The sequence below is a fragment of the Gimesia aquarii genome (assembly GCF_007748195.1).
Taxonomy (GTDB): domain Bacteria; phylum Planctomycetota; class Planctomycetia; order Planctomycetales; family Planctomycetaceae; genus Gimesia; species Gimesia aquarii.
In genome coordinates, this window is record NZ_CP037920.1 from 2,890,928 (window position 1) to 2,948,598 (window position 57,671).

Genomic DNA, 57,671 nt, shown 5'->3' on the forward strand with positions numbered 1-57,671 from the left:
AGACCGGTAGGGCAGTGGAACAAAGGGCGGATTAAGTGTAAAGGAACTGTTATTCAACATTGGTTGAATGGTGAGAAAGTCATCGACTTGGATTACACTGATCCTCGTTACGCATGGCAGGTCGAGCTCCTGGCGAATCGAGGAGGAAACCTTGCTGATCGGGGAGCAAACTTATCTCTGCAAGATCATGGTGACCCGGTTTGGTATCGAGGAGTCAAAATGAGGGCGATTCCGAAAGATGAAAAATTAGATCGATCTTCAATTAAACCAGCTAAAGTTTCAGATACAGCAATGGCAGCAGAGCAACGTAAATTGCAGCGTATCATGGAAAACCGCGTAAGACAAAAACAGAAAAAGTGAGTGCCTACTTGTAGTCTTCACATAATGATCTTTGACATTCTAAGCCTTATGATAGAGCTCTCTAAGAGAAAAGAACCGCTATGACATTGATGAAGAATTTAATGCTTGTAAGTTTTTATATTCTGATGACGGCAAAATTTGTTAATTCTGCCGAGCCTGTCCGCGTTATTTTCGATACAGATATTTCAGGTGATGTGGATGATGTTCTTGCATTAGCAATGATTCATACTCTGGCAGATCGAAGAGAGTGCGAGTTGTTGGCAGTGACGATTTCAAAGATTAATCCTCTGACGGGGCCATTTACCGATGCTGTAAATACTTTTTATGGGAGGAATGAGATTCCGATTGGTGTTACACTTCAAGCTCAACATCGTCAAAGCAAATATTTAAATTTGATTCATAAGAGAGATAACAATCAGCTGCGTTATCCACATAATGTCAAATCTAACAAGGATCTTCCTAATGCTGTTAAATTGCTGAGGAAGACACTCGCCTTGGAAAAAAATCAATCGGTGGTGATTATTCAGGTAGGATTAGCAGCAAATCTGGCTGATCTTATAGAATCCAAACCAGATGAATTCAGTCCACTCACCGGTGTGGAATTGATCCGTAGTAAAGTACGGCTGGTCTCAGTAATGGCGGGGGCGTTTGAGTCCATTAACGGCAACGAACGCTATCTTGAAGCAAATGTTCGTAATGGGATTCACTCGATGCAACGATTTGCAAAATTATGGCCTGAAGAGGTCCCTGTTATTTGGAGTGGCTTTGAAATTGGTGTAGCTGCCCCTTATCCACGGGAGAGTATCGCGAGAGATTTTAACTATATGAAACATCACATCGTCCGTGAAGCCTATTTATTACATAGTGGTCCTGAACATGATCGGCCCTGTTGGGATTTGACGAGTGTTCTTTATGCGATTCGTCCGCAAGAGAACTACTTTAACCTATCAAAATCCGGGCGAGTAACTGTTTCAGATGATGGATTTACAAAATTTCGATCAGAAAGGGGGGGCCGTGATCGTTTCTTGAAAATGAACATGGTTCAGGCGATACGAGTCCGAGAAGTATTGCGTGATTTAGTAAGTCAACCACCTTTGCGACAAAAGCCATAACTTAGTGTTGGCAGTTATCTAGATTCCATACTCAGTAAACGGAGTCCTGATTATCTGTTTTAAGTAACAAACTATGACGTAGTAAATCAAACTAAAGCATGTTTAATGATTAGAATCGAGAGGCGTTATTCACTAACACTCTTGGCGACTTCGTCTAAAAGAACGTCTATTGAGTGACACATCTCTTTTTTCAAAGCGTGTAAACTATTTTGTACGACAACCAATCCATCAATTCGATTTTTTGTTTTTTTATCATTTGTGGATGAGTTGCTTGTGAGTTCTAGTTCATCGATTTTACTTTGATGCTTTTCAACTTCAGAGTCTGGCATAGAGTTCATTAATTTACTCACTAGCATTTCTGTATCGATTGGTTTTACAAAGAGATCTCTAAAACCAAGTGCAAGTGCTTCTCGTGTTAAGCCTTTCATCTTAGGGGATGATGTACCATGTTCTCTTGTAACAGTCAGGTAAAAATGTAGCGGTGGGCTAACTCCTTCATCATCAAACCGCTCTATTTTTGAAGCTTCTTTATAGAGGTCGATTGCATTCATCGAAGGTAGAAAAAGGCTGGTAATTACTGTGTCGATTGAAAAATCTGAGTTCAGTATAGCGAGCGCTTCTTCCCCGCTTTCAGCGGTCAATGTACCGAAACCATGGTAAGACAATTTCTGATTCAAACTTTGACGTATGAATCCAATTTCGTCGACAATCAGTATTTTCATAATCTCACCCTGTCGTGAATCTAAAAGCATGCGCATCTTGCTATTTGATTTGGGGTCTTACACATATTCTTCTATCGCCTTCTGATATCAAAATAAAAATAGGGGATATTACCCAATTTAGGGTGGAGTATTTACCTCAATATTGAATAGTATGGTATATTTGGGTATTACAGGTGGAGTTAGATGCTATGGTTTTATAGTGGTTGAAACCGAATCGTATTAGTCGTGATTAGCTTTACATTTTCTTACGATTGCTAAAAAACATTTTTAGTAGTTTGTTTGGTTTAAATTATGTGATTATATAAAGCATCACTTTATTGAAATTTTTTGAAATATGGCATATTCGCTTACATATTTTTGAAAAATAAAATAAGTGCACTGATCAATCATTCTATGAATCACTTCTCATAGTATTTTGAAAAAATCAGCGATCTCATTTATTGGATGCTGCTGTGCATCATAGTATCTGTATTATTCCCCTTCGCAGATACTGAAACGTACCAGAAAACGGTGTTATATTTTTCTTGATGAAGTGCTTAACAAGCGATTTCACTAAGAATTTTCTGGTCAAAGTAACATCAAATACCCTCTCTCAATCATACTTAGTTCATCTTAGAATCTTACAAAATAGAGTGACTGATATAATTGATTGTTGAAACCAAAGACAACGTCAAAGTTTTTAATTTTCGTTGGCTCCCCTCAAAATGGCTCAGTTGCTACAACCAAGTAGAATTAATTTGCGACACAAAGTTTTCAATTTTTTTATAGAGATATTATCTATAAAATAAAGAGTATTCTGAATTTTCGAATTGTGTGTATGTGAACTAACACTAATACTCTGTGCAAAATAACATTTTATTGAGGTCCGAATGAACGATTTTGTTGTTTATGTAATTGATGATGATCCAGATGTCCTGGATTCTATTGCATTTCTACTAAACACTTCAGGTTATCAAGTCAAAACTTTTGACAGTGTTCGTTCATTTTTGGAATCGAAAGAAGTCGTGTTTACAGGTTGTATCCTAATCGACCTGATTATGCCTGAAATTTCTGGTATTGAAGCAATGGAGCTATTTAAAAAGCAAAACATTCATTTTCCTTTAATTATGATGAGTGCATATGGTGATATTGAAAAAGCGGTTTCCGCAGTAAAACAGGGAGCCTGCGATTATCTTGAAAAACCTTTCGAGAAAGAAAAATGTATCAAAGCCATTGAATACGCTAAATCACTTTTGAATACTGATGAAGACGATTCGGAAAATAATGGTAGAGTTCACCTGCATTTGTATAATGGTTTAACTCGCAGAGAGAAGCAGGTATTTCATTTAATTGCTGAGGGTCATTCTGGTAAGCAAATTGCAAGCTCTATGTCGATCAGCTACCGGACTATGGAAAAGCATAAAGCGAATGTGTTAAACAAATTAGGGATTTCAAGTGCCACTGATATTGTACATATCTTGTACAAGATTAAAGACCTGCCGGGGTATTCGAAAACTGATAATGATTCATAGTTAGTGTAATCCTTAGAATCAGGTTTATAGTATTTCTGTGTTTGCACATCAAAATTTTAAAAAAACTAGCCCTCGTATTCACACTTCAAGAGTCCCCTCAAATTCAATTCAACGATGAATAGCCTGTCTGTTTTTACACAGACTACTTGATTTCTTCTTAAACTATTTCAAGCTAAAGCTTAAGGGCACATTGCGCGAAGCAATTTCGAACTCATCGTCTATCCACACCGTGAGTGATTACCCTCCATGTTTTTTGGGGAGATTTCCCTATGTTATAAACACGTTTAGAAAGTCGATAATTCTGCTGGCTACATGGCCAAGTGTTGATCTTGTAACGTGAACGATGTGCTTAATAGGGAGGACTGAGAGAAAGTGTAATAAAGAAGATTCCTGTAGATTAAAAGGGCCTCACATGACTTCTCACCAAGTCAAATTATTTGACAATTACTTAGCGAGACAGATTTTAAAATTTAGTATAGATGTGTCAGTAGCGATTGATGAATTGGGTGTAATACTTATGGCCAGTGAATCAGTCTCTCGAGTGTTTGGGTGGCAACCAGACGAAATCGTGGGAGAAAATATCCGTGTTTTTGCTTCTGAATCCCAGTTGAAACAGTTTGATCAGTTTTTAGCGCAATGCCTCGGTTCTGAAAATGAAAATTCGATTGGTCATGCACATCAATTCAAAGGAATCCATAAAGGAGGTTCCTACATTGCCTGTGAGATAACCGTATGGCGTGATGATGATTCTCATAGACAGAAACGTTATATATGTATTATCAGAGATATTACTGAGCATTTGAAATCAAAAAACAAATTAGGTGAGTACTTAGAGCGGCTCAAGCAATCTCGTAAACAACTCAAAAGAAAAATTCATGAACTTAAGTCAGCTCAGAAGGTTGTTGCACAGGCCAACCAGGCAAAAAGTGAATTTTTAGCAAACATGAGTCATGAAGTTCGCACTCCAATGACTGCTATCTTGGGGTATTCTGAAGCATTAAAAGAAAAACTTGATTCGAAAGATAATCTCGAGTTTATCGACATTATTCAAAAAAATGGATCACACCTTTTACAGGTGATTAACGATATTCTTGATATTTCAAAGATCGAGATGGGAAATTTTGAGATTATGAAAGTCGACTTTTCCCCGACGAAGATCTTGCAGGAAATCGTTGATGAATTCGAATCGCAAGCCTCACAAAAAGGTCTTAATCTCTACACAAGATATCATGATTTGATTCCTTCCTCAATTCAATCTGATCCATTGAGGATGAAGCAGGTTCTGATGAATCTAGTGAGCAATGCCATAAAATTTACTGAAGCTGGGAGCATTTATCTTGAGATTCGAATGTTAAGCCGATCTAAAAATGATAGGCTGTTGCAATATATCGTGACTGACACGGGGATTGGAATTCCTAAGGAAAAATTGAAATATATCTTCGAGCCTTTTGCTCAGGTTGATAGTTCCACTTCAAGGAATTATGGAGGGACAGGGGTAGGGCTGACTCTTAGTCATAAGCTCGTTCAATTACTAGGTGGAAATTTGTCTGTTCAATCAACTGTGAATCAAGGAAGTGTATTTACAGTTACCCTCAATGCAGACGAAAAAAATATTTCTACACAAAATAATATATCGAATCAAAAATTCTGCTCGCGTGGCACTGTTAGGAGAGTTGAATACAATCACGATAATAAAAACGTCTCCCAAGATGCGAAAGCTAAAATTCTACTAGTTGATGACACAAAAGAAATTCGAAAATTATTCAGTTATATGTTGAATAAAATGGGCTTGGAAGTTGTTACAGCATCAAACGGAAAAGAAGCGGTTGATTTGGTGCATGAAGCGACTATAAAAAAGGATTTTTATCATGTGATATTAATGGACATGCAAATGCCAGTGATGAACGGATACGAAGCAACGCAGTTACTCAGAGCTCAAAAGAATCAGATACCAATTATTGCTATTACAGCTCATACACTCGTTTCTGACAGAGAAAAATGTCTCGCCGCAGGCTGTACTGAATATCTAAGCAAGCCCATTAAATATGAAGTGCTGCGTGAAGTAGTGCATCGCTATTTACCGCAAAAAGCAGGAATAATACTTTCAAACTAAAGAGCAGGTGCCTGTCTTAACTGTTTTAAGATCTGGTTCTAATACTCACAGAGAAGCATGTTCTATTACGAACAAGGTCCATTTCTAGCTATGATCTATTCCTTTTTTGATTGAGATGCTGGTAGAGAAATGTAAAAAGTGGTACCTCTTCTTTTGTTCGGACTAAACCACATTTTTCCACCAGATGCTTCTATCAAAGAACGACTTAAAGACAGACCAATTCCAAGCCCTTCTTTTTTGCTTGTTGTAAATGGAGTGAAAAGCCGATCTACGAATTGAGCTGGAATACCTTCTCCCGTATCTGTAACAGAAATCAAAATCATAGAGTCGTCAGCAGATGAAAGCGTAATAGTTAAAACTCTTGGTAATCCTGTATCTTCCATTGCTTCAGCCGCATTTTTAAATAAATTCACGAGCACTTGCTCAATCTGAACACGATCCGCATAGACCGTAGCAAATTTTTTATCAGATGTGATCTTCACTTGGATTTGTCTTAAGCGTAATTCGTAATTGATTAACTGAAGTGCGCTTTGAATACTGGTATGTACGTTAAACAAAAATGGTTGTTGTTTTCGCTTTCCAGCTAATAATTTTAATCTGCGTACAATTTCGCCTGAACGCAACGATTGTGCTTCTATTTTACTTAGTAGTTCAGTTACGTCCTGACCCTTTTCTAATAAAATTTTCATAGAAGAACTATAGTTGGAAATTGCGGTCAGTGGTTGATTAAGCTCATGTGATATGCCCGCAGCCAGTTCTCCCATTACTGCCAAGCGTGAGGCGTGAGCAAGTTCATCACGGTACTCCTGTGCCATTCTATTTGCTTCATATCTTTCTGTCACATCTTGAACAGTCCCATACAGAAGCAGTGTCTCTCCATCTGTGTTTTTTTTCAGTGCAGCTTGCTCATACACATGCCGTACCTCTCCATCTGACCGAATGATTCGATGTTCAATACTGAATGGAGAGTCGTTTTGCAGAGTATTAGTGACAACCTGATTAACGAGTTCTCGATCATCTGGATGAACAATTTGAAGAAATGCTTCATAGTTAGGTTGAAACTGTGATTCATTTAAATCAAAAATACGATAAACTTCTTCTGACCACCACACAGTATCGTCTTGAACATTCCATTCCCAGCTTCCAACATGAGCTAGTCTTTGTGATTCAAAAAGTCGGGCGTGTGTATTTTTCGTTTGAATATCAATGTTTTTTTGATCATTGATATCTTGAATAACGACCACGATTTCATCATCAAGGTAGGGGTGAAGACGAGCTTGAAACCAGCGGTTTTGCTCATCGACTTTCAATCGATAATCGAAAGAAGTTGTTTGCTTGGTTTTACTGAGTTCCAGAATTGCCGCTTCAAATTTTTGAGCGACATGTTTAGGTGAAATGTCCTGTACTTTTTTATTAAGGAATTGTTCAGGCGACAGAATTAAATTTATGTTTTCGCCACTTTCGTAGCCTGCAATTGTACCATTATTTTTTATGTGAAAGATTAAGTCAGGAATTGCTTTGAGTATGGTTTGAAGCTGTTCATTTTTTTTAATGATTTCTTTTTCTGCGATCAAACGATCTGTAATATCAACTGCTGAGCTGATGATTTGTATGACTTTACCTTCAGCGTTATAGAGCGGGCTGAATGTGATATCAAGGCTCATCTTTTTTTCATCTGCCAATTTTACTTGTGTATCAAAACGGACTGTTTCTCCTGCTGTTGCTCGATGCATTGCTTGTTTTAATCGTTGTTGTACTTCAACAGAGTAGGACCACAAGTCGGTTTCCCAAAAAAAATTACCAATTATGTCTGATTTTTTTAGTTTTACTGCATCAAGTAGCGACTGATTGGCTTCAAGAATAATTCCATCAATTGAATAGACTCCAACAAAAATAATTAAAGTGTCAAGGATGTTGTGCCTTCGGCACAGCACTGCTTTCTGTTCATGCTCTATCTGTTTTTCTTCTGGGATATCCTGCTTGGAATTTGCATCGATTTGAAATGACTCTGAAATCTGATTCACTGAGTTGGTGTTCAATGAAGTTTGGGGAGAACCTGATTCTATAATGTCTATACCCAAGTAGAGATTTGCAACAACTTGGTTTGCATCATTGATGAGAGGTGTTGAATGCCACTCGAGTTCCCGATAGTTTACTTTGCTTTTATTTGCGGTAAGATTCTGTATTTCTGCGTTTAATGTTACATTGTCAAGTACTTGATTTGCAGAACCCGATAGCATTTTGAATTGATGATTTAACCAATCAAACTTTCGAGGGGGTTCTGTGATGGAAACTGCTAGAGAGCAGCTTTCAAAAAAAGATCGTAATTGAATCTGGAGCTCATTTTTGAACCGAGACTGTCGTAAAAAAATAATTCCACTCATTGCAGTTAGCCAGATCATGAACAGTGATATGGCGCGATTTTCCCAAGTGAACTGAGGAGCTTCGACTCCTAAATCTGGAAAAGTACGAGAGAGTGTGAGTGCCGAACAAATACTGGCAGTAAGTAAGAGTGCCCATTTTCGCTGGTAGCTAATGACAAGGACGATCACCACAGTATAGAAGATCGGGGTCGCTATATTTGATGATACATGGAAGTCCATGAGAAAAATAAGAAGTGTGAGAATTATGATTACACCAAGATGCCGGAAACTCTGTTGCTGTATGCGCATTAGCTATCCCTGTTTAATGAGCGAAGCAGAATGAATTTCATTCAAAGAAATTCATTTACATTTTTAGCTGGTCTGATTTTGGGGTATGCCTGAAGTACCAATCAGACTTTGGGACAGAGATATTTTATTATGCCTATTCTAGACCAATTGATAAACCCCGCATTTTTGAAAATAGGCGAAATTCTCTACCAGCGATCAGCTTTCTTTACAAAGCAAGACAACCAAAAATCTCGACGCGCATGGAATCACATGGCCGCGTCTGTTTGATTTTAGAGCTCGGCATCCGGTGGGCTAAGAATGAGTGCGTCACCACTGATGTATTTGAGGTCTTCAGGTTCTGGTAAATGAGCAGTTGATTCTCCAGGACACCATCTGTAGGGGGCAAGGTTGGTGGATCTCGAATTACGACTCCATATCCAGCCAGTATAGATCCAATCAGGTGCTTGGGAACTACAGAATGTGTTATGAGAGCAGACCGAATAGATAGGGGGCGAATCGATGTTAATCTTGTTTTGAATCATTCGATTATTTGTCATGCCAAAAACTTGTGATGGCAGAGATACATAACAGAAGAAAGCGAGTATGAAGATCAGCTTTGATCTAGCTTGTAAAAACATGAACTGTTCTTTCCTGAAACGATCATAGAATCTTTTATCTCTTCATTATATTTGTTCCGGAATGACAGAAAAACCGCAATTTGTACGTCGTACAAGTGTGAAAATCGCTTTAAATAGGGTTTTAAAAACGGGTAAGATTACACAGGAGCGTCTAATTCAACTATGATTAGCTTTGGAAAAAGAAGACCAGATTTCGGTCAGATGAGTGAGTCTAAGAAGAGGCATTGTAAATGCACTGTATATAGCCGAGGCGGGACTCGAACCCGCACGCCCTTTACGGACCCGGGATTTTAAGTCCCGTGCGTCTGCCAATTCCGCCACTCGGCCTAACAGTTAAGTGTTTATAATCAAATGTTTTATGGCTTGCAAGTGAAGGACACCTAAATTAATACTGCCAAAAACCCAAAGTGTTTTATCAGGATTAGCTTGCGGAGACACAATATAAACGAAAATTAATAGGTTTCATCGACAAGCCCACGAGCGCGACGTCGACGTCGGCGGCGGTGTAACCAGCGTTCGCCATCTTCTGCTTCGGAAAAGAAGGAGCCTGCCAGTAAGCGATAGAAGAATAAGAGAACGAACGCCCCACCTGTGGCGGCTAGAAAACCAACAGTACTGATTGGAGTGACTCGGGCACCGTCCCAGAAAAACATCAATGTGCCACATCCAACGACACTACCACCAATCCCCATTAGCAATGTACTCACAGCCCCACCTGGGTCTTTACCGGGCATAATGGCTTTCGCTGCTAAACCAACTAAAGTTCCGAATCCTACCCAGACTAACATTTCATTGATAGCCTCTTGTAGAATTTTGGTGGTGTTGTCATCAAACATTTTGACGGTCCTTCGTCGGTAAATGCTTATACAGATATGGTTTACAATTATTTGTTTGGTTTGGTAGGTCTATATTGAGAGAAGACGCGTTAATTAACCGGTTTTATCATTATCGTCAACCCCGGCCTAAAACTTGGGCTATGGATGATCGAATTAGCTTTGATTAAAGTTTATTTCTATTTTACAATCAGGCTCACTCGTATTTAACCTGAATCCTGACACGGACAGAAAAGAAAGTTTCTACTTACTTAAAGGAGTTACACAGTTACCCGCTAAGCCAATCATCGAGATGTTCTGCTACAAAAGTATCATCATTCAGGTGAGGATAGGCTTGATAAATTCTATCGATTTCTGCTGCCTGCCCAGGGCTGAGGTTTTCTTTGGGGTTTAAACACCAGATTCCTTCCAGCAGTCCCTGACGTCTGAGGATTTCATGAATGCCGGGTATACAACCCTGATAGCAATTGGCCACGTCAAACAACACGGCATTGCAGTCTGTGACTTCGGTATTGCGGTGGAGTATAGAGAGTGGAATCGCTGTTTCTGATGCGGCGACATGCTGACATTTTTTGAGAATTTCGACAGCCTTTTGTGTCCAGACAGCCCAGTGCCCAAGCAGCCCACCGACGATGCGACGTTCTATCAGTTTCCCTTCTACTTGAAAACGAAAAGGAGTGATTAGATCAAGAACAATGTTATCATCATTTCCTGTATATAAGGCGATATCTTCGCGTCCTGATTCTATGACTGCACGGATCACGTCAAGCGTATGATATCGATTAAAAGGTGCCATTTTGATCGCAGCGACATTTTCAATTTCACAAAATCGACGCCAGAAAGAATAAGGCAACAAGCGACCGCCTACATCTGGCTGTAGATAAAAACCAAAGACAGGCATGATTTCAGAGACTGCTTTGCAATGGTTGATCAGTTTGTTTTCATCTACGGATTTTAGCGCTGACAGGCTAAGCAGACCAAAGTGATAACCTGCATCTCTAGCAATAGCTGCTTCCCTGGTAGCCTGACTTGTTTCTCCACAGATGCCAGCGATACGTAACAGAGGAGCCACCCTAGTCTTGTCTGCACGATTCATTTCTTCTGCCGCAAGCTCTAAGACAGGTTGAAAGAGATCAATGCCCGGCTCTCGAATTTCAAATTGTGTCGTATGCACTCCGACAGCCAGTCCGCCAACTCCGCTGGCAATATAGTACCGCGAAAGAGCTCTTTGTCGGCGTTCATCAAGTTTGCGCGCAGATGTCAGAGCCAGTGGGTGTGCAGGGATTGCGGTTCCTTGCTGCAAAGTTCGTGTGGTAAGAGATGAGTTCACAATCCAGATTTCCTGCGTATCGAAGCGTAAGGAGTTTTGTTTCAAATTATTCTAAAATTTGCCACTGCGCGATTCGAAATGGGTAGGTTTGCCAAGCAAAGGGCGTTCGTGTTGTATCCAGTCTGCAATCCAACCAATAATTTGGTCGACTTCGACCAAGGGGTCGCCATAACGTTGGTGCCCGTATTGGCCGTTATTGAGTAAGGCGTCTTGCGATTCAGTTCCGTTAAACTGAGGGGGTTTGCCGAACAAACTTCCAAATCGTTCGCTGATTTCTCGGACACTAAGAATTTGCGGGCCGGCGACATTCAAAAAAGCAGGGGGGGATGTATCATCGGGCATCGAACAGAGCGTCATGGCATTGGCATCTCCTTGCCAGATCACGTTGACGTATCCCATTGAAATATCAATAGTTTTTTCCCGATAAACCTGTTGGGCAATATCGACGAGAACACCATAGCGACATTCGGTCGCGTAGTTCAGGCGAATGAGAGTCATGGGAATTTTGAGCGTGCGGCTGAAATGTTCAAACATTCGCTCACGCCCTAGACAGCTCATCGCATATTCACCGGTAGGATTAGGCTTGTCTGTTTCAATCGATCCATTCCCTGATGCATCCACAAGCCCGTAAACATTACCCGTTGAAAAGGCCGTAATCTGGCTATTCTGATATTTGTTACAGACGAGAGCAGGAAGATAGGTGTTCATGGCCCAAGTGAGCGGTTCATTGCCTGTCGCCCCAAATTTCATGCCTGCCATGTAAATTACATTAGGGACATCAGGTAAGCTGTTGATAAAATTGACGTCAAGCAAATCGCCTTTCAACGTTTCAATCCCCAAATCTTCTAAAGGTTGTCTGCTTGATTCATCTGAGAAACGACTCACACCGATGAGACGTCGTTGAATGCCTGCTTCCTGGTCTCCTCGAATGATCATCCGCGCCAACGTCGGTCCCATTTTTCCTGCAATTCCAAGTAAAATCAAATCACCTTTGGTTTGTTCCAGTGCTTTAATTACTTGAGGAGTAGGGCGACTTAGGAGTTCTTCTAGTTTTTGTACATTCTCAATCGTGTTTGGAAAGTCTTGCATGGTTCTATATCTAATGTAATGAAGTTAAGTCAGAATAAGGAACTTGAGTAATCGTTCAGATATCTCATTATTATGATAGTTTGGCGTTAGAATTGGAAATCAATCAAACTTTAATGAGGCGGTATCTCGCAAGCAAGAAGTTGATCCCAGTCAGGCAAGTCTGCCGAGTTTTCTGAGAAGTGGCTGGCAACAACTTTCCCTTTGTCAAAAACTAAGGCGGCACCCAGTTGTTGAATATCATTACCTGGAATTCCAGGTAAGTATCCAGAAAGGACCGTGGTTTTAAAGCCAGACCACCAGATAGCAGGTCCAATCGTCTCAGCCAAGTTGCCTCTTTTGACCTGAAACAGCTCATAGAGTTTTCGTTCCGGGTCGCTGAAAGTTTCTACGTTTTGCAGTTGATAACGGGCCAGTAATCTGTTGGCTTGTTCTTGATACATCATGTGGACGATTGCCAGTTTCAGATTGCGCTCTTCGATTTTTTGAGAAAGTGTCCGTAGTTGAGCCAGCACTTGCCTGCAAAAGGGACAACCTCCGTGTCTCAGAAAAACGATAAGGACGGGATGAGCTTCCGACAATTCGACTAACGTTTTTCCTTGAGCTGATGGGAAAGCGGCAAGCGCTTGTTTAAGAGAATTTTGATTCATAAATAACTCTTGAGCAGTATGATTCCATCTTTACGTAAAGTAGATGAAGATTTCTGATCTCATGCAAAAAAGTGCTTAGAGCAAAGGCTGCTTTAGCTTACCATAAAGCATGAGGATTTTCATGCTGGAAGTCCCTTATGTTTTGCACGGTAGTTTCAATCGTTTCGAGATCAGAATAAAACATCGCCGTTGGATCAATTTTTTTCTGTTCCAAAAAGTCGATATCCGATCGTAATGGTGGGATTTCCGCAGCCCGTGGTAGGATGACGAGCCAGATTAGACTTAGAGAGGAAGTCAATAATAGGAATATCACCCATTGACGTTTTGAACGGCCGAGTCTATGAGGCTTTTGGAAAAATCGCGATGGTTTCATGTTAAAAGACAAAAGATCAACTAATCATTCTGAGATTAAAAGAGTTCATGAATCACTTCGCCATGGTCGATGGCCACCGTTGGTCGACCAGAATGATCGAGAAAATGAATTTCAGGATCCATGCCTAGAGCACGATAGATGGTGTGATGAATGTTTCCTGGTCGTACTGGGCGATCGGCGGGAGAGTCTCCCAGTCGATTGGTAGAGCCAATGACTCGACCTCCTTTGACACCACCTCCACCTAAGAGACAAAACATGGAGTTTCCCCAGTGATCGCGACCGGGAGTCCCTTTACTTAGTGGAGGACCACCATTGCCGCCATTATTCATGCGCGGTGTACGGCTAAATTCTCCACAGAGTACGACAAGAACTTTATCACTTAATCCGCGTTGGGCGAGGTCTCCAAAGAGAGCGCTGACAGCTTGATCAACACGGGGTAAGTAACTTTCCATTCCACTTTGCAGGTTCCAGTGATGGTCCCAACCTCCAAAGTGGACAGTGACGAATGTGGTTCCTGCTTCCACCAGACGACGTGCCAGTAAGACACTTTGTCCCCAGGTATGACGGCCATATAGTTCCCGAATTTTTTCGTCTTCCGAATTCAGATCAAATGCTTTACGGGCTTTCTCACCAGTTACCAGCTCATAGGCCTTTTGATCCAGTCGATCCATCGATCCCAGCATACCTGACTGATCCACGTCTTTCCGGAGTTTGTCGAAACTCTTTAACAATGCTTTGCGGTCTTTCAGACGTTGGACTGATAATCCTTTTGCCAGGTTCAAATTTTTGACTTGGAAATTGTTGTTGTTTGGGTCTGAGCCCGTTTCAAAAGGGTTATGTTGAACTCCCAGGAAGTTTCCACCAAAGTAACCCGGTCGCAAACCAATACTCGAGGCATAGGGAACAGAAACATAAGCTGGCATCCCAGGATCTCGTGATCCTAGGACTTTTGTAGCCATAGAGGCGATAGAAGGGTTCTTTCCGGGAGTACTTCCCCCACTCACGCCACCACGACCGGTCAGCATCCAGTGTCCCCCTGTGAAATGATCACCAGTATTGTGGTGTAGAGATCGAACAATGGAAAACTTGTCAGCACATTTTGCCTGAAGGGGAAACATTTCCGTAATGTCCATACCAGGGACATTCGTATGGATCGGATTCCAGATTCCTCGATTTTCGCTGGGAGCTTCAGGTTTTAGGTCGTAAAGATCCATATGACTGGGGCCGCCATCTAACCAGAGCAGAATCACAGAAGTATCTTTGGCTTTAATTCCCTGTTGTTGGGAAGCTTCTTTGGCATGTAATATTTGAGAAAGGCTTGCCGAACCCATTCCTGCTACACCAATTTGCAGAAAATTACGTCGATTCAAACCATCGCAGTATTTTCCTGTTTTTCCAAATTCAAGACGGAACATGCTTAAGCATCCTTTGTGTAAATGATCCATAAAAGATGTTTTATGTGTTCATTTTATCGGTTAGAATGCCATTCCGTCAATAATGATGTGTCTGGAATTGAGACCTTTGTCAGGCATTTTTTTCAAATTAAAGCTCGTAATTAGATACACACAGGATGTTTCACTTTCCAATACTAAATCTGTCAACTGAAAATCACTCTAGGTTATAAAGTAGAACAGCTACTTTTCATTGCCTTCGATACAATACAGTCGAGTTCCAGTTCGAATGACGATTCTACCTGTCGCAGCTGCAACTCCATACACAATCGGATCACGAGCTTGTGTTCTTGAATTAGCTCGCTCTTCACGAAATGTTTTTTCCATCCAGGCGATTTCCTCTTTGTCTATGACTTGATCTTGATTGCGATCAACACGCATCATCATTGCTTTGAATCGTTCCGGAAGCTCTACTTTGGATATCAGACCATCATTGTTTTTATCGTTCTCAAGCAGCATTGCTCCAATGCCACCACCTCTACGTTGCTGCCCCCCTTTCTTTTTATGCTCGGTTTTCTTACCAGTATTTTCGACATAATTTTCAGGAGCAGGTGGATTTTTCTCAGCCCATAAACGATTTAAGGCAATCTCTTTGTATTGAGTTCCATTTTCCAATACCAACGTGCCACCATTTTTACCAAACAGATAGATCAAATTTCCAATGACAACGGGAGTTGCCCAACACGGTTCCTTTAAACGTTTGGCGAAATGCTGTTTCCCGGTATTAATATCCAGACAATACAGAACTCCCACTTTGTTTATTAAATAGACACACTCTCCTGAGATCACAGGACTCGTATAATCAGATACTGCTTTTTGAGCGCGCCATGAGATGCTAGGTTTTTCATGAATATGATTGAGATTAAGACACAAATTGGAACGACTTCCAGCTGATTGAGTTCCAAACTGTGGAATTCTAGCTCCAATGAAAAGCAATCCATCTACAAACGTTGGAGAAGGGACACTGTTTCCCCCCAAATCTCCCAGTCCCCAGAGCAGTTTACCATTTTGACTGTCATAGGCATCAACACGTCCATTAGAGCTGATTATGACTGCTTCAGTCTGATCCACCGTATTAGAAGCGACGATGGGGGAGGTCCATGACATGCCGGAAGGGCGATTGATTTTCCACTTGGTTTTTCCAGTATTTTTCTCAATCGCTATGAGATAAGAAGGCCCACTATGTTCTACATTGAGAAACAAAAGGTCTTTTGATTGGGCAGGTGAACTTCCCAAACCATGATGATTCTTGAATTTACCAAATTCATGTGAAAGGTTACGTTCCCACAAAATCTGTTTCGAGTGATCCAAGGCTAACAGGTCACCACTTTCATAAAATACATAAATTCCCGATTCATCTACCAGAGGAGTAGGAGCAGCACGTGCGACTCGATAATTGGATGCAGCTTTTTCGCCTGAGTTTTTCTCATGTTTCCAGATTTGGTTTCCTGTCTGTAGATCAAAACAATTTAAAACACATTGCTCTTTCATTTTTCCTTTGACAGAGGAAAGGTAAATCCGGTCGTCCCAAATTACGGGTGTACTTTGTCCATATCCTTCGACTTCTTTTTGCCAGGCAATTCCGGAAAGAGGCGACCAGTTAAGGGGGTATTTTATCTTAGATTCAGGTGCCTTAGAGACACCTCCATTTCGAAACGAAGTCCAACCTCCTGCATCTACATTGGAAAGCGGCAGCATTAAAAACAATATCCAGAATTTGTAATTATTCATTTTTCTTATCCAAATTAATTGTAGGTTTGAGGTGAATCGACACTCATATGTGCATATTTTGGCTATGAACAAATTTTAAAAGCGTTATTTAGCAATGATCCTAAATTCAAAAAGCATTGCTGGAGTCTTGTGTATTACGAGTTTATAGAACAGAGCTTTATTCGAATTGTTGAGACTTTCTGAGATTTGAAGCATTTCCAATAGTCTTATCTGAAAAAAAGATCAACTCGGATCGTTCTATTTCATACGATCTTGTTGTCCCATGACAATCAGTTTGGTAGGTGTACCAGAAACAGTAAAGGTGTAGATGGGTTCCAGGGTTTTCAGTGACAGAGCTTTAATTTTTCCGGCACCGGGTTCTGTCCAGAACGCATAGCGGCCCGCACGATCAAATTTGATATCATGATGTCCGTAATGACCTTCCACATTACTGGGACCAACTTTGATTTGTTTTCGTAATTTGGCATCTACAAAGTCCAGGTCGTTATCAGGATCCAGATCAATGATGCTCAGAAATTCGTCCTGCTCCAATTCTTTTGGATGATTATGAAATACAAACGCCAGTCGTTTTCCCCAGGCCGTTTTGATTACTTGTAATGCAACTGGTGAATTGCCTTCCAGCATATTTAAAGGAACAGAAATCACCTCTGGTTGATTTGATTTCGCATTCAACAGGCATAAACGGGCAGTACTACCCTTACCCGAGAGAAACAAAACATAATTCCGGTGAGTTGAAAAGGCACCCGTGCGATTTGGTTTTTTTGTTTCTTCATCTTTTCCCAAAGAGAGATGATGAATTTTTACATGCTTTTTGTTTTGAGGCAGGGGATTTAAGTCTGCTTCGCACCAGCAAATCCCATCAGCAGGAGCAAAGAAAACTTTTCCGGCACACGTTGTGGCACCATGGATTGCTCCTGAAGGCAATGCAAATGAATAGACAATTTCCTTGTTTCCTTCAGGACGAATACGCGTTACATCAATTATCCCTTTTTGCGGCCCTCCACCATCTATCCAGGAAGCATAGCCAGTTTTTCCCTCTACAACAGCCAAGGTAATGTGGTTACCACCTCCCCGATGAAAACCGGTTTTGATTTTCTGGGTTGGTTGATCTAAATAGGTTTGCGGGTCGAGTCTTGTGTACCCCGAAATCCGATCATTTGCCAGATAAAATACACCCTGATAACAGTATAAATGAGCTGGATTTCCCTGCTCGGTATCCAGCTGTGATGCGATCACTTTAGGATGTGCTTTATAGTACCAGTGTGAGTGGTCTCCATGAGATTCTTCTTTCACACCCGAATTGATAAAGATCCAGCCACTTTGATCTTCTCCTCCTTCAGAATCTCGAACTCCAAGTAGAATCGTTCCTGAACTACTTTCCATTTGAACTAGATTTTGATCTTCAGCGTCAAACTTGGGAAAACCTTCAATCACGGAAGGCGTCTCCATCCGCAGTGTATCACCAGAAATAACGTCGGCCCATTTTACTGTTTTCGTCTTATAGTCTTGAAAGAAGAGTCGGCAGACCGTCCGTTTTTTACGTTTCTTTGAAGCCGTTTTTTTGGTTTGTTTACCAGAGCTTGAATGATTCTTTTGATCTGCTGCCTGGAGAAAATCTGATTTAATGCCATTGATGAAAGCCAAAAAGCTCAATAGAAAGATCATATTAAACTTAAGTCGTAATGAATCCATGTCGTCCTCTTAAGGGGATATCTAACAAAATGAATTAAATGACAAGTGACAGTTTTGTGTAGTGAAAATGACTACGGCTTATTTTGATAAGGGTTTCCCTGCCCATCTTGCAGTTGAAATGCTCCATTTTCAAAATGCACACAAACCCAGATCGGCTCTGTGGCTGTTCCTCCGATCCAGTAAAAGCGACGGCGATTTTTTGTCCCGTGATAAACTGTTGGAGCACCTTTAAAAAGAGGGCTATCAATCATGCTGGGGTTCTTTTCATAATAGCGCGATAATAATTTCGTGTCCGATTTGCCAAGAGAGTCTTCCCGTTGCCAGTTTGTTCCATCGATCTCGAACACTTCAGGCGGATGAATCTCTATGGGAGTTGGTTCATTGGCAACGTTTCCTGAGCAGCTAGTTGCCATTCCGATTACTGTTGACAACAATACTGTTTTGCAAACTAGCATTTTAAAAGAATGGTTCATAAAAAAATTCATGGGTGTAATTGGATTCAAAAGTTCGTTTCAGAAAAAGCGTGCCTCTTTAAAATTCGCCAATCGTTTTTCCGTCAGCACGACTAAACAGGTTGCGTAGTGTTTCCAAATCAACGTTTTCGCCAAGAAAACGTACACTCCCGTCACATAACAGAATATTGGCTCCTCCCACGTGTAAACTACGCGCACCTGAAATGACTTCTCCATGATGAGCCACATCGGGGCTATTGGAATTTGGTGAAAAATAACCATGGACCAAACAGTGGTATCCGGTACTTCGTATCCAGGATCCTGCGCGTCTGCCTTCATAACTGCTTGCTGCAATAGCGTTGAGAGCGTCTGAAGTTGAAACACAGGGAGGGCCACCGCTGACACGTTTCATCTGTCGGTCAGGGTTAATTAAAGTTGTTGTATCTGGTCCTCGATCACCAAAGAGCGTTTCCGCCATGAAAATTGTATTGGTCAAACCGTCGGTGATGTCCCGAAAGCGGGTCGAGGAACCGCGCCAGAACAATCCGTCATTTTCACTCGAACAATACTCGGTATTTAATCCAGAGCCTCCGTTAACCATGTAATTCGTACCAGCCCAAATCGTTCCATTATCGTCAGTGTAGTGAACTTTTCCCGCATCACTGGGACACATGAAAATAGGCAGAGTTTGTTTAGCGACATCTACGAGATTGGGATTCAATGTTGGTGCCCAAGGGAGTCCAAATAACAAGGGTTCCCTGAAATCAATCAGGTTATGAAGATTTCCCTGGTCAATATAAGGCAGTAACTGGGCTGAAGGAGAATAGTTGTAGAGTGAAGAAGATGCCATAAGAGGCAGTCGGGAATGAGCGTCATAATAGTTGTGTAACGCCAGTCCCAATTGCTTGAGGTTGTTCTTACATTGTGTCCGCCGTGCGGCTTCTCGTGCCATTTGAACCGCTGGCAGTAATAGAGCGATTAAGATCGCAATAATTGCGATGACTACTAACAACTCAATCAGCGTAAATCCGCGTCGTTTTTGTTTCATGTTTCTTCTCCTATTTCAATGTGGATTAACGATCCGTTAATCAATAATGGCTTGTCAGTTTGAAAAAAATTGAGTTTCGTTATTACTCTTATAATTGATATATAGTAACATGTGATAATTGTATGTAAATGCAACATGATTGCAAAAACGTATTTTGCAAATTTTTTCGAGAGAAAGTCGAGGATGAGACAGAGGCGAGGGCTAGACTTGTCGAGCAATAAGTCAGATTAGTTTACTTATGAGAAGAGATGGGATTGGCTCCAAGATAAGAGCCGTTTCGCATGCAGAAAATTGAAAAATCGCCACAGCTAGAAACGCTAAGAAATGGTTGGTTACCTTATTCGTTGTACGATTTGGAAGTTGTAAAGACAGGTTTAAAAAAAGCAGAACCGATTTTTATGCTTCGTTTTCTGCCTTTTGTTTGGCTGAGCGGTAGATGACTCCATTGATTTCTCCGCCCATCATGAGGATTGCACCTGTCAAATATAACCAGGCAAGAAGCACAATGAAGCCTCCTAAAGTGCCGTAGGTTTCATTGTAATGAGCGAAGTTTTCAACATACATACGAAATCCCTGTAACATCACGACCCAACTGATGACGACAAACAGGCTGCCGGGGGTAATAATTTTCCAGGGGAGTTTCACACTGGGGACAACCCAATAGATCACGGATGTTGAAATCAACATAAATCCACAGGCAATCGACCAGCGGACACCTGCAGAAAGTAGCAGGTGTAACCAGGGCGTATAAAAATATTTGAGTACGATCTGTGCTAACTCGGGACCTAGCACCAAAAGAATTACGGAAATTAAGAACAATAACAGGACACCAAATGTCAATAGCAGTGAAAGTCCACCTGCTTTCCAGAAGGTTCGCCTCTGATCGACTTCGAAAATCGCATCCAAACCTGTTCCCATAGTGAAAAACAAGCGTGTTCCTCCCAAGCTGAGCAAAGCTAAGCCAGCCATGATGAGACTATAAGTGGAATTCTTTTGAATGTCCTCTATTTGAGCAAATAGCATTTGAGAAACAGTAGTGGGAAGTCCTTGATTAATCGCATTTTCCATACTGACGATGACGCCTCTGATCGGTAATTGCGCCGTACACGCAATAATGACAATCAGTAATGGAACAAGTGTAAACATCGCATAATATGCAAACTGAGCACTTTGTGCGCTGAGTCGATGTTTGTTATATCCCCTCACAGCCTGCCTGATTAAATTCCAGGGAGTGAGTCCTCCAAACTTCCACATTGCTCGAAATCCAATTTTTCCGAGTTGAATTTGTTTCTGTTCTGTCATATCAAACCACTCGTAAGTTATGCAGTTAAATGATTTAGGTGTTTTCGGACTTCAAGATCTTAGCGAATTTCTTGATCGTTAAAATTGATATAATCATTAAAGATTAACATTTTGAAATGTCGATAGATTTGATGATAGGGGTACTTTTCTAAATAGACCTCTATTTTTTGAGCGAATTCTTGCTTCATGTATTCAAATTTAGAGATTAACCGGATTTCAAAATGCATTCATTGCTGAAAATAAGTGCTGGGATTTTACTTTGTCTGCCATTAACAGGGTGCGTAGGACCAGGCTATTATGATCCTTCGACAGGAATGGTTTGTGGTGGCGAATTTTATGGTCCAACTAACTTTGTAGATGATATCAAATGTTCGCTTTCTGAACACCGTGCTCATCGAATGAGGAAACGTTGTTGTAATCCCTGTCGAAGCTGTTGCAAAAAGGGGTGTAGGAGATCAATTCCTGCGATGGTAGCTTCCGGTACCTTTAATATTCAGGGGCCAGTTGATTCTTATGTTCCAGAAACTTATGCACCAGAAACATACGCTCCACAAACATATGCTCCAGAATCCAGTTGTCCGCATTGTGGACCTCAAGGATCTAATATGAGTCCGGGGGAAATCATAGGGTCACCAACTACGGTTGTTCCTCAAAAAATCGCGCCAGTTCCTGAGAATTCTCATAATGGTATTCTCAACAAACCTGCTCCCGCACCCGCTGCAGAGGATCCAATGCCGAAGTCGAGTTCAGTACCACCGGCTATGTTGCATACTCCTACCGTAATCCCTGATGCTGCGATTCATCAACAGGGCACACGACGAGTCCAATGGGTTCCTGCTCAGGTTCACTAAGCCAAATTGAATTCACAGCTGTTGCAAAAGAGAATGTTCAGGAGAAATTGGGTGTATCAAAATGGTTACTTTAATCGAGAAGATGCCCCAATTCTCAGTTTCCTGGTTTTGAAATACCTTGTATATATTTCTTGTATTTTTCTGTGCTTCTCAGCTGCAAATGTCGAGTCTGCGATTTATCAAGTGGGCTCTGATCAAAAATATAAACAGGTGGAAAAAGTTCCCTGGGAAAGTTTGGCAGCCGGGGACGAAGTGCATATTCATTGGCGGCCGCAGCCGTATCATTCGAAGTGGGTAATCTGCCGGCGGGGAACAAAAGATAAACCGATTATCATAAAGGGAATTCCTTCTGGTAAAGGGGAATTACCTGTAATCGATGGACGTCGGGCGATGACCCGTCCCGAGTTGCGATACTGGGGAGAACAGCGAGGGATCATCAAGATTGGTGGTGCCCGCGATCCAGCTGATACAATGCCTGCTTATATCGTAATTGAGAATCTGGATATTCGTAGTGCGCGGCCGGCTTTTTTTTACTTTAACTCAGATGGTTTACAGAAGTACTTTCAAAATGCGGCCGCTATTTTTATTGAAAAAGGCGAGCATATTACGATTCGAAATTGTTATTTGCACGATTGCGGAAATGGCCTGTTTGTTGCATATGAATCAAAAGATTTATTAATTGAGAACTGTTCTATTTATCACAATGGTATCTCAGACAGTTATTATGAGCACAATGTCTACACGGAAGCGGCCGGAATCACATTTCAGGGAAACTACCTGGGTCCATTACGAAAAGAATGTTTGGGGAATAATCTCAAAGACCGCTCTGCCGGTTTAGTTGTACGATACAACTGGATTGAAGGTGGAAATCGTGCGTTGGATCTTGTCGATTCTGAAGGCGGTGATACGATTCGCTATGATCCTCGGTACCGCACGACTTATGTTTACGGCAACGTGCTCGTCAAGCAGAAAGAATCCCCCAATAGCCAGATAATTCACTATGGTGGTGACAGTGGTGATGAAAGCGCTTATCGTAAAGGGACCCTCTTTTTATATAACAATACGATAGTTTCAAGGAGAGCGTCCACAACATTGGTGAGATTATCTACCAATGCAGAGCATCTGGATTGTCGTAACAACATCTTATATACATCACACGCAGGAAAAAGCTTTGCAATTCTAGATGAAGAGGGGACAGCCAACCTCAGTCATAACTGGTTAAAAAAAGGTTGGAAGAATGCTCATTCTCGAAGTTTTGGGAATGTAAGTTCGGAAGATGAGATCTATTCTGGCGACGATCCCGGATTTCAGAACGCCGAAAAGAATCTGTTTTTTCTCACTCCTCATTCTGCTTGTCTGAGCAAGGCAGGGGCGCTACCAGGACCTGTGATAAAAAACTATCCAGTAAAAAAACAGTTTCAAGGACCACGGGGTACAACTGCACGCCCCGCAGATTCCTTAAAAGATCTCGGGGCTTTGGGCAGACAAACAAAGAAAAAAAAATGACTTGCAATCAATTACTAGATTTGAATTGATTTGCAACTTCGACTAGAGTTTTGACCATACAGCCAGTTCCACCACCTTCACGGTGCGGCAGATTCGCAGAAGCAAACGCGGGGCCTGCGATATCAAGATGAACCCAGGGGGTTTTATTAACGAAGTTTTCCAGAAACTTGGCAGCCGTAATCGCTCCACCCCAGCGAGTTCCGACATTCTTCAAATCTGCAACATCACTCTTCAATTGCTCAGCAAACTGAGGAAGCATAGGCATTTCCCAGACATCCTCTCCAGTGGTTTTGGCAGCATTTTGAACTGTTTTAGACCAGTCTTCATCGTTAGAAAAGAGACCAGTCACTTCTTCCCCTAACGCAACCACACAGGCGCCTGTTAACGTCGCAAGATCGATTACTTTTGTTGCTCCTCGATCGACGGCTAAAGTGAGAACATCTGCCAGCACGAGTCGCCCTTCGGCGTCCGTATTGAGTACTTCGATTGTTTTTCCGTTGCGCGCAGTCAGCACGTCTCCCAGTTTATAAGACGAGCCATTCACCATGTTTTCGACTAATCCCATGTAGCCAACAACATTTACGGGCAAATTTAGTCGCGCGATGGCAGCCATCGCACCTAGTACAGCTGCAGCACCACCCATGTCACATTTCATGGTTTTCATCCCATCACTGGGTTTGAGAGAGAGCCCTCCACTATCAAAGGTGACTCCTTTTCCAACCAGTGCCAGAGTGGGGGCAGAGGGATCGGCACCTTGATGTTTGAGAATTGCCAAGCGCGGAGGCTGATCACTGCCTTGTGCAACAGCCAGCATAGAGCCCATTTTTTCTTGTTTAAGTTGATTCTCATCCAGAATTTCAGACTCTAATCCGTAAGCATATGCGATTTCTTTTGTGCGGTCTGCGAAACTGATCGGAAAAATGTCTCCGGCGTGTCGATTCACCATTTCTCGTGCCAGATTGATCGATTCACCTAAAACAGTTCCCAGTTCAATAGCTTTTTGGTAAGCAGTCTGATCTATAGATTCAGTACCTGTAAGCAAAATATCTTGGAACGGAAACCGGGCTGCTTCCTTACGATACAGGTCTTGTCCGACCGCGCCCACGACCATAGAAGAGCTAATCAATTCTGCTGAATGTTTTGGTGTGATCGAAGTATTTTCTACCTCAGGAAGAAGAACGGCTATACGGGTATTCTCTTTGTTGGAGATCGCGCGGGCGGTTGTTAACATCGCTTTTTCGAATGCAGCTGCGGAAAGTTCTGTCGCAGAGCCAAGGCCGACTAATATGATTCGCTGCGTTTTGATCTCTGTTAAGCCGAGCAAACTAGAGGTTGACGCCAGTTTGCCTGTGAAGTCTTCGCTTTCTCGTAATCGTGTGATCAATCCACCTAGCGTTTCATCCAATCGAGCAACCGTATCAGGTAAAGGCTCAGATTCTAAAAGTCCAATGACTAACCAGTCAGCAGAAACAGATGAAATCGATTCATTCGTCAATTGTATAGCCATTCGTTGTCCAAATCCCTTTATCGTGAGTACACGTCAGATTATGATAAGTTGATTCCATAGTCTAACAAAATAGGAGTAAAAACCAAATGAGAGATATCAGAATTGCTGCTGCTCAGTTTGAAAATCGTAATGGTGATAAAGCATATAATTTACAACGAATTCGTGAACTCTCAAAACAGGCTGTGGAACAGGGAGCAGAAATCGTTAGCTTTCATGAGTGCTGCATTCCTGCTTACACGTTTGTGCAATCATTTTCAAAAGAAGAGTTAGCTGATCTGTCCGAACCGGTTCCCAACGGTCCAAGTACTCAGGAATTAATGAAAATCTCACAAGAAGTGGGCGTTCCTATTTTGGCGGGACTTTTAGAATTGGATCAGGGAGAAATTTACAATACCTATATTTGCGTCGATGGGACAGAACTGGTCGCTCGATATCGAAAGCTACATGCATTTGTAAATGCTCATGTGGCTTCTGGCAATGAATATGTTGTATTTGATGTGCGCGGTTGTCGCTGTGGTATCCTGATATGTTATGATAATAATATCATCGAGAATGTCCGTATGACGACAATGCTGGGCGCTGACATTATTTTTATGCCACATGTTACTTGTTGTCTGCCTTCAGTCATGCCCGGTCGTGGTCTGGTTGATCCGGAGCTATGGCATAACCGTGATCGAGACCCAGTTCGACTGCGACAGGAATTCGAAGGGCCCAAGGGGAAAGGTTGGTTGATGCGCTGGCTACCGGCGCGTGCCTATGATAACGGCATCTATGCAATTTTCACGAATCCGGTTGGAATGGATGATGATGAAGTGAAACCAGGGCTTTCGATGATTTTGGATCCGTATGGCGAGATTATCGCTGAGTGTACTAAGTTAGGTGATGACGTCGTTGTCGCTTTATGCACGGCAGAAAAAATACCCCCATCAAGTGGACGCCGCTATATTCGAGCGCGACGTCCCGATTTATATGGGAAACTTGTCGAAGCTCCTAAAGAACCTCCGGTGACTCAACCTGGGTGGGAATTAAAAACATCGGGTTAAGTTTTAATTCGATTTGAGAGCGGGATCACTGAAGCCTGCCTCCTGAAAACCTTTGGCGCGTAATTGACACGAGTCACAATGCCCACAAGGCGTGCCATCAGGTAATGGATCGTAGCAGCTGTGTGTTAAGCTATAGTCGACACCCAGTTCCATTCCTTTTTTGATAATCTCAGCCTTTGTTAGAGAGATGAGTGGAGTATGCACGTTCCATCTACCATCGCCTTCTACGCCAGATTTTGTCGCTAACGTCGCGGTTTTCTGAAAAGCCTGGATGAATTCGGGACGACAATCAGGATAGCCACTATAATCAACCGCATTCACACCGATAAACAAATCAAAGGCATTCAAAGTTTCTGCCCAGGCTAATGCCAGCGAAAGAAACACAGTATTTCGCGCAGGTACATAAGTAATAGGAATGCCGGTTTCTAAATCGTGTTCAGAACGGTCTTTGGGAACATCGATATCAGCTGTGAGTGCCGATCCACCAAAAACGCGCAGATCGAGTGGAAAGATCACAAACTGTTTCACATCAAACGATTGACAGACTTTTTTTGCGGCTTCAAGTTCATGTCGATGTCGCTGACCATAATCGAACGAGAGCGCGTACAATTCAAATCCAGCATTTGCGGCAATGGCCAATACGGTTGCAGAATCGAGTCCGCCACTGACAAGAATGACGGCTTTGCGAGAACTGGTTGTCATCGATAAAAATACTCCTGAGATTGATTCGCGCTAAAAAAGGAAGCTATCAGGAGCGATAGTGTGATGCAATCCCGTCGCAATCATCGATTAAATATTTTCACTAACTCTAGCAGAAAATAAAATCGTGATAAATTTAAAAGAGGCCATCGATGATTTCACCTGCGGCAATGGGTGTCGGCCGTGGAAGTCGAGGGAAATAGGTTTGATGTGAATCAATTCCCATCGCGTGATAGATTGAAGTGGCAAAGTCTTCTGGACGGTAGGGTCGTGTACTGGGCAAGCTTCCTGTTCGATCAGTGGCTCCAATCACAACACCGCGTTGGACCGGTCCACCCGCCATTAATACGCTGCCAGCATTAGGATAATGGTCACGGCCCGATGTGGCATTAATTTTAGGAGTACGGCCGAATTCACCCATCGCCACTACTAAAGTTGTCTCCAGTAATCCACGTTGATCAAGATCATCCAGTAAAGTAGAAAGCGACATATCTAACTGTGGCAAGTTACCTGGACCCGAATAGCTGTGCCAGCGTTTATTGCTAGGCATACCTGTGGGACGATTAGAAAACGACATCATGGAATCAAAGAGCCAACCATGATTATCCCAAGTACCATTTGTTTTGGCGTTACCAAATAATCCACCTTGGACTGCCTGATTGATAGTGACAAATCGAGCACCTGCTTCTATCAATCTGCGTGCGAGTAAAACGCGGCGACCATACATATTATCGCCATAGCTTTCACGTGTTTGAGGAGACTCTTCATCTAGATTGACTGCTTTTTGCATCGCTCCGCTTGTTAGCATCGCAATTGCTTCTTCTGTAAATTTATCAACTGATTCCAGTTGCGAATTTTTCACCGATTGCAATTGACTGAGGTTTTCCAATTGTGCCAACATCGAAAGTCGATCTTCAAAACGAATTCTGGATAGATTTAGTCCTCCCAGTTCCATTTCCGGTTTTTGGGGATCACCTTTGAGATCGAAGGCAGAGTAGGCAGCGCCTAAATATCCAGGTGGATTGGTATACCGCGCTGCCACAGGCAAGCCAAGGTATGGAGGGACACCTTTAACCCGGCTACCCTGTAATGCGGAAATGAGGCAACCAAAATTGGGAAAATACTGTTTTCCAACAGGGGCAAATCCACTGGCAACATGTTGTGAGCCGGTGAGGTGTGATCCGCTTTTGCCCTGCCAGGACCGAATGATGGCTACCTTGTCCATCCGAGTTGCCATGAGGGGAAGTTTTTCACTGATGAATGTTCCTGGCACATTCGTACTGGTTGGTTTCCAGGGACCACGAATCTCTAATGGGGCATTTGGTTTGGGGTCAAATGTTTCAAAATGACTCGGACCACCGGCCAGGAAAATAAAAATACAGGAAATGTCTGATTTAGTTGAACTCGTAGCAGCCTGAAGTAACTGTGGTAAATTCAATCCGAACAGCCCGACACCAATCTGCATCGCCTGTCGTCGATTTAGTAAGTGAGGGGCGCACATCCCGTTGTAAAACGCATCAGCCATCTATTCGACCCATTAGATAACAATGTGGAAGTGAAGCGGTGTGCTTGTACCAATGATTCTATCAAATAAAATCCAATCCGGCCAGATATAGTTTGGCCTGATTGCATTTTTGAGGCTTCTGAAATAGTTGCACAGAGATGTATTGAATGTTACATCACACAGGAGCTTATTAGGGAAGAGTCGGATACTGGGAAATTAGTGCAAGCCTCGCGTAGTAAGTTGGGGACCCTGCATATTGATACCCGAATGGAATAATACGAGGGTTATACATGCGATCATAATAGCCGAAACCCCTGAATTGGAGAGAACCAAAAGTGAACGAAGGGCGGTAACCATTGTAGTAGAAACTGTGTCCAAAGTAAGGCGAGCCATACCAATTGGACCGTATCAGGTCGCTATACATGTAAAGTGCCGGTGCTGAATATCGGTTTCCATAATAGTAGTTTTGAAACCAGGGAAACGAGTTGTGATAAGTAGAATATCGATTTCGATAGGCGACTCGATTGTTAGCTCGGTGACGTGGATGATTGCATTGGGAGCATTCAGGCATTTCTGCTACAGCAGGAATTGCACGTGGTTCAATTTCAATTAAATCGGTTGCATTGACAGGAGCGTTGGTGAGTTTAGAGTCGTTCGATGAATCAAAGTTGATTTCTCGAGTGGCGTAAGAATTCAAGCCGGGGGCTGGTGAAATCTGAACGGTCCAGATTTGAGCTCTGTCGGTTTCTGTTGACACGTTTTCTGGTTTGGTTGCTTCATTCGCGGCGAGAGCATCGTTCGCAAAGCAGTTAAACAGGATCAATCCGACACCAATACTAAATGTCAATAGATTTTTCATAGCAGGTACTTTGAACTTAGTGAGATATACAACTGATTTTTTGATGTTATCACGATAAAATGACTATTTTCTATCCTAGAGAGCCAGATAGACCATTTACCAATAAAATTCCCGATTCTAGCTCGAAAAGGCATAAATTATCCTGGCATTCGCACTCAGGAGTCATGGTGGCTTGATGGATTGTTCTTAGCTGATTAATCTGCCTATGCATAACCTGTATTGTAGTAGAGGTTATAAAAGCTTACACATTCACATTTAGAGATGAAGTGGAGAAACAACGTGGCCGCAAAAGCCTGGGGAGGACGATTTCAACAGCAGACTGATGCACGCGTTGAAGCATTTACAGAATCAATTAGCTTTGACAGCCGACTGGCAGCTGTCGACATTAAAGGGTCGCAGGCGCACGCACAAATGCTTGCCAAGGTTGGATTAATTTCCGACGAGGAATGCCAACAGATTTTAGAGGTTCTGACGCAAATCGGAGTTGAGATTGAGCAAGGTCAATTTGAGTTTCGATTTGATCTCGAAGATATTCACATGCATATCGAAAGTGCTTTAATTGAGCGTGTCGGTGATATCGGTCGTAAGTTGCATACCGCACGTAGCCGTAACGATCAAGTATCGACAGACCTGAAACTTTACACGCGGGAAGCCATCCATCGAATCGACTCGCTCCTCAAAGACTTGCAGGTTGCTTTTGTTGAACGTTTTGAACGAGACCAGGATTTAGTGCTTCCCGGCTTTACGCACTTGCAGCGCGCACAACCTGTGAAGGCCGCCCATTACTGGTTCGCATATTGCGAAAAGTTTGATCGGGATCGCCAACGTCTGCAGGATTGTTTGAAACGAGTGAATGTTTCTCCTTTAGGGGGGGCCGCGCTTGCCGGAACATCACTCCCCATCGATCGACAATATACAGCTCAATTATTGGAATTCACAGATGTTGCCCGGAATAGTTTAGATATTTCCAGTGATCGAGACTATCTGGCTGAGTTTTGTTTCTGTATGGCACTGGTTGCGACTCATCTCAGTAACTGGGCGGAAGAATGGATTGCCTGGTTTTCGACTGAATTTGGTTTTATCAAGCTTCCCGATGCATTTACCACTGGTTCATCTATCATGCCACAAAAACGAAATCCGGATGTACTGGAATTGATTCGGGGAAAATCGGCTCGTCCGATTGCTGATGTCCAGCAGATCTTGGTTTTGTTAAAGGGGCTGCCGATGGCGTATAACCGAGATATGCAGGAAGACAAGCTGGCACTGTTTGATTCATATGATACCGTTGCCGCGTGCTTGGAGTTAGCGGCTGCAATGGTCGAAGGGGCAGAGCTACAACAGGAAACGATCACTGCCAAACTGGAAGATGGCTTCCTCGACGCAACCGCTTTAATGGAGTATTTGATTAAAAAAGGAACACCGATGAGAACCGGCCACGGAATTGTCGGGAAACTAGTCGCATTATGCGAATCGCGTCAATCTCGATTGGTTGATCTCTCTCTCGAAGAACTGCAACAAGCTTGTCCACAAATTGAGGATGATATATATCAAATTTTGGGGGCACGAAATGCGATGGCAGCACTTTGTAGCTTTGGTTCCGGGGGTGAGGAACCAGTGAATGAGCAATGGCAATACTGGAAAGAAAAACTCGGTATATAAATACACGTTGAATTGCTCTTTGTATTCCTTTGGTTTTGCAGAGCTTCCATTTTAAGTTTATGAGAAATATCAAATTAACGCTGGCCTATGATGGATCGGAGTTTGCCGGTTGGCAAGTTCAGCCCAATGGTCTCTCGGTTCAAGCCTGTGTGGAAACAGCAATTGAGAAGCTGACTCAGCAGAAAAGTGGAGTGCTAGTTGCGGGGAGAACAGATGCTGGCGTTCATGCTTTAGGGCAGGTTGCTAACTTTCAAACAGAGTCTTCCATTCCATGTAAAAATATTCTATCAGGTTTGCAGCGTTTTTTGCCAGACAGTATCTGTATACGAAAAGTTGATGAAGTTGATGCCGAATTTCATGCGACTTATTCTGCGGTTCAAAAACGTTATCGATATGTGATCCATAATACGGCAATTGTTTATCCTTTTTTGAGACGATATGTTTGCGAATTTGGAAGACCGCTTAATTCAGATGGAATGCACACAGCAGGTCAGTATCTATTGGGAATGCATGATTTTCGTTGCTTCGAATCTCATTTTCCTAATAAAGCGACAAGCGTACGAACCATTAAAGAATTGACAGTTCAGAGGACATCTGTCTGGCCGGTTTGGAATGAAGGCAGGCTACAGCAGACTATTGATAGAAATTCTACTCAGGGTGAATTTATCACAATCGATATTGTTGCAGATGGCTTTTTATACAATATGGTTCGTGCGATTGTCGGAACGTTATTAGAAGTGGGAGTCGGACGTTGGTCACCCGGTGATGTACAGAAAATTCTTAACTCTCTCGACCGTTCTCAGGCTGGAGCCACGGCACCTGCGAATGGTTTATATCTGGTTCAGGTTGACTATGAAGGATGATTTTTTCAAAGTACGTTTGATCCGTTTTACCTGAGAATTCGTTTCAGCAGTAACCGACTTTATTTTAATTCGTAAGAGATAGCCCCCTTACAATATTTGATCTTGATTGATACAGAATCTGGAAAGTGAATGATGAGTCAACAACCCCCTCCTTTGCCTCCGGATAACGCAGAAGAGCCCATTTTTTTGGAGGAATCGTTTGTAGGGGGTGGACAGCAAATCGACGATGAAAATGGTCGAATATTTCCCTGTGAAGGCTGTGGCGCTGACCTGGTGTTTCATATTAAAACTCAAAGTTTGAAGTGCCGACATTGTGGATTCGAAAAAAAGATTGGATTCTCTGACGAAGAAGTGGTGGAAGAGCAGGATTTTTATGGCATGCTCGCTCATTTGACAGAACTGAGAGAGCAGCAGACTGAAGGAGATGAAGAAGAAAAACGCGAAGTACAGTGTGAAAGTTGTGGTGCTACACTGCTTTTTGTGGATACGATGACCAGTTCTGAATGTCCTTATTGTACTTCGCCGATTCAGTTAGAAAATGTTCATACCTGCGAAAAACGTGTTCCCGTTGATGCCGTTTTGCCGTTTCAAGTAGAGCAGCAGACTGCGCGACAAAATTTAAGTGACTGGGTAAAATCACTTTGGTTTGCACCAAATGATTTTGTTGCCAAGGGAGCTGACGGAACGTTTCATGGTGTCTATCTACCTTATTTCACTTTTGATTCCATGACCAGTACACATTATACCGGCCAGCGGGGTGAATATTATTACGTGACAGTTGGTAGTGGAAAGAATCGACGCACTGTACGTCGTACGCGTTGGTATCCCGCCTCTGGTTCTTTTCAGCGTTTTTTTGATGATGTTGTGATTCTGGCTTCACGCGGTTTGCCACGAAAACTGATTCGGGAGTTGGAACCGTTTCCAATGCAGTTACTCGTTCCTTTTCGTCATGCACTGTTGGCCGGGTTTACTGCCCGGACTTATGATGTCGAGTTAGATGATGGTTTTATATTGGGCAAAGAGCGGATTGATGCTGCCATTTATTCCGATGTCTGCAGTCGGATTGGTGGCGACACTCAGCGAGTCAGTTCAGTACAAAGCCAGTATGATGCGATCACTTATAAGCACCTCTTGTTGCCCCTTTGGCTGATGACCTATAAATATAAGGACAAGCTCTATCAAGTCGCCGTCAATGCGGCGACAGGGGAGGTACATGGGGAGCGTCCTTATAGTTGGGTGAAAATTCTGCTGGCATCACTGGCTGCGGGTGCTTTAGTGCTCGGTGGTTTCGCTCTTGCCAATCAATGAGCATGATCTCAGATTTTCCAATCAAAAGTGCTTTCAGATGTAGAATTAGCGATTTCGGCTACTTTGTGCCTTTATTCACTCCCCAATTCTTGAGAGTCTCCAGAAATTAGAAACTGTTGCTTCGGGACGGTTGCCGATCAGCCAGAGGCTAGTTAAAAAACAGTCAATATAATGCTTTTAAGTACGTTCATTGAGCAAAATACATTGTTAAGGAGTGATTAAGAGATGAACCATCCAATTCGAGTTGCGGTGACTGGCGCCGCTGGCCAAATAGGTTACGCAATGTTGTTTCGTCTGGCATCAGGGGAAATTTTTGGTCCCAATCAGCCTGTAATTCTGCATCTCGTGGAAGTTCCGCCCGTTCTGTCAGCTTTAGATGGTGTCGAGATGGAATTGGAAGACTGTGCTTTCCCTACTTTAGCAGGAGTTGTGAAAGCAGACAGTGATCATCTGGAAGATGCGTTTGCCGATTGTAATTTCGTAATCTGTGTCGGAAGTATTCCTCGAAAAGCGGGGATGGAACGTGGCGATTTGATTCGCATCAACGGCCCCATTTTCACAAGTACAGGACAAGCAATCCAGGCAGCAGCAGCAGACGATGTTCGAGTTGTCGTCGTCGGAAATCCTTGTAATACAAACTGCCTGATTGCGATGCATAATGCTCCCAAGGTTCCGCGCGACCGCTGGTATGCAATGACTCGTCTGGATCAGAACCGAGCGGTCTCCCAGATTGCCAACAAAGCAGGGCAGCCTGTTTCTGCTGTAAAAAATATGAATATCTGGGGAAATCATTCAGCAACACAATTCCCTGATTTTTATCATGCAACGATTCATGGAAATCCCGTGCCTGAGATTATTGAAGACCATGACTGGTTACGTGGTGAATTTATTGAAACCGTGCAGAAACGCGGAGCAGCTGTGATTCAGGCACGTGGTGCTTCCAGTGCAGCTTCAGCAGCAAATGCCGCTTTGGATACGATCAAAAGCATCATTACTCCTACAAAGTTAGGCGAGAGCTTCAGTGCGGCAGTCTGTAGCGATGGGAGTTATGGTGTTGATGAAGGGTTGATCTGTGGATATCCATTGACCAGTGATGGCGTAACCTGGAAAATCGTGGAAGGGATTGAGCATGATGATTTTGCTCAGGATAAATTTACTGCGACTTTACAGGAATTACGAGATGAGCGCGATGTCGTTCGTGATCTATTGCCTGAATAATCTATGAACGATATTAGATTAGTGAAAGAGTCACAGTCATTTGACGTGGCTCTTTCTGTTTATACCAAATAGAAAAATGAGAATCGGTCGAATCTATCATGCAGTCGGAAGAATTACGAAAAATCGATAATGAACATGTTTGGCATCCTTTCACACAGATGAAAACGCATCGGGATGAAAACGTGCCTATGATCGAATCCGGAGAAGGTTTCTTTTTGAAAGATAATGAAGGGCGCGCTTATCTGGATGGTGTTTCCTCACTTTGGTGTAACGTGCATGGCCATCGTGTTCCAGAAATCGATCAGGCGATTCGAGAGCAATTGGACAAAATCGCGCACACGACTTTATTAGGGCTGGCGAGTGTTCCATCTATCGAGTTAGCAAGCGAGTTAGTAAAGAGAACTCCAGAGAAACTGACGAAAGTATTTTATTCTGACAGTGGTTCGACAGCCGTTGAAATCGCATTGAAAATGGCGTTTCAATATCATGCACAGAAACAGACTCCTGATGATCAACCTCGAGATTTATTTGCCTGTATGCAGCATGCCTATCATGGTGATACCATTGGTTCTGTCAGCGTAGGAGGAATTTCAATTTTTCATGAGATTTTCGGTAGCTTATTGTTTGAATCAGTACAAGTGCCCTGTCCGACGGCGTTTCACTGTCCTGAAGGATATACAGAATCTAGTTATCTGGAATATTGCAATCAGGAGTTGGAACGATTGATTACAGCGAATCACCAGAGATTGGCCGCGTTTATTATAGAGCCGCTAGTGCAAGGTGCAGCGGGGATGCTGATGCACCCTCCTGGTTACTTAAGACGTGTGCGTGAATTGACCGCTCGATACGGAATTCCGCTCATTGCCGATGAAGTAGCCGTTGGTCTGGGACGTACTGGAACGATGTTTGCCTGTGAGCAGGAAGACGTAGCTCCTGATTTTCTTTGTCTGGCGAAAGGTATCACTGGAGGCTATCTACCTCTGGCAGTGACTATGGCCACAGATGAGATTTTTAATGCGTTTGAAGGAGCACCCGAAGATTACAAGACATTTTTCCATGGCCATACCTATACTGGTAATTCTCTTGCCTGCGCAGCCGCTCTTGCGACTTTAAAGTTATTCCATACTCAGCAGACTCTCGAAAATGTTAAAGAGAATACTGAAATTTTATCTCACCGATTGGCCGAACTACAAGATCACCCGCACGTGGGCGAAATCCGTCAAAAAGGAGTGATGGTGGGGATCGAACTGGTGTCAGATCGAGAAGCAAAAGCAGCTTTTCCTGCGGGTAGGCGAGTCGGGCATCAAGTGACCTTGGCTGCCAGAAAGAATGGGGTGATTATTCGCCCGTTGGGAGATGTCGTCGTTCTGATGCCTGCACCTGGCATGCCTGCCGAATTAATCCATCAACTATGTGATGTCGTGTTTTCAGCCATTGATGAAGTGATCAGTCTGCAGGTTGCGTAGAGCAATACAGAAGTCATACTGGAATTAGGAATTCTCAGGCTCATCTTTGTCAGGAGATGGTTCAGATGAAGGGGGCGCTTGCTGTTCCATCTGCTTAAGTACATCTTTGATGTCCACTGTTTTTATGTCTTTTAGGTTCTCTAGTGAAATATCAGATTGTTGTATGAGTTTTGCTGTTTTACTGTGGGCAAATTTTTGATCATTGATTGAAAATCTCCAGACCATAAACGCCAGTGTGATACTGATGATCAAAAAGAGACTGATCATGTATTTTGCTGCCCCCGAAGAAGAACGAGTTTGTGCTTTCGATGGAGGAAACCAGCGAATTTGTCGCGCGATTAATAAAGGCGCTGTTTGTAGTTTACCTGCCACTGATGGATAGCCATATTTTTTAAAATAATAACCAGTAATCTGAATAGAGGGCATTTCTTTTAGATTGTCACCTCGAGGAATTCCCTCTGGAAGTTTGGTACAGAGCACTCGCCAGGGGTGAGTTCCGGAATCTTTCGAAAAAAACCAGCCCTCATAGAGTGACTGAATTCCGTAGGAATTTTCACTAACTGGCACAGAAGTGAGTTTTTTGAGTCGTCCTTTCACTGTTATGAGTTGACCTCGGTATTTCGATGATTCCGTCATCACGACAACGAAGGGAGGTGCAGCTTCAGCCGACTGTTCTAAAACATTCTGTGGAATAGAAGCGGCTTTTGCGAGTAGATAATAGAGCGCCCCGGCTTCATGATTGCGGATACCAAGTGTGCTATCAGAAACAGATTTCAGAATTTTGGGATCAATTCGTACATCATATTCCCCATTTTTTAGTTGCGTTTTGACTGTTTCAGGAACATTGATTTCAGGATTGCGTTCTGATCGAAACTCATCAGGTTTCAGTTCCGATTCTTGTTTAACACTGAAATCAATTTCACGATTAGGAATATCAGTTTGCTGATTGGTAGCCTCATTCTCTGGACGACCAGTTAACCAGTACCAGTTACTGGGTTTGGATGCAAAATACATTGCTATAAAAATAACACCAATCGCGGCGACCAGTCTGAAAAGTCGAACTTGATCGCGACGGCTGAAGTAGGAAGGCGTAGTAGATCGTTTATGAAACCGCATTCATCAACGCCTTTTTCTCGTTCCTTTTTTGATTTTTGTATTTCAATAGCCACTCATGCCTATTGAATAAAAACGAATGGATTCGATATTACTTTTTTCGCTTTGGTTTATACATATGGGTGGCTTGTCCAATGAAACCTTCGGCAGCTTCCATCATGGTTTCAGAAAGCGTGGGATGAGCATGGATGCTTTCAGCAACATCCTCTGCAACCGCTGCCATTTCAACTGCCATAACTCCTTCTGCGATCAGCTCCCCTGCGCCGGGGCCCACGATTCCAACTCCGAGGACACGTCCCTTTTTCTTTTCGAAGATCATTTTCGTAAGTCCTTCCGTGCGGCCCAGCGTTTGTGCTCGTCCTGAGGCAGCCCAGGGGAACCGGGTAATTTCCACATCGAGTCCCTGATCTTTCGCCTCTTGTTCAGTGACACCACACCAGGCGATCTCGGGGTCGGTAAAGACAACTGCGGGAATTGCAATGTTGTCAAACTGAGCTGGTTCACCGGCAATCGTTTCGATGGCTACTTTCGCTTCACGAGTTGCTTTGTGTGCCAGCATGGGTTCACCGGCGATATCTCCAATAACAAAAATATGAGGCTCAGCTGTCCGCTGATTGGCATCGTGTTTAATGAATCCTCGCTCGTCGAGTTCTAGTTTGGTATTTTCGAGACCAATTCCTTTATTGTTAGGTCGACGTCCAATCGCAATCAGTACCCGGTCGAATGTTTGTTGAGGTTCGACCCCTTCACCCGATAAGTCTGCAATAATCCCGCTACTATCTGGGGTGAGCTTCTCAACTTTGGTATTCAAGTGAATTGCGGTAAAGCTCTCAGCCAATCGTTTTTGTAGAGGTCTTACCAAGTCGCGGTCTGCTCCTGGAAGTAACCCATCAGTCATTTCGACAACAGTAACCTGTGAGCCAAGAGCTGCGTAGACGCTACCCATTTCAAGACCAATGTATCCACCACCTACGACTAGTAATTTATCGGGCACATCGGCTAATTCGAGAGCCCCCGTTGAATCCATGATTCGAGGATCATCAAGATCAAATACAGGAGGAACTGCTGGAGAAGAGCCTGTGGCAACAACTGCATGTTTAAAACCAATCATTTCAGTCGTGCCATCTGGCTTCAAGACTTCAACGGAATGTGAGTCGTGAAAACGTCCAAATCCTTTCACGATTTCTACATGACGTGCGCCCGCGAGTTGAGAGATACCTCCCGTCAATTGTGTGACTACTTTGGTTTTGAACTCACGTAATTTATCAAGATCAATTTCGGGTTTTTGAAAAGAAACTCCCCAGGCAGAAGATTCTTTGGTTTCATTAATGAGTTTGGCAATGTGTAAAAGCGCTTTGGAAGGAATACAACCACGATTCAGGCAGACACCACCAGGGGCCACATCATCATTGACCATGATGACTTTGAAGCCCTTATCTGCGGCATCAAATGCAGCAGGGTAACCGCCGGGACCACCGCCGATGACCACAATATCTGTTTCTCTGGTTGCTGATCCAGGCATAATATACGTTAACCTTCTTTTTATTTTTTCTAGGCTTCAATACGGCACGAGTTAATTTCTTAGCAGTCAACCAGAAGGTTGAAAGGATCAGAAAGTAGACTGGAGATACGCACAATAAAACGTGCAGCATCGGCACCATTAATCACTCGATGGTCGTAGGAAAGCGATAAAGGAAGCATGAGACGGGCGATCGGATCCTCATTGATTAACTGGAATTCATGTCGAGAACGAGACATTCCCAGGATGGCTACTTCCGGATAATTCACAATAGGAGTAAATGAGGTTCCACCCAATCCTCCCAGATTGGTGATTGTAAAGGTCCCTCCCTGCATATCAGCCATTTCCAGTTTACGGTCACGGGCTTTGACTGCCATCTCCGTCATTTCCTGAGCGATAGCAATAATGTTTTTCTTATCAACATCCTTGACAACAGGGACAATCAAACCATTTTCTGTATCAACAGCAACACCGATATTAATATATTTTTTGTAAATGATTTCATTAGTATCTGAATCGAAGCTGGAATTGAATGCGGGAAACTCATGGAGCACAATGGCAACCGCTTTCATGGCGAGTGCTGTCATTGTGATCTTGGGACCAGAGTAGTTTGGTTTGGAAATAAACAGCTTCCGTGCTGTTTCTAAATCGGTAATGTCAGCCAAGTCATGTTGCGTTACATGAGGAATAATCTGCCAGGAAAGATTGAGGTTGTTGGCTGAAACGCGTGAGAGCTTGTTTAATTTCTTACGTTCTACTTCACCAAACTGGGTAAAATCAGGCAGTGGGGGCACGGCAATCCCACTTCCACCACCGGCAGGGCCTCCTCCAGCGATTAAATTTTTGACATAATTCTCAACGTCTTCCTGATTGACACGACCACCAGGACCGGAACCGCTCACCAAATGTAAATCGACGCCAAGTTTTCGCGCAAGCCGTCGTGTAGCAGGTCCTGCTGGAACGGGAGCTTTGTTTGGTGAAGATTCGGCTGAGGAAGCAGGTCCTGATTGAGGAACTGCAGGAGCTGGCGCTGGTTTGCTCTCAGGTTGGGGCTGAGTAGGTTCCGGCTTGACTGGTTCAGCTGCTTTTAATTCAGTCGGTGGTGTTTCCACCGGTTTGCTGTCTGTTTCAGGTGCTGGAGTTACAGCACCATTGGATTCTTCGATGGAAAGCAGGACGGTACCAATGGCGATAGAGTCCCCTTCCGATACGTTTAGCTCTGCGATTGTACCTGTATGAGGAGATTCGAGTTGGACAACCGCTTTGTCAGTTTCGATGTCCATCAAGACCTGACCTTCTTCGACGCTGTCCCCTACAGCAACGGAGATTTGTCCAACATCAGCTGTTTCCACACCTTCACTTACTTCAGGAAGTTTAAATTCAGTAGCCATAGTTTTGTCGTTCTATTCGTTGATGATTCTTTTATAATTAGCCCGTACGTTCTGGCTTATCATGCTGTCCGGGGATTAATTTTCTCTGGATCAATACCTAACTCATTGACAGCAGTAGCAAGCTGTTTTTTATCAAATTGACCTTCCTCGGCAAGTGAGTGTAGTGTTGCTACAACCACATTCTCAGCGTCGATTTCGAAGTGACGCCTGAGTGATTCACGAGTTTCACTGCGCCCGAATCCATCGGTTCCCAGCACACAGTAATATCCCGGGATTCCTTCGCGTATCTGGTCTGCCACCAACTTAATATTATCACTTGATGCAATGAATGGTCCTGCGACACCATCAAAAATTGTTTCCAGATAGGATTTCTGTAGGTCAGATTCGGGATTCAAACGATTAAAGCGTTCGACGTCTTTCAAGTCTCTAGCCAATTGTGTGTAGCTGGTCACACTCCAAACATCTGTGGCGATTCCATATTTCTCTGCAAGAATCTCTTGCGCACGCAACACTTCTCTCAGGATCGGGCCACTACCAAATAATTGGGGACGCATGGAGACCGAAGGTTTTTCCACATTTTGACTACGAAACTTATAGAGACCTTTGATGATTCCATCAGCGACATCGTCGCCTTCTGGCATTGGCTCCATCTCATAATTTTCATTATAAACAGAGAGATAATAGAAGATTTCTTCTCCCTCTTGGTACATGCGACGCAATCCTTCCTGGATGATCACTGCTAACTCATAAGCATAGGCAGGATCATAAGCATGTAGTGTGGGGACCGTTGTTGCCATGAGGTGGCTATGTCCATCCTGATGCTGTAGTCCTTCCCCATTCAGCGTTGTTCTACCTGATGTACCTCCCAGCAGGAATCCTTTAGTCCGCGAATCAGCGGCGGCCCAAACAAGATCGCCAACGCGTTGGAACCCGAACATTGAGTAGTAGATGTAGAAGGGGATCATATTGACGCCTTGATTGGCGTAGGCAGTTCCAGCTGCAATAAAGGAGGAAATCGCGCCTGCTTCATTGATACCTTCTTCTAAAATCTGACCATCCTTGGCTTCTTTGTAATACATTAACTGATCACGGTCGACAGGTTCATACAACTGGCCCTGACTGGCATAAATACCACATTGTTTGAAGAGGCCTTCCATACCGAATGTTCGTGCCTCATCAGGAATAATGGGAACAATGCGCTTTCCAATCACTTTGTCACGCAGCAAATTCCCAAGCAGAATTCCGAAGGCACCAGTGGTTGATCCTGTTTTGCCGGCCATACTTGTCATAAATCGATCAAGTGATTCCAGAGTCGGCGTTTCCATACGCTCTTCCGTCGGCGTTCGTTGTGGTAAATATCCTCCCAATTCTTCTCTACGTTTTTGCAGGTATTCCATTTCTGGGCTGCTATCTTCAGGTCGATAGAAGGGAGTGTTTTTGACATCTTCATCGCGGATGGGGATTCCAAATCGCGAGCGAAAATCTCTTAATTCGTCTTCATTTGCTTTTTTCACATTATGAGCGACATTGCGTCCTTCGCCGGCTTCACCGAGCCCATAACCTTTAATTGTTTTTGCCAGAATGACTGTCGGAGAATCTGTATGATTTACAGCAGCATTATAGGCGGCATAAACTTTTTCGGGATCGTGACCACCACGATTCATACGTTTGATTTGGTCATCAGATAGATGTTCCGCCATTTTGGATAATTCTGGATTCTCTCCAAAAAAATGTTCGCGAATGTAAGAACCAGATTCAACTACATATTTCTGATATTGTCCATCAACAACTTCGCCCATTCGCTTAACAAGATGGCCATCGTCGTCTTCAGCAAGAAGATGGTCCCAGTCACTGCCCCAAACCACTTTAATACAGTTCCAGCCTGCACCTCGAAATGCAGCTTCCAATTCCTGGATAATCTTACCATTACCACGTACAGGACCATCCAAACGTTGCAAGTTACAATTGATAACGAAGATCAGGTTGTCCAGATGCTCGCGAGATGCCAGAGTAATTGCTCCTAAGGTCTCGGGCTCATCAGTTTCTCCATCGCCTACGAAACACCAGACCTTGGATTTTGAGGTATCCATGATTCCTCGGTTGTGAAGGTATCGTAAAAAACGTGCATGATAAATTGACATGATTGGGCCTAAGCCCATAGAGACAGTTGGAAATTGCCAGAAGTTCGGCATGAGCCAGGGGTGAGGGTAAGATGAAAGTCCACCACCCCGCGGTAACTCTTGGCGGAAGTGTTCGAGGTTTTCTTCTGTCAATCGGCCTTCCACAAAAGCACGCGCATAAACACCGGGAGACGCATGCCCTTGAAAATAAACGACATCACCAGAGTGGTCTTCGGTTCGAGAATGGAAGAAATGGTTAAAACCAATTTCGCAGAGTGTTGCAGCTGAAGCATAAGTCGAAATATGTCCGCCAATACCATCATGATCCTTATTCGCCCGCACAACCATCGCCATTGCATTCCAGCGGATGATGCTTTTGATACGTCTTTCAATTTCGCGATTGCCGGGAAAAGGAGTTTGTGCTTCAAGAGGAATCGTGTTGATATAGGGAGTATTTGCAGTGAAAGGCATCGTCACTCCTTGACGATAGGCTCGCTCCTGCAATACTGCTAACACATTTTTCACTCTCTCTTTACCATACCGGATGATGAGGTCGTCCAGTGATTCAAACCATTCTTCAAGTTCTGCTGGATCGACACCAGGCACAGCACCTGTAACTGTTTGTTCTGCCATGAGATAAGGTTCTTTCAACCTGTTAAGTATGTTCAATGTAAAATTTAATTTCGAAAGATCTCTTGTAGAGACCCTTGAAAAGAAATCACATAGATGAGTTACGAAACAATTCTAGGAATGAATCGTGGTTAAGGAAACTAAATTGGATCTTTTTTGAGTGTATACAGCAAGTGCCAAGAATTTAGAATGCAGCGATACATCTCAGTTTAGGAGAATGCTAACTAATTCTAGTCAAATTTGCGAGTCATAGCATCAGATGTAAACTGTTTACTAGACATAGCAAACGTCAAAGGTGGTTGGTAAGCAACTTGTGAACGGTATGGAATGAAAACGTGTCATTTTTTTAAGCTAATTTTGATGTGAAAGGGGAGTGTCGTTCTTTTTTCTTGATCGGCTATCTGACATGGTTTCGTGAATGATCTCTTATCCTGCTTGTTTTTTCTATATGTACTATTTTCTCAGGTGGGAATGGATGTATCAGAAAATGAGAAATCAATTTATTTAAAATAAAAGTCATGTTGTAAAATATTATATAGATTATGATTATGATTTTTTGCTTGAATTTAAACAAATATTGCTGTCAAAATTGTTTTTTGGTGTAATATCATCTACGATACTGTTCAGATTTTGTCAAAGATTTAAGATCAAATACTATCGAGTCAGTCCTATGTATAGCTCAGTAGCGATCAATCGGTCACAGCGAGATTCGTTTTCTCAATTGGGAGCCCGCGCTTTTCTTAGCGATCGAACAAAGATGTGTTCGTGTGATTTAAAAGTTCAAAAGAATACAGCAAATACTCAGAAAGCGGTGCGCAAGAAAAAATACTGTGTTACAAAGGAGTTGCAGAAGCGTGCTGAAAGAATCGTTGCCAAAAAAATCGAATACGTGTTTCATGATCAGTTTGAAATGGAAGACGCTTGTGATCAAATCTTAGGACCGCTTCAAGAGTTGTGTACTGAATTAAATCCTGATTCAGAACATGATTTTAGCACTTCCTCATCTGAGTATGTCGCGCTTTACTCTGTGCCCTTGTTAGAAAAGGAACACGAATCCATACTGTTCAAAGGCATGAACTATTTGAAGTATCGAGCGGCAATATTGAGGGATAGTATTGACTTGAAGTCCCCATGCATTGGGCTATTGGACAGAATTGAACAGAAGATTAAAGATGCACGACGGTTGCGGAATTATATTATTCAAGCCAATTTAAGGTTAGTTGTTTCTATCGCAAAAAATTTGACTGATCGAGCTAATTTGTTTGAGGATCTCATCAGTGATGCTCATTTACCTTTGATTCGCGCGGTGGAAATCTTCGATGTCGGTAGAGGAAATCGATTTAGCACTTATGGAACCTGGGCTGTTCGAAATTATCTATTTAGATCTACAAAAAAAGGACGCAAATATCGAAAAACGTTCCAGAATGGTGTCGAATCAGTGGCATTGGGTCTAACTGATTATCGTACGACTCAGCGTTCGGAGGAATCTTATCATGCTATTATTCAGGGCGTACTGCAAAGAGTACTAAATTCGCTGGACGAACGAGAGCAGATAATTCTGAAGCGCCGATTTGGATTACATCACTCAGACCCCCCGAAAAAGTTTCGTGAAATCGCAGAAGAATTAGGGGTCAGTACAGAACGTGTACGTCAATTGACGATCCGATCATTGCAGCGAATGAGAGAGGTAGCTGAAGAACAAAACCTGGAGATCCCGGAATTCATTTGAGTTCCCTCAAAAGAATCCGTTATTCCCAATTGGTATCATCATCAGCGTATGGTATAAGGAAGTAATGCTTTTAAAGCTACAAGAGATATTTTCCAGAGTTTTGCCATAGTTGAAATTCCATGAGCCCCCCAACAGATCCACAAGAATCAGATTCCAAATCAAGTCAATCTAGCGGTGATGCCAACTTAATTCGTCTGCAGAAATTTCTTGCCTCGACAGGATTGGGATCCCGTCGTCATTGTGAAGAGTATATTGAAACAGGTCGAGTTACTGTCGATGGTGACGAAGTGATTGAGTTAGGCGCGAAGATTGACCCAGAAACACAGGTGATCTGTGTAGATGGAGAGCGGGTTCGCCTTCAACCGAAACGCTATTACCTGATAAATAAACCGTCAGGCTTTCTTTGTACAAACAATGATCCTGCGGGAAGAAGAAGAGTCATCGACCTTTTTCCGAAGGAGAATCAACGATTATTTACAGTGGGACGCTTGGATGAAAATAGCGAAGGTCTAATCCTTGTGACAAATGATGGAGAGATGGCTGAGAGATTGGCGCATCCTCGCTATCGGGTTCCTCGCACTTATCAGGTTCAGGTTGTAGGAAACCCTCCACGTGAAAAGTTGAATGAATTACGCAAAGGGATTCGTTTCAAAGAAGGAGTCTTTCGGGTTGCCGGCTTGAAACCCTTGCGTAAGCAGGGGAAGAGTACTTTTCTCGAATTAACTCTGCACGAAGGTCAGAATCGAGAAATTCGACGTATGATGGCACGGATTGGTCATAAAGTCATTCAATTAGTTCGAGTTCGATTTGGTCCATTGAATCTCGGTAATCTCAAGTCTGGTGAATTCAGAAGATTGACGGATTGGGAGTTGAAAAAATTACGGGAAATGTTAACAGAAAAACATTCCCCCAACATTCGTCGGCGTAGAGGTCGTAAAAATGTGATTCCAGGTAAAGGCAAGCCATCACGAATTTCTGCTGAGAAAAAAATTTCAGACAAGAAGCCTACAAATAGAACGCCAGCACATAAAAAAACAGCAACTCCTAAGCATAAACGTGAGGCTACTGTTTCTCAGCGAGGGACGTCACGCCGAAGAATCATAGGCGATACACAAGGAAAACAATTACGATCGGGAAGGCATAAATGACAGCGATTTCGCAATTCGGTACTTGTAATCCACCAGAATATCTCTCTGCTACAGTGGTCGAACAGGAACAAATGGCGCAATCCACATATCGTATTCGGCTTGATTGTCCCCAACTTGCTAAAGCAATTCTACCGGGACAGTTTTTTATGGTGCGGGAGCCAGGAGTCAATGATCCCTTATTGGGGCGTCCGTTTGCGCTTTATGACACTTATTTAAGCGAAACAGGACAGCCACTCGGTGTAGATTTTGGTTATGTTATTGTTGGAAAATTAACAACACGGATGACTCACTGGCAACCAGGAGATCAGGTTGAACTTTGGGGGCCTCTTGGGAACGGCTTTCCCCGGCCAGGAGTTGGTGCATTGACGATGGTGGCAGGTGGCATTGGACAAACTCCTTTCCTGGCTGCAGCAAGAGAGGCACTTGCTCAAAGAGAATATGGAGAGAGACAGCGTACTCTCGATGAGTTTCCTGAGAAGGTCAGTTTGCTTTACGGAGCACGTTCGAAGGATTACCTTGCCGGCCTAGATGATTTTAACTTGAACGGGCTCGATGTCGAAGTTGCTACTGATGATGGTTCATTTGGACATCATGGTTATGTAACAGAACTATTACAGCAACAGATCAAAGGGCCAACTCCGCCTGCTACAATCTTTTGTTGTGGTCCAGAACCGATGATGGAAGCGGTAAGCCAGATTGCAATTGAGTCTAATATTTCTTGTTGGCTTTCACTGGAAACTCCAATGGCTTGTGGTTTTGGGGCTTGTTTCAGTTGTGTTGCGAAAGTACGGATCAGCGATAATGAATGGGACTACCGAAGAACTTGTGTGGAAGGTCCTGTTTTTAAAGCGGAAGATCTTATTTTTTAGAGATCACGATCACCTTTAAGTATTATGTAAAGCTAGTGCATGCAACATCTTCGTATTGACAATTTTGATTGAGAACCTCTATAGTCTTGGCAAAATGCAGGTCTGGATATGAGCGTTAAACATGATAAGATCAATCAGTGCGGATTCTCTTCTTCTGTAGGAGAAGAAGTAGATAGACAGTTGAGATTCCAGGAATCTGCTGATCTTGATTTGTCTGACAGAGGCTTTCAAGAGACTCAACCATCGTCACAACAGCCATACATTCCTTCTCAGTTAAAATTACTGTTCGTTTGCGACAAGAGGCCAATTTGGGTTGGATTAGCTTTAGAGCTTGATGAAATCGGATGCTCAGAACCTCGCTTTGATTGGGTATCAACCTCTGAAGAGACACTCTCACTCCTGCGAAATGACAGTTATGACTGTTTGCTGATAGGAGTTTTTGCTGAAAACAAAACAAAACAATTGGAGCTTTTAAAAGCAATTCGGGGGAGTAGTTGTCACGCTCCTGTCGTAATAGTTCTCTCAGTTCCTGACGATCAGGTCACTTCGGCCGCTTTTGAATATCATGCCGAAGTCTTAGTCTCGGCTGCGATGTGGGAATCTTCGCTAGTGCTGGGATCGATAAAACGTTCGGTGATGGTAGAGCAACTTCGAGAAGACAATCATCGACTGATGGTGGAAAATCATCGCAGATTGGTAAGGGAGCGTGATGAAGCAGAACGACTCCTGAAGCAGCAACGGTCGATGGTTGGAGAGTTGCAAACACTTGTCTATCTGGATGAAGATGATACAACTGAGACTAACTTGCTTTTAGAGAAAGGCCATAATAATTATGATTCCAAGCGGGTTTCCGGGATTTTCCAAATCCCTCATGAAGTACAAGACTATTACCATGAATTATTAAGGACTTATGTCATCATGGGTTCAGGAAGTTTGAAAGACGAGATTTTACAAATTTCCGATTTGTTGGCTAATGCTAATTTAACCCCCCGAAAAGTTCTTGAATTCCATCTCGAGTGCGTGGAACTGATTGTAAAAGGACTTGGTAACCGAAGTTCGAGGCATGTAATGGCTCGTGCAGATCTACTTGCCCTTGAGATGATGGTTCATTTGGGAGAGTGTTATCAAAAAAAGTCCGTCTGAAAATTATAAACATCTAATCTGTAATAGTTTACAGGATTGATCGCTTATTTATTTGGAGTCAGCAAAAGGTACTATAATTCACTCATTCTACAACGTATAATAAACCCAAAAGTCGTGTGCTTTTTGATCATTTTTAAAATCTGTAGCAAATGGGGCTACGATTTCAAGTTTATGTAATCAGCGCTCGTACCAAACATATTGAGTTTTTACGATTATCGAATGGTGTGGTTTTCTTTCAAAACTCGATTTGATTGTTATACATAAATATCGAATATGCGCGGGAATTTTGAGGATGAACTCAAAACAAGAAACTTTTCCACCATTGGACCAGAATACAATCGTTCCTGCAATTCCCATGGAATTCAATTCTCAGGAACGAATAAAAGAAGCGGGCAAGTTCTGCCCTCATGCAGGAGTGGTTTCTCGTGCCTCAGGAATGTTCCAAGAGCAGGGACGAGTGCTTTTGCTCAACCGTTTGCGCATGGCTTCACTCATTCTCGCACTCGCAACGGCAGCATTTTTAATTCGAGGAATCGTACTCAAAGAATATCTCGAAGTACATGGGCAAGAGATGCTGATTCTGGAATCGATACTGACCGGAATTTTGCTGGCAGTCTCTGGTCTACTTTGGATCAAGCCTTGTTTATGTCTTTGGAGATTGAGGATTTGTGAAGCGATTACATTTGGAGCACCTGCATTATTTTTCATCTGGTTCCAATTTAGTGAGCTTTGTGCCTGCGATCCTGTCCTGATTGGTAAAGTGGCTTATGCATTTCCTCTAAAAACCGTTATACCTTGGATGGTCCTGATTTATACCTACGGGTTTTTTATTCCAAATTCACTCCGTGGAGTCACGACCGTAGTGAGTCTCGTGGAGTCACGACCGTAGTGAGTCTGATGGTGATCAGCCCGATTGTGGGCGCCTTCATGACAGGGATGAAAGTGCCTGCAGTTTCTGAAGTACTCTACACCGGTGGTTTATCTGAGATGATCATTTTACTCTCAATCGCTGCGAGTACAGCCATTTATGGCTCTTACCGAGTGGGAAGCCTGAGGCGCGAAGCCTTCGACGCAAAAGGAGTTGGCATGTACACTTTGCGTAAGCAGATTGGTACGGGAGGCATGGGCGAAGTTTATTTGGCAGAACATAGACTTCTCAAGCGTCCATGTGCTATTAAATTGATCCGACGGGATAAAGTAGACGATGAGAATATCCTGTTGCGTTTTGAGAGTGAAGTTCAGGCAACCGCTGGTTTAACACATCCGAATACGATTGAAATTTACGACTATGGACACACGGAAGAAGGCACCTTTTATTATGCTATGGAGTTTCTGCCCGGACTCAATTTACAAGAGATCGTAGAACGTTTCGGAGAACTTCCTCCTGAAAGAGTTGTCTATCTGTTAAGACAGGTTTGCTCCGCACTAGCTGAAGCACATCATAAAGGTTTGATTCATCGGGATATCAAACCGGGAAATATTTTTTCTGCCGAACGTGGTGGTTTGTATGATGTTGCTAAGCTACTTGACTTTGGTTTGGTCAAGGACAACCGTCCTGAGAAAAACTCACTCGAGTTGACAATGGAAGGTGCTGTTGTCGGTTCCCCCCTTTACACGAGTCCAGAAGTTGTCACCGGTGATGGGGAGCCCGATTTCCGATCAGACATTTATTCCTTAGGGGCGACCGCCTATTACTTGTTGACAGGGAAACCAGTATTTGAAGGGGAGAGCGCCCTGAAAGTTGTGTTTGCACATGCTAGTCAGGCTGTAAAACCTTTGACAGAAATCAATCCAAAAATTTGTAAGGAACTGGAAGCGATTATTCTAAAATGCTTGGAGAAGAAGCCCGAGGATCGCTATCAGAAAGCAGAAGAATTGAGTGATGCACTCAAGGAACTCAAACTCAAAGAATGGACTCAGGAAGAAGCTGCGGAGTGGTGGTCAGATGCGGAACAATTCGTTCAGCATGAGCCTGATCCGGAATATGCGTCTGAAGATCACTTAAAGGCGACAACAATTTTGCCTGTCAATGCGTAACCGTAATCAGATGATTGACGGGATTTTATTTCTTTTGATGCTGCCAGTTTAAGCGATCTTTTGTGAGAAAACCCTGTCTAATAGCACAGTCTAAACAGTACATCTCATGTCCATTCGTGACATAGATTTCTCCGTGCATTAAAAGATGGAAATGATCCTCTCCCGGAAATTTTGAAAAGCAATACTCTTTCGATGTAGATGTTTTTACCGAAACCTCAATATTTTCCGCATCGTTTATGGGGACATACAGCCGCGCATCTTTTTCTGTAGAAGTAGTTTGCTCGTCGATGTGATGATCATTGGCCATTAGTATCAGACACTATTCTTCTACTTTTGGGACTTCAACCCCTAAGTCCTCGGCAAGTTGGATTAACGCTTCCCAGTTTCCACGATCCAGTGAAATCCCTTTTTCCTTACGGACAGTAGCAGTTTTCTTTTCTGGATCACCGGGAAGGAAGATTTCATTAATACCCTCTTTCATTGGAACATTTCTGACATACTTTTCCAGATTGGTGATCTCATTCAGCAAATGGCTTTGCCCACCTAAATGCTTGGGATCGATGACGATGATAAAAACACAGTTTCCCTGAGGTGGGGGGGGATCTGGGAAAGCACACTGCCCTCCTGAGAGTGCTCCACAAAGCATTTCCACCATGAAGGAAAGCCCAAAGCCTTTGTAAGCCTGATCACCTCCCATCGGCAGAATGGTACCTGGAGGATCTCCATAAAGTTGATTGGGATCTGTTGTGGGATTTCCATCTGGATCTAAAATCAAACCGGGAGGGACTTGTTCACCGGCGATTTTTTTGATGCGAACTTTTCCTTCTGCAGTAGCAGAAGTACCAAAGTCGAGTACGAAGGGACCTTCAATCCCTCCAGGCATTCCAATGCAGATGGGATTTGTCCCGAGACGAGGTCGTTTGCCTCCTACTGGTGCGACGCGTGGGGCGGAGCCATGAGTGTTAGCACAAATAATGGATGCCATCCCCTGAGCAGCAGCCATTTCCGCATATTCTCCAAGCCTACCGATATGTGACGCACGTTTAAGTGTTCCACAAGCAACTCCCAAGCTGGATGCTTTTTCTATCAGACGGTTCATCATGTCATGCATTACCGTTTGACCGAATCCCCAGCAACCATCACCTGCGATAGCCGCGGGGGTCTCATTTAGAATTTGCAGCTTCTCACCTGCTTTAAGAATGCCTTCTTTTACACGTCCGAGATAAAAGGGCAAACGCATCACTCCATGAGAATCATGACCGAGTAAATTAGCGTCGACCAAACTTTTTGAAACAATACGTGCTTCTTCGTCATTCGCTCCTCCTTTTAGCAGAAGCGATTCGACAAAGTTTTGTAGCGACTCAGACGAGATTGAAGGCACTTCAGAAAATCCTCTATATAAATAGTTTTATTGAACAAATATAAAGCAAAATAGCTATTTAGTATCTTTATTAAATGCTCATCATACAAACTATTTTATATCCGGTAAATTTACTGGATATCAGGATTTTCCTTGTTGAACAGAAAAAAAGCTTTTAACGAGAGTTCATTTGGGGGACGACTTTGAGGAATTTTAGCAATCTGGTCCGGTTAGATAAAAAACATGCCGGGAGGGCGGATTCGTTTCAAATTTTGATTCTTAAAAAGTAAGGGGCGAGGGAGACTTTCTACAGTGATATTCCTTGAATCAATGGGAAAATCAGAAAAAAGTCTAGGAAGTAACGAATAAATCAAATTCATAATCTTCTCAAATAATAACAAAAAGAACGGCATCAGAATTCTTCTCAGAGATGCTTGTTTGGTTGGACGATACTCGAGAGGTCAACCTGTTTCACCCCCTTTGGGTCTCTTGTTATCAAACATTGGGCTTAATTGAAGAAACAGGTGAACGAAGATTTTAGCGAGAAGGATACTGAATGAGCAGCAGTGTAGAAAATATTCAATCACTCAAAGAGCTTAGACAATTCATTCACAAAACACTTTGTGAAAAAGAAAATTTGCTCGAAGAACAGTTTTCGATGTCTGAAATGGCATTGAGGCGACGAGGTCGAAGCTGTGGGTTGCAATTTTCTATTAATGGTCCTCGAAGTGTCCGCTTAGGAGCAATCTGGGCATCTGACTCCAACATGGTCTACTTTTATGATGCACGGGGAGAACGTTATGCAAAAGTCCATCTTCCCAATCGGATTTTTGCGATGGAACACGAATCAGAAGAAGCTGCTTAACGTCTTTAGCGTCGTAAACTACTCACTACTTCCTTGATGAGCATTCAATTTCTCCAATCTTTCTTTGGCTTTCACATTGCCATATTTTGCAGCCATGCGGTAGTGCAGCTTCGCGACGTTTGATGTCGCGTGCTTTCTTTCCGCTTTTTGACCTAACTCAAAAAAACGTTCTGCTTTGGATTGAGTTATCTGATTGAAATGTGAAGAAGATTTTCGACTCTTACCGGATGAACTTGTGAAATGTTTGGAGTCAGCTGGTTCTGCATGTTGAGAAAGAAGTTGCTGTTTCCAGTGCGAATGGTTTCTCCGGAACCTTTGTCTTGTTCTGCTGACAGCCGAAGGAGCGCTATTTAACAGGAAGCGGTCCATTGCTTCGAAGTCATGAATGTAGACGCCCACACTGCTTGACGAACTTTGAAATACTTGACCGTATGAAGATCCACGTTGGAATGGGCCGAACTGTCTTGATCTCATTGCTCCTGAACTTGCCCCTCCCAAGAGAGTACGACCTCTGTCAGGTATACTGACTGTTGTACCTATTGAGAATTGTTGTACGATGGGTTGTTGGATTCGGATTTCCTGAGCGTGTCCCGGAGAAAGGTGGAACCAACCTAAACTAAAGACAAAATTACAGAGAATGAATACTCGTTTCTGTTTCATGAAGTCTCATCCTTACTTTGTGAGATCTGTATCTAAAATACTATGTCATTTGCTTCCCTGATGCAATGAAATAATTAGAAACAATAGTTAAAAATACAGTTGGGAGTTCACCTTGAAGTTTATTCAATCAAACCGAATTGTCTTGCTTTGTTGAGAAAGAAGCGATTCATGCAATTATCATTTTTCAATAATAAATTCATCCAGCAACTTTTCATGATATCTGGAACTGTATTGGCTTTAGGAGATTGTTTCTCTGTTCAAGCTGAGATCCTTCAGTCGGAGCGTCCAAACGTCATTTTAATTCTCTCAGACGATCAGGGTTATGGTGATGTTGGTTTTCATGGAAATACCAATCTTAAAACACCTCATCTGGATCAGATGGCTGCAAAAGGTGTCGAATTAAGCCGTTTTTATTGTAGTCCGGTTTGTGCACCAACAAGAGCTAGCTTGATGACAGGCCGGTATTACTATCGTACTGGAGTGATACATACTTCACGCGGTGGTGCTAAGATGCATGGGGACGAAGTAACGATGGCTGAGCTATTGAAAGATGCTGGTTATAAAACAGGTATTTTTGGAAAATGGCATTTAGGGGATAATTTTCCGATGCGCCCCCAGGATCAGGGATTCGAGGAGTCGCTCATTCATAAAAGTGGTGGCATTGGACAATCGCCAGATAAACCGAATAGTTATTTTAATTCTTGGTTATGGAAGAACGGGACACAACAAAAAGTGGTTGGTTATTGTACTGATGTGTTTTTTAAAGCAGCCATCGATTTTATTGATCGAGAAAAAACGGGTCCAAAACCGTTCTTTGTTTATTTGCCTACCAATGCACCACATACTCCTTTGGAAGTTAGTCCGTCGTACTGGAGGCCCTATCAAAAGGCAGGGCTCAATGAAACTACTGCCAAAGTTTATGGAATGATTTCGAATTTAGATGACAATTTGGGCAAATTAATTGCGTATCTGAAAAGATCTCATTTATTAGATACGACCATTGTTTTATTTATAGGTGATAATGGACCACAGCAAAAGCGATTCAATGCTGGATTGAGAGGCAGAAAATCATCGACTTATGAGGGAGGGATTCGTGTCCCTTTTCTTGCCAGTTGGCCGGGACGTTTTCAGGAAGGAATGAAAAGTGATCAGATCGCGGCTCACATTGATGTTTTGCCGACTTTATTAGCTCTGACAAAAACACCTCTACCTGAAACGCTGAAACTCGATGGAATCGATCTTTCGAGTTTACTTTTAAATAAGAGCAAAGCGTTACCGAAACGTAGCCTTTTTTTTCAAGTTCACCGAGGGCTGACACCCCAGCAATACCAAAATTCTGCAGTTGTTTCGAGTCGTTTTAAGCTCGTTGGTTATCCGGGAACATTTGGTAATGAAAATCTGATGAGAAGTAATGAACCTACTTTGGAGTTGTATGATATATTAATCGATCCAGGAGAAAAAAATAATCTGATACAAACTAAAACTAAGATTGCTCAACAACTACGACAACAGTATGAATCTTGGTTTTTATCGATGAGACAATCCCGAAACTTTGAACCAGGATTAATCATCGTCAACCAAGAAAAAGAAAGTCCTTGTGTTTTATGCCGCTATCAGGATGGGAATTATTTTCAGGGAAGGTCTCAAGGTTGGATGGTGAAAATCACTCACTCTGGTTTGTATAAAATCCAAATTGATAAAGGCCAGGTACAAAAATCGGGTAAATTGATCGTGAACTGGCAAGGTCGGCAGACTCACGAGTACTTGAAGCAGAGCGAATCAATGGCGGATTTTGAGTTATCCGAGGGAACAGGATTACTCGATATCTGGTTTCAAGTGGAAGGGGAAGACCGCAGTCATCCAACTGAGAATGGAACTGTGGGAGATGTGATCTTGAAACGACTGGATTAAGAAAGGAACAATTGAAAAAAACCGGCCTGGATTATCCTAATGCCGGTTAGATTCAATTTGTGATTTTTAATTCAACAAATTTTAATAGTGCCAGTCAATACCCACACTCCATGAGCCCACACTCCATTTTTCCCGTTCGATTTCAATTGATGGAAATAGTCCTCTGGTAGGCATACCTTGCCAACGAATACTATCAAAAGGTCTGGCGATTTCACCGGCAATAATATAAGTATAACCGAATCGGAATTTTGCTTCCTCAAGGATTTTCATTCGTTTCAAAACGGGTACTTTGTCAAAAATCGCCATTTCCATAAAGATGGATTGTTCGAAAATTGGTGAAACGTGAGTATGTGAAGATTCATCTCTAAACGCGTTCGGGTTGGGGTTATCGGGAGTAGGGTCAATTAATGCCTTGGGACGATCCAGATCATCTGGATCAGCTCGAGTAATCATACCTACGTTGTCTCCGCTCAGTTCGATTTCTTCCTGATTAGCCATTAAACCCAGTTTCGTTTGGCCCCAGATTTTAAATTTATCACCACCTAGATCAAATTGAATACCAATTTCAGGACCAGCTAAATGGGTATCAACTTGGCTGTTCACGACGGTTGTTGTCGGGGTCACAGGCAGTCCAGTTACAGGGTCGAGAGGTGCGGCAAAGAAAGCTGTCGTTGTACCTGTTCCTCCTCCACCACCATCATCATCTTCCACGACTCCAGCGTTATCAATGATGCCATCTTCGTTTTCATCAGTTCCTGTAGGGTGTGAGAACAATTTCAAGTCTGGTCGGATACCTGCAATATTGTTTGCGTCACTATAGAGTAACCCGCTATCACGACCTACGAACCCAAAAGCTTCTCTCACTTGCATGTATCTTACACCGACAAGACTTCGAACTTTCAGGCTCTTCTGGTCAATGACTGGTGTCGACATCCAGGTTGCGTTCGTTCCCCAAGCTTGACTGACTACTTTAATCCTGAAATCCAAATCGTATGGAACAGAAACACCATTGACTGATCCGTCATCGAGTGGCAACGAACGTAAGTTCATCAATTCTTGTTGTAAAATAGTGTTGATTTCAGCTGTTGTCACACCTGGGATAGAGGAAACCACACCGGTACCCGTAGGATCAATGAAGTTGGGTGGTGACAACAGAATATCCATGATTGCTTGATTTTCGGCGAGTGGTTTATGAGTTGAAGTCTCAATAGCAGACCATTCTGAATCAGAGCGAGCAAGCCACCAGCCAGTGAATTCAAAACCGCTTTCATCTTCATTAGTCCATCCCCAGCGGAGTCTAGTCCCTGGAGCGTTCAAGTTCGGAACGACGTCAAAGGTCGTGGAATCGAAGAAATTCAAGCCTTCTGCTGTATCCGCAAATTCTTCATCTGTGGCAGCGATTAGGTCATCTTCGACCAAATTAAAATATGAGATTGTCCCAACATTTCCGAGAAGGGTACTACCTGGAGAACGGTATCGAGAGAATAGTGCTTCGGTGCTGAAGAAATATTTTTTTCCACCATTACTATCTCTGTATGACCATAAGCCATTATTCTCAATGCGATGTTGTTGAAACATCTTTTCAAAAGGAGATATTTGCGGAAATGCATTTAATGCTCCTTGTGGGTTGACGTTCATAGGGATTCCAGGTCTTGAAGCTGAACCGTATGGACTTGTCAATCCATTTGTCACGCCTTGAAAAAAGTTAGGCTGTGGAGAGGCTGCCATCGATTGCGCATTTTGAGCGAACCCTGGGAAATTATACGATACAGGTTGTATCATACCTGACTGTGTCATCGGGGGAGGATATCCACCCTGCGCTTGAACAATCGAGTATGCATGTGAGATCAGAACGATGCTCAATACCGGTGCTAGCCAATGAAGAAGCCGCATCTATACGTCCTTACAAACAGCGGAAACTTTGAGAACAATTCGCGCCGTCTAAAACGGGAAAGCGCGGAGTCTGTTGCTGGTTATATCGGACAGGCCATGTGGTAAACTGTAGCGATTATTCGGAAGATACCGAATTTTCCAGTTTCAATAGTTTTAACGGTTGTGATGGCAAAAGAGAGAATGATCACATGTGCATTTTTTGAGACGTGGGTTTAATAAATGAATTTGTTATAAGTTTAATATATATAATTAGATAGGGAGAATGTTATGAATTGGCTCAGATCTCTGTTTCGAAGTTTTCGAGAGCAATTGAGAACTGAAATAAAGTGGGTTGAATGCGTGGATTAGAGGACTGGCCCAATACTCCAAGGGCAGAACTCCTCATCTCCTATGCCTTGGATCTCGCTCTTCGTTTTTTTACCGCTGGCCACTTCAATGATCAGCTCGAAGATTTCCTCTCCCACCTCTTCAACGGAAGTACCGTTTAAAATTCTACCAGCATCAAGGTCCATATCATCCTGCATTCGCTCATACATGGGTGTGTTCGTAGAGATTTTAATACTAGGGACCGGCTTACATCCGAAGCAACTCCCTCGGCCTGTGGTGAAAGTTACGACATTCGCTCCACCTGCAACCATGCCCGTGACAGAAGCGGGGTCATAGCCGGGAGTGTCCATGATCACAAAGCCTTTTTCAGTGACTGGTTCTGCGAATCGATAGACTTCACGCAAAGCAGTGCTGCCCCCTTTGGCAATCGCTCCTAGTGACTTTTCGTAAATTGTTGTTAAACCACCTCTTTTGTTTCCAACGGATGGATTGTTATCAATTACAACACCGAATTTTCCTGTGTACTCTTCCCACCATTTGATGCGGTCGACTAACTTTTTGCCAATTTCTGGAGTGACAGCGCGCCGAGTGAGAAGATGCTCTCCACCATGAATCTCTGGTGTTTCTCCCAGAATTGAAGTAGCACCATGCGCAACCAAAAAATCGCTGGCAATTCCTAATGCAGGGTTGGCAGTCACACCACTGTTTCCATCACTCCCACCACATTCCGTACCTAGAATTAATTCTGAAACCGGAATTGGAACGCGGGTGACATCATTGACCTGAGGTAAATACTCTTTCAAAACTGTGGTTACTTTTTTGACTGTTTTGGCTATGCCTCCTATATCTTGGATATTGAGTACTAGAGGGCCTTGGTTTTGAGGCTCGTTGGGGTTCGCTAGCTGGACAAGGCCTTCGGATTCAGAGAGAAACGAACCTTGTCCAGTTTCACAACCTAATCCCAGAACAACATAAGCGCCGATATTCGGATGTTTTGCAAATCCACCCAGAGTCCGCATCAGCTGATGATGATCTTCCCCATCATATTGCATAGCACATCCGCCTTTGTGAACCAGCGGGATTATACCGTCAATATTGGGGTAATTTTCCAATGACGTCTGAGCCAATTCCCTGGCAATATATTTGGAGGCTGTTGCAGAACAGTTTACTGTACTGATAATCGCCAGATAATTTCGGGTGCCTGCTTTCCCATTCGGACGGCGATAGCCCATAAAAGTCCGACCTTTAATGGGTTCTGGTGGGGTCGGGACATCCGTTGAATAGGCGTAGTCCAAACTCAAGACCCCTGATTCCAGATTATGACTGTGAATCCAGTCACCTGCTAGAATATCTATGGTAGCAAAGCCGATTGTCTGTCCAAACTTACGGATTGGTTCACCGCTGGCGATATTCTGAAT

The 57,671-nt window shown here is 43.0% G+C and carries 45 protein-coding genes and 1 tRNA gene (2 of these 46 running past the window's edge); 20 read left to right on the forward strand and 26 right to left on the reverse strand.

From position 1 onward, the window contains the following. Positions 1 to 360 carry the final stretch of a 3-keto-disaccharide hydrolase gene (locus V144x_RS11620; protein WP_144985321.1) on the forward strand. Its footprint begins 414 nt before the window's first position, so only the last 360 of its 774 coding nucleotides appear in the window; its start codon lies beyond the left edge, outside the window; it ends in the stop codon at positions 358 to 360. A 101-nt stretch (positions 361 to 461) separates the two neighbouring features. Beyond that, positions 462 to 1,472 carry a nucleoside hydrolase gene (locus V144x_RS11625; RefSeq protein ID WP_232102794.1) on the forward strand — a complete coding sequence of 337 codons (1,011 nt, stop codon included), beginning with the start codon at positions 462 to 464 and terminating at the stop codon, positions 1,470 to 1,472. A gap of 125 nt (positions 1,473 to 1,597) precedes the next feature. Here V144x_RS11625 and V144x_RS11630 read toward each other — a convergent pair whose 3' ends face one another. After that, positions 1,598 to 2,194 carry a response regulator gene (locus V144x_RS11630; protein ID WP_197998879.1) on the reverse strand — a complete coding sequence of 199 codons (597 nt, stop codon included), beginning with the start codon at positions 2,192 to 2,194 and terminating at the stop codon, positions 1,598 to 1,600. 869 nt (positions 2,195 to 3,063) lie between these two features. Here V144x_RS11630 and V144x_RS11635 point away from each other — a divergent pair. Both V144x_RS11635 and V144x_RS11640 read left to right on the forward strand, forming a co-directional pair. After that, positions 3,064 to 3,705 (forward strand): response regulator transcription factor, encoded by a 642-nt coding sequence (locus tag V144x_RS11635; protein ID WP_144985324.1) that lies wholly within the window; start codon positions 3,064 to 3,066, stop codon positions 3,703 to 3,705. A gap of 412 nt (positions 3,706 to 4,117) precedes the next feature. Next, complete coding sequence (locus tag V144x_RS11640) at positions 4,118 to 5,818, forward strand: response regulator (RefSeq protein WP_197998880.1); 1,701 nt, start codon at positions 4,118 to 4,120, stop codon at positions 5,816 to 5,818. 95 nt (positions 5,819 to 5,913) lie between these two features. Here V144x_RS11640 and V144x_RS11645 read toward each other — a convergent pair whose 3' ends face one another. The 12 genes from V144x_RS11645 to V144x_RS11700 all read right to left on the reverse strand — a co-directional run bounded on the left by V144x_RS11645 (position 5,914) and on the right by V144x_RS11700 (position 21,055). Continuing rightward, positions 5,914 to 8,490: a PAS domain-containing sensor histidine kinase gene (locus V144x_RS11645; RefSeq protein ID WP_144985326.1), complete on the reverse strand. Its 2,577-nt coding sequence runs from the start codon at positions 8,488 to 8,490 to the stop codon at positions 5,914 to 5,916. A gap of 859 nt (positions 8,491 to 9,349) precedes the next feature. Next, positions 9,350 to 9,434, reverse strand: a tRNA-Leu gene (locus tag V144x_RS11650). A gap of 125 nt (positions 9,435 to 9,559) precedes the next feature. Further along, the gene (locus tag V144x_RS11655) at positions 9,560 to 9,943 is read right to left on the reverse strand and encodes a GlsB/YeaQ/YmgE family stress response membrane protein (protein WP_144985327.1); all 384 of its coding nucleotides are present in this window, start codon (positions 9,941 to 9,943) and stop codon (positions 9,560 to 9,562) included. A 265-nt stretch (positions 9,944 to 10,208) separates the two neighbouring features. Next, positions 10,209 to 11,270: a dihydrodipicolinate synthase family protein gene (locus tag V144x_RS11660; RefSeq protein WP_144985328.1), complete on the reverse strand. Its 1,062-nt coding sequence runs from the start codon at positions 11,268 to 11,270 to the stop codon at positions 10,209 to 10,211. Between the two features lie 51 nt (positions 11,271 to 11,321). Next, positions 11,322 to 12,359: an NAD-dependent epimerase/dehydratase family protein gene (locus V144x_RS11665; RefSeq protein ID WP_144985329.1), complete on the reverse strand. Its 1,038-nt coding sequence runs from the start codon at positions 12,357 to 12,359 to the stop codon at positions 11,322 to 11,324. 110 nt (positions 12,360 to 12,469) lie between these two features. After that, positions 12,470 to 13,006: a SelL-related redox protein gene (locus V144x_RS11670; RefSeq protein ID WP_144985330.1), complete on the reverse strand. Its 537-nt coding sequence runs from the start codon at positions 13,004 to 13,006 to the stop codon at positions 12,470 to 12,472. Between the two features lie 408 nt (positions 13,007 to 13,414). Continuing rightward, positions 13,415 to 14,794: a DUF1501 domain-containing protein gene (locus V144x_RS11675; protein WP_144985331.1), complete on the reverse strand. Its 1,380-nt coding sequence runs from the start codon at positions 14,792 to 14,794 to the stop codon at positions 13,415 to 13,417. Between the two features lie 219 nt (positions 14,795 to 15,013). Further along, complete coding sequence (locus V144x_RS11680) at positions 15,014 to 16,561, reverse strand: outer membrane protein assembly factor BamB family protein (RefSeq protein WP_144985332.1); 1,548 nt, start codon at positions 16,559 to 16,561, stop codon at positions 15,014 to 15,016. 237 nt (positions 16,562 to 16,798) lie between these two features. After that, positions 16,799 to 18,253, reverse strand: coding sequence for a hypothetical protein (locus tag V144x_RS11685; protein WP_144985333.1), 1,455 nt, complete (start codon positions 18,251 to 18,253; stop codon positions 16,799 to 16,801). A 71-nt stretch (positions 18,254 to 18,324) separates the two neighbouring features. After that, positions 18,325 to 18,666, reverse strand: a complete 342-nt coding sequence (locus tag V144x_RS11690; protein WP_144985334.1) for a hypothetical protein — start codon at positions 18,664 to 18,666, stop codon at positions 18,325 to 18,327. Positions 18,667 to 18,784: 118 nt separating this feature from the next. Then, complete coding sequence (locus V144x_RS11695) at positions 18,785 to 19,753, reverse strand: DUF1559 domain-containing protein (RefSeq protein WP_144985335.1); 969 nt, start codon at positions 19,751 to 19,753, stop codon at positions 18,785 to 18,787. A gap of 396 nt (positions 19,754 to 20,149) precedes the next feature. Beyond that, positions 20,150 to 21,055, reverse strand: coding sequence for a YihY/virulence factor BrkB family protein (locus tag V144x_RS11700; RefSeq protein ID WP_144985336.1), 906 nt, complete (start codon positions 21,053 to 21,055; stop codon positions 20,150 to 20,152). A gap of 221 nt (positions 21,056 to 21,276) precedes the next feature. Here V144x_RS11700 and V144x_RS11705 point away from each other — a divergent pair, with 221 nt between their 5' ends. After that, complete coding sequence (locus V144x_RS11705) at positions 21,277 to 21,906, forward strand: hypothetical protein (protein WP_144985337.1); 630 nt, start codon at positions 21,277 to 21,279, stop codon at positions 21,904 to 21,906. Between the two features lie 51 nt (positions 21,907 to 21,957). Further along, on the forward strand, positions 21,958 to 23,412 hold the full coding sequence (locus V144x_RS11710) for a right-handed parallel beta-helix repeat-containing protein (protein WP_232102795.1): 1,455 nt from the start codon (positions 21,958 to 21,960) through the stop codon (positions 23,410 to 23,412). Between the two features lie 7 nt (positions 23,413 to 23,419). Here the strand turns inward: V144x_RS11710 and V144x_RS11715 are convergent, their stop codons facing one another. Further along, a complete protein-coding gene (locus V144x_RS11715; protein ID WP_144985339.1) occupies positions 23,420 to 24,919 on the reverse strand; it encodes a leucyl aminopeptidase in 1,500 nt (499 codons plus the stop codon). An 86-nt stretch (positions 24,920 to 25,005) separates the two neighbouring features. Between V144x_RS11715 and V144x_RS11720 the strand changes: the two genes are divergently transcribed. Continuing rightward, the gene (locus V144x_RS11720; protein WP_144985340.1) at positions 25,006 to 25,962 is read left to right on the forward strand and encodes a nitrilase family protein; all 957 of its coding nucleotides are present in this window, start codon (positions 25,006 to 25,008) and stop codon (positions 25,960 to 25,962) included. Positions 25,963 to 25,965: 3 nt separating this feature from the next. On the opposite strand, the gene queC is transcribed toward V144x_RS11720, so the two are convergent. The 3 genes from queC to V144x_RS11735 form a co-directional block, all read right to left on the reverse strand. Beyond that, on the reverse strand, positions 25,966 to 26,664 hold the full coding sequence (gene queC, locus V144x_RS11725) for a 7-cyano-7-deazaguanine synthase QueC (protein WP_144985341.1): 699 nt from the start codon (positions 26,662 to 26,664) through the stop codon (positions 25,966 to 25,968). Positions 26,665 to 26,797: 133 nt separating this feature from the next. Then, positions 26,798 to 28,186 carry a DUF1501 domain-containing protein gene (locus tag V144x_RS11730; protein ID WP_144985342.1) on the reverse strand — a complete coding sequence of 463 codons (1,389 nt, stop codon included), beginning with the start codon at positions 28,184 to 28,186 and terminating at the stop codon, positions 26,798 to 26,800. A gap of 169 nt (positions 28,187 to 28,355) precedes the next feature. After that, positions 28,356 to 29,024, reverse strand: coding sequence for a hypothetical protein (locus V144x_RS11735; RefSeq protein ID WP_144985343.1), 669 nt, complete (start codon positions 29,022 to 29,024; stop codon positions 28,356 to 28,358). A 279-nt stretch (positions 29,025 to 29,303) separates the two neighbouring features. On the opposite strand from V144x_RS11735, the gene argH reads away from it, so the two are divergent. The 5 genes from argH to bioA all read left to right on the forward strand — a co-directional run bounded on the left by argH (position 29,304) and on the right by bioA (position 35,538). Next, positions 29,304 to 30,683 carry an argininosuccinate lyase gene (argH, locus tag V144x_RS11740; protein WP_144985344.1) on the forward strand — a complete coding sequence of 460 codons (1,380 nt, stop codon included), beginning with the start codon at positions 29,304 to 29,306 and terminating at the stop codon, positions 30,681 to 30,683. 59 nt (positions 30,684 to 30,742) lie between these two features. After that, the gene (gene truA / locus V144x_RS11745; protein ID WP_144985345.1) at positions 30,743 to 31,546 is read left to right on the forward strand and encodes a tRNA pseudouridine(38-40) synthase TruA; all 804 of its coding nucleotides are present in this window, start codon (positions 30,743 to 30,745) and stop codon (positions 31,544 to 31,546) included. 129 nt (positions 31,547 to 31,675) lie between these two features. Next, a complete protein-coding gene (locus tag V144x_RS11750) occupies positions 31,676 to 32,854 on the forward strand; it encodes a hypothetical protein (RefSeq protein WP_232102796.1) in 1,179 nt (392 codons plus the stop codon). Positions 32,855 to 33,079: 225 nt separating this feature from the next. After that, positions 33,080 to 34,072 carry a malate dehydrogenase gene (locus V144x_RS11755; protein ID WP_144985346.1) on the forward strand — a complete coding sequence of 331 codons (993 nt, stop codon included), beginning with the start codon at positions 33,080 to 33,082 and terminating at the stop codon, positions 34,070 to 34,072. A gap of 98 nt (positions 34,073 to 34,170) precedes the next feature. Then, on the forward strand, positions 34,171 to 35,538 hold the full coding sequence (gene bioA / locus V144x_RS11760) for an adenosylmethionine--8-amino-7-oxononanoate transaminase (protein ID WP_144985347.1): 1,368 nt from the start codon (positions 34,171 to 34,173) through the stop codon (positions 35,536 to 35,538). Positions 35,539 to 35,562: 24 nt separating this feature from the next. Here the strand turns inward: bioA and V144x_RS11765 are convergent, their stop codons facing one another. The 4 genes from V144x_RS11765 to aceE form a co-directional block, all read right to left on the reverse strand. Further along, a complete protein-coding gene (locus V144x_RS11765; RefSeq protein WP_144985348.1) occupies positions 35,563 to 36,654 on the reverse strand; it encodes a hypothetical protein in 1,092 nt (363 codons plus the stop codon). A gap of 88 nt (positions 36,655 to 36,742) precedes the next feature. Then, positions 36,743 to 38,173, reverse strand: a complete 1,431-nt coding sequence (lpdA, locus tag V144x_RS11770) for a dihydrolipoyl dehydrogenase (protein WP_144985349.1) — start codon at positions 38,171 to 38,173, stop codon at positions 36,743 to 36,745. Positions 38,174 to 38,232: 59 nt separating this feature from the next. After that, positions 38,233 to 39,561 carry a 2-oxo acid dehydrogenase subunit E2 gene (locus tag V144x_RS11775; RefSeq protein WP_144985350.1) on the reverse strand — a complete coding sequence of 443 codons (1,329 nt, stop codon included), beginning with the start codon at positions 39,559 to 39,561 and terminating at the stop codon, positions 38,233 to 38,235. A gap of 59 nt (positions 39,562 to 39,620) precedes the next feature. Then, positions 39,621 to 42,314, reverse strand: a complete 2,694-nt coding sequence (aceE, locus tag V144x_RS11780; protein ID WP_144985351.1) for a pyruvate dehydrogenase (acetyl-transferring), homodimeric type — start codon at positions 42,312 to 42,314, stop codon at positions 39,621 to 39,623. Between the two features lie 667 nt (positions 42,315 to 42,981). On the opposite strand from aceE, the gene V144x_RS11785 reads away from it, so the two are divergent. The 6 genes from V144x_RS11785 to V144x_RS11810 all read left to right on the forward strand — a co-directional run bounded on the left by V144x_RS11785 (position 42,982) and on the right by V144x_RS11810 (position 49,237). Next, positions 42,982 to 44,040: a sigma-70 family RNA polymerase sigma factor gene (locus V144x_RS11785; protein ID WP_144985352.1), complete on the forward strand. Its 1,059-nt coding sequence runs from the start codon at positions 42,982 to 42,984 to the stop codon at positions 44,038 to 44,040. Positions 44,041 to 44,159: 119 nt separating this feature from the next. Next, the gene (locus tag V144x_RS11790; RefSeq protein WP_144985353.1) at positions 44,160 to 45,188 is read left to right on the forward strand and encodes a pseudouridine synthase; all 1,029 of its coding nucleotides are present in this window, start codon (positions 44,160 to 44,162) and stop codon (positions 45,186 to 45,188) included. Beyond that, on the forward strand, positions 45,185 to 46,057 hold the full coding sequence (locus V144x_RS11795) for a dihydroorotate dehydrogenase electron transfer subunit (protein WP_144985354.1): 873 nt from the start codon (positions 45,185 to 45,187) through the stop codon (positions 46,055 to 46,057). The genes V144x_RS11790 and V144x_RS11795 overlap by 4 nt, the downstream gene beginning before the upstream one ends. A gap of 108 nt (positions 46,058 to 46,165) precedes the next feature. Further along, complete coding sequence (locus tag V144x_RS11800) at positions 46,166 to 47,200, forward strand: response regulator (RefSeq protein WP_144985355.1); 1,035 nt, start codon at positions 46,166 to 46,168, stop codon at positions 47,198 to 47,200. Between the two features lie 292 nt (positions 47,201 to 47,492). Beyond that, a complete protein-coding gene (locus V144x_RS11805; RefSeq protein WP_144985356.1) occupies positions 47,493 to 48,089 on the forward strand; it encodes a hypothetical protein in 597 nt (198 codons plus the stop codon). 8 nt (positions 48,090 to 48,097) lie between these two features. After that, positions 48,098 to 49,237 carry a serine/threonine protein kinase gene (locus V144x_RS11810; protein ID WP_232102832.1) on the forward strand — a complete coding sequence of 380 codons (1,140 nt, stop codon included), beginning with the start codon at positions 48,098 to 48,100 and terminating at the stop codon, positions 49,235 to 49,237. 25 nt (positions 49,238 to 49,262) lie between these two features. On the opposite strand, the gene V144x_RS11815 is transcribed toward V144x_RS11810, so the two are convergent. Beyond that, a complete protein-coding gene (locus V144x_RS11815) occupies positions 49,263 to 49,544 on the reverse strand; it encodes a hypothetical protein (RefSeq protein ID WP_144985358.1) in 282 nt (93 codons plus the stop codon). Between the two features lie 12 nt (positions 49,545 to 49,556). Beyond that, a complete protein-coding gene (locus V144x_RS11820) occupies positions 49,557 to 50,618 on the reverse strand; it encodes an Ldh family oxidoreductase (protein ID WP_144985359.1) in 1,062 nt (353 codons plus the stop codon). Between the two features lie 535 nt (positions 50,619 to 51,153). Here V144x_RS11820 and V144x_RS11825 point away from each other — a divergent pair. Next, positions 51,154 to 51,462, forward strand: coding sequence for a hypothetical protein (locus V144x_RS11825; RefSeq protein ID WP_144985360.1), 309 nt, complete (start codon positions 51,154 to 51,156; stop codon positions 51,460 to 51,462). Positions 51,463 to 51,480: 18 nt separating this feature from the next. On the opposite strand, the gene V144x_RS11830 is transcribed toward V144x_RS11825, so the two are convergent. After that, positions 51,481 to 52,122: a hypothetical protein gene (locus V144x_RS11830; protein ID WP_144985361.1), complete on the reverse strand. Its 642-nt coding sequence runs from the start codon at positions 52,120 to 52,122 to the stop codon at positions 51,481 to 51,483. A gap of 168 nt (positions 52,123 to 52,290) precedes the next feature. Between V144x_RS11830 and V144x_RS11835 the strand changes: the two genes are divergently transcribed. Next, positions 52,291 to 54,033 carry an arylsulfatase gene (locus tag V144x_RS11835; protein ID WP_144985362.1) on the forward strand — a complete coding sequence of 581 codons (1,743 nt, stop codon included), beginning with the start codon at positions 52,291 to 52,293 and terminating at the stop codon, positions 54,031 to 54,033. A gap of 81 nt (positions 54,034 to 54,114) precedes the next feature. Here V144x_RS11835 and V144x_RS11840 read toward each other — a convergent pair whose 3' ends face one another. Together V144x_RS11840 and V144x_RS11845 are read right to left on the reverse strand one after the other, a co-directional pair. After that, positions 54,115 to 55,926, reverse strand: a complete 1,812-nt coding sequence (locus V144x_RS11840) for a hypothetical protein (RefSeq protein ID WP_144985363.1) — start codon at positions 55,924 to 55,926, stop codon at positions 54,115 to 54,117. A 344-nt stretch (positions 55,927 to 56,270) separates the two neighbouring features. Beyond that, a protein-coding gene (locus tag V144x_RS11845) for a UxaA family hydrolase (protein WP_144985364.1) crosses the window boundary here: on the reverse strand, positions 56,271 to 57,671 show its 3' portion. 156 nt of this gene lie beyond the right edge of the window; 1,401 of the gene's 1,557 nt are visible here — the last part of the coding sequence; the start codon falls outside the window, past its right edge; its stop codon occupies positions 56,271 to 56,273.

Excerpts from the sequence above, each read along its gene's own strand:
- V144x_RS11625 (WP_232102794.1), top strand. The coding sequence starts at position 462 with ATGCTTGTAAGTTTTTATATTCTGATGACGGCAAAATTTGTTAATTCT.
- V144x_RS11630 (WP_197998879.1), bottom strand. The coding sequence starts at position 2,194 with ATGAAAATACTGATTGTCGACGAAATTGGATTCATACGTCAAAGTTTG.
- V144x_RS11635 (WP_144985324.1), top strand. The coding sequence starts at position 3,064 with ATGAACGATTTTGTTGTTTATGTAATTGATGATGATCCAGATGTCCTG.
- V144x_RS11640 (WP_197998880.1), top strand. The coding sequence starts at position 4,118 with ATGACTTCTCACCAAGTCAAATTATTTGACAATTACTTAGCGAGACAG.
- V144x_RS11645 (WP_144985326.1), bottom strand. The coding sequence starts at position 8,490 with ATGCGCATACAGCAACAGAGTTTCCGGCATCTTGGTGTAATCATAATT.
- V144x_RS11655 (WP_144985327.1), bottom strand. The coding sequence starts at position 9,943 with ATGTTTGATGACAACACCACCAAAATTCTACAAGAGGCTATCAATGAA.
- V144x_RS11665 (WP_144985329.1), bottom strand. The coding sequence starts at position 12,359 with ATGCAAGACTTTCCAAACACGATTGAGAATGTACAAAAACTAGAAGAA.
- V144x_RS11670 (WP_144985330.1), bottom strand. The coding sequence starts at position 13,006 with ATGAATCAAAATTCTCTTAAACAAGCGCTTGCCGCTTTCCCATCAGCT.
- V144x_RS11675 (WP_144985331.1), bottom strand. The coding sequence starts at position 14,794 with ATGTTCCGTCTTGAATTTGGAAAAACAGGAAAATACTGCGATGGTTTG.
- V144x_RS11680 (WP_144985332.1), bottom strand. The coding sequence starts at position 16,561 with ATGAATAATTACAAATTCTGGATATTGTTTTTAATGCTGCCGCTTTCC.
- V144x_RS11685 (WP_144985333.1), bottom strand. The coding sequence starts at position 18,253 with ATGGATTCATTACGACTTAAGTTTAATATGATCTTTCTATTGAGCTTT.
- V144x_RS11690 (WP_144985334.1), bottom strand. The coding sequence starts at position 18,666 with ATGGCAACTAGCTGCTCAGGAAACGTTGCCAATGAACCAACTCCCATA.
- V144x_RS11695 (WP_144985335.1), bottom strand. The coding sequence starts at position 19,753 with ATGAAACAAAAACGACGCGGATTTACGCTGATTGAGTTGTTAGTAGTC.
- V144x_RS11700 (WP_144985336.1), bottom strand. The coding sequence starts at position 21,055 with ATGACAGAACAGAAACAAATTCAACTCGGAAAAATTGGATTTCGAGCA.
- V144x_RS11705 (WP_144985337.1), top strand. The coding sequence starts at position 21,277 with ATGCATTCATTGCTGAAAATAAGTGCTGGGATTTTACTTTGTCTGCCA.
- V144x_RS11715 (WP_144985339.1), bottom strand. The coding sequence starts at position 24,919 with ATGGCTATACAATTGACGAATGAATCGATTTCATCTGTTTCTGCTGAC.
- V144x_RS11720 (WP_144985340.1), top strand. The coding sequence starts at position 25,006 with ATGAGAGATATCAGAATTGCTGCTGCTCAGTTTGAAAATCGTAATGGT.
- queC (WP_144985341.1), bottom strand. The coding sequence starts at position 26,664 with ATGACAACCAGTTCTCGCAAAGCCGTCATTCTTGTCAGTGGCGGACTC.
- V144x_RS11730 (WP_144985342.1), bottom strand. The coding sequence starts at position 28,186 with ATGGCTGATGCGTTTTACAACGGGATGTGCGCCCCTCACTTACTAAAT.
- V144x_RS11735 (WP_144985343.1), bottom strand. The coding sequence starts at position 29,024 with ATGAAAAATCTATTGACATTTAGTATTGGTGTCGGATTGATCCTGTTT.
- truA (WP_144985345.1), top strand. The coding sequence starts at position 30,743 with ATGAGAAATATCAAATTAACGCTGGCCTATGATGGATCGGAGTTTGCC.
- V144x_RS11750 (WP_232102796.1), top strand. The coding sequence starts at position 31,676 with ATGATGAGTCAACAACCCCCTCCTTTGCCTCCGGATAACGCAGAAGAG.
- V144x_RS11755 (WP_144985346.1), top strand. The coding sequence starts at position 33,080 with ATGAACCATCCAATTCGAGTTGCGGTGACTGGCGCCGCTGGCCAAATA.
- bioA (WP_144985347.1), top strand. The coding sequence starts at position 34,171 with ATGCAGTCGGAAGAATTACGAAAAATCGATAATGAACATGTTTGGCAT.
- V144x_RS11765 (WP_144985348.1), bottom strand. The coding sequence starts at position 36,654 with ATGCGGTTTCATAAACGATCTACTACGCCTTCCTACTTCAGCCGTCGC.
- lpdA (WP_144985349.1), bottom strand. The coding sequence starts at position 38,173 with ATGCCTGGATCAGCAACCAGAGAAACAGATATTGTGGTCATCGGCGGT.
- V144x_RS11775 (WP_144985350.1), bottom strand. The coding sequence starts at position 39,561 with ATGGCTACTGAATTTAAACTTCCTGAAGTAAGTGAAGGTGTGGAAACA.
- aceE (WP_144985351.1), bottom strand. The coding sequence starts at position 42,314 with ATGGCAGAACAAACAGTTACAGGTGCTGTGCCTGGTGTCGATCCAGCA.
- V144x_RS11785 (WP_144985352.1), top strand. The coding sequence starts at position 42,982 with ATGTATAGCTCAGTAGCGATCAATCGGTCACAGCGAGATTCGTTTTCT.
- V144x_RS11790 (WP_144985353.1), top strand. The coding sequence starts at position 44,160 with ATGAGCCCCCCAACAGATCCACAAGAATCAGATTCCAAATCAAGTCAA.
- V144x_RS11795 (WP_144985354.1), top strand. The coding sequence starts at position 45,185 with ATGACAGCGATTTCGCAATTCGGTACTTGTAATCCACCAGAATATCTC.
- V144x_RS11800 (WP_144985355.1), top strand. The coding sequence starts at position 46,166 with ATGAGCGTTAAACATGATAAGATCAATCAGTGCGGATTCTCTTCTTCT.
- V144x_RS11805 (WP_144985356.1), top strand. The coding sequence starts at position 47,493 with ATGAACTCAAAACAAGAAACTTTTCCACCATTGGACCAGAATACAATC.
- V144x_RS11810 (WP_232102832.1), top strand. The coding sequence starts at position 48,098 with ATGGTGATCAGCCCGATTGTGGGCGCCTTCATGACAGGGATGAAAGTG.
- V144x_RS11815 (WP_144985358.1), bottom strand. The coding sequence starts at position 49,544 with ATGGCCAATGATCATCACATCGACGAGCAAACTACTTCTACAGAAAAA.
- V144x_RS11825 (WP_144985360.1), top strand. The coding sequence starts at position 51,154 with ATGAGCAGCAGTGTAGAAAATATTCAATCACTCAAAGAGCTTAGACAA.
- V144x_RS11830 (WP_144985361.1), bottom strand. The coding sequence starts at position 52,122 with ATGAAACAGAAACGAGTATTCATTCTCTGTAATTTTGTCTTTAGTTTA.
- V144x_RS11835 (WP_144985362.1), top strand. The coding sequence starts at position 52,291 with ATGCAATTATCATTTTTCAATAATAAATTCATCCAGCAACTTTTCATG.
- V144x_RS11840 (WP_144985363.1), bottom strand. The coding sequence starts at position 55,926 with ATGCGGCTTCTTCATTGGCTAGCACCGGTATTGAGCATCGTTCTGATC.